Annotated in this window: 43 protein-coding genes (1 of these 43 running past the window's edge); 22 read left to right on the top strand and 21 right to left on the bottom strand. The window is 71.6% G+C overall.

Annotation, left to right across the window (positions count from 1 at the left end; genetic code table 11):
- Positions 1-312: 312 nt before the first annotated feature.
- Positions 313-750, top strand: a complete 438-nt coding sequence (locus tag HHX35_RS38500) for a Fur family transcriptional regulator (RefSeq protein WP_139580746.1) — start codon at positions 313-315, stop codon at positions 748-750.
- Between the two features lie 33 nt (positions 751-783).
- On the top strand, positions 784-3,015 hold the full coding sequence (gene katG / locus HHX35_RS38495; RefSeq protein ID WP_182903525.1) for a catalase/peroxidase HPI: 2,232 nt from the start codon (positions 784-786) through the stop codon (positions 3,013-3,015).
- 75 nt (positions 3,016-3,090) lie between these two features.
- Here katG and HHX35_RS38490 read toward each other — a convergent pair whose 3' ends face one another.
- Positions 3,091-4,077, bottom strand: a complete 987-nt coding sequence (locus HHX35_RS38490; RefSeq protein WP_182903524.1) for an alpha/beta fold hydrolase — start codon at positions 4,075-4,077, stop codon at positions 3,091-3,093.
- Positions 4,078-4,209: 132 nt separating this feature from the next.
- Entirely contained in the window at positions 4,210-6,168 is a 1,959-nt protein-coding gene (locus HHX35_RS38485) for an erythromycin esterase family protein (protein ID WP_396781669.1), read from the bottom strand.
- 255 nt (positions 6,169-6,423) lie between these two features.
- On the opposite strand from HHX35_RS38485, the gene HHX35_RS38480 reads away from it, so the two are divergent.
- The 7 genes from HHX35_RS38480 (at position 6,424) to HHX35_RS38450 (ending at position 12,367) form a co-directional block, all read left to right on the top strand.
- Entirely contained in the window at positions 6,424-7,053 is a 630-nt protein-coding gene (locus tag HHX35_RS38480; protein ID WP_182903522.1) for a TetR/AcrR family transcriptional regulator, read from the top strand.
- Between the two features lie 111 nt (positions 7,054-7,164).
- Positions 7,165-8,538 (top strand): phenylacetate--CoA ligase family protein, encoded by a 1,374-nt coding sequence (locus HHX35_RS38475; protein WP_182903521.1) that lies wholly within the window; start codon positions 7,165-7,167, stop codon positions 8,536-8,538.
- A 238-nt stretch (positions 8,539-8,776) separates the two neighbouring features.
- Positions 8,777-9,514, top strand: coding sequence for an SRPBCC family protein (locus tag HHX35_RS38470; protein ID WP_220506370.1), 738 nt, complete (start codon positions 8,777-8,779; stop codon positions 9,512-9,514).
- A gap of 9 nt (positions 9,515-9,523) precedes the next feature.
- Positions 9,524-10,693, top strand: a complete 1,170-nt coding sequence (locus tag HHX35_RS38465; protein WP_182903519.1) for a zinc-dependent alcohol dehydrogenase — start codon at positions 9,524-9,526, stop codon at positions 10,691-10,693.
- A gap of 67 nt (positions 10,694-10,760) precedes the next feature.
- A complete protein-coding gene (locus HHX35_RS38460) occupies positions 10,761-11,360 on the top strand; it encodes a sulfite oxidase-like oxidoreductase (RefSeq protein ID WP_182903518.1) in 600 nt (199 codons plus the stop codon).
- Positions 11,353-12,048 carry a ferredoxin reductase gene (locus HHX35_RS38455; RefSeq protein ID WP_182903517.1) on the top strand — a complete coding sequence of 232 codons (696 nt, stop codon included), beginning with the start codon at positions 11,353-11,355 and terminating at the stop codon, positions 12,046-12,048. Before HHX35_RS38460 ends, HHX35_RS38455 begins: the two co-directional genes overlap by 8 nt.
- A 1-nt stretch (position 12,049) precedes the next feature.
- The gene (locus HHX35_RS38450) at positions 12,050-12,367 is read left to right on the top strand and encodes a DUF6510 family protein (protein WP_182903516.1); all 318 of its coding nucleotides are present in this window, start codon (positions 12,050-12,052) and stop codon (positions 12,365-12,367) included.
- Positions 12,368-12,421: 54 nt separating this feature from the next.
- On the opposite strand, the gene HHX35_RS38445 is transcribed toward HHX35_RS38450, so the two are convergent.
- Genes HHX35_RS38445 through HHX35_RS38430 form a run of 4 tightly spaced genes read right to left on the bottom strand, consistent with a single transcriptional unit; the run spans position 12,422 to position 17,627 of the window.
- On the bottom strand, positions 12,422-14,461 hold the full coding sequence (locus HHX35_RS38445; RefSeq protein WP_182903515.1) for a glycoside hydrolase family 2 protein: 2,040 nt from the start codon (positions 14,459-14,461) through the stop codon (positions 12,422-12,424).
- A 30-nt stretch (positions 14,462-14,491) separates the two neighbouring features.
- Positions 14,492-15,334 carry a carbohydrate ABC transporter permease gene (locus tag HHX35_RS38440; RefSeq protein ID WP_182903514.1) on the bottom strand — a complete coding sequence of 281 codons (843 nt, stop codon included), beginning with the start codon at positions 15,332-15,334 and terminating at the stop codon, positions 14,492-14,494.
- Positions 15,331-16,257, bottom strand: a complete 927-nt coding sequence (locus HHX35_RS38435) for a carbohydrate ABC transporter permease (protein ID WP_182903513.1) — start codon at positions 16,255-16,257, stop codon at positions 15,331-15,333. Before HHX35_RS38435 ends, HHX35_RS38440 begins: the two co-directional genes overlap by 4 nt.
- Entirely contained in the window at positions 16,257-17,627 is a 1,371-nt protein-coding gene (locus HHX35_RS38430; protein ID WP_182903512.1) for an ABC transporter substrate-binding protein, read from the bottom strand. Before HHX35_RS38430 ends, HHX35_RS38435 begins: the two co-directional genes overlap by 1 nt.
- 138 nt (positions 17,628-17,765) lie before the next feature.
- On the opposite strand from HHX35_RS38430, the gene HHX35_RS38425 reads away from it, so the two are divergent.
- Complete coding sequence (locus tag HHX35_RS38425) at positions 17,766-18,806, top strand: LacI family DNA-binding transcriptional regulator (RefSeq protein ID WP_182903511.1); 1,041 nt, start codon at positions 17,766-17,768, stop codon at positions 18,804-18,806.
- A 21-nt stretch (positions 18,807-18,827) separates the two neighbouring features.
- Here the strand turns inward: HHX35_RS38425 and HHX35_RS38420 are convergent, their stop codons facing one another.
- A complete protein-coding gene (locus tag HHX35_RS38420; protein ID WP_182903510.1) occupies positions 18,828-20,519 on the bottom strand; it encodes a serine/threonine-protein kinase in 1,692 nt (563 codons plus the stop codon).
- 221 nt (positions 20,520-20,740) lie between these two features.
- On the opposite strand from HHX35_RS38420, the gene HHX35_RS38415 reads away from it, so the two are divergent.
- Positions 20,741-22,273: a ricin-type beta-trefoil lectin domain protein gene (locus tag HHX35_RS38415; RefSeq protein ID WP_220506369.1), complete on the top strand. Its 1,533-nt coding sequence runs from the start codon at positions 20,741-20,743 to the stop codon at positions 22,271-22,273.
- Between the two features lie 5 nt (positions 22,274-22,278).
- Positions 22,279-25,053 carry an AbfB domain-containing protein gene (locus HHX35_RS38410; RefSeq protein ID WP_182903509.1) on the top strand — a complete coding sequence of 925 codons (2,775 nt, stop codon included), beginning with the start codon at positions 22,279-22,281 and terminating at the stop codon, positions 25,051-25,053.
- Here HHX35_RS38410 and HHX35_RS38405 read toward each other — a convergent pair.
- On the bottom strand, positions 25,031-25,864 hold the full coding sequence (locus HHX35_RS38405; protein WP_310739594.1) for a helix-turn-helix transcriptional regulator: 834 nt from the start codon (positions 25,862-25,864) through the stop codon (positions 25,031-25,033). The two genes, HHX35_RS38410 and HHX35_RS38405, sit on opposite strands and share 23 nt — an antisense overlap.
- Positions 25,865-25,948: 84 nt before the next feature.
- On the opposite strand from HHX35_RS38405, the gene ilvD reads away from it, so the two are divergent.
- Positions 25,949-27,790 (top strand): dihydroxy-acid dehydratase, encoded by a 1,842-nt coding sequence (gene ilvD, locus HHX35_RS38400; protein WP_182903507.1) that lies wholly within the window; start codon positions 25,949-25,951, stop codon positions 27,788-27,790.
- Between the two features lie 66 nt (positions 27,791-27,856).
- On the opposite strand, the gene HHX35_RS38395 is transcribed toward ilvD, so the two are convergent.
- On the bottom strand, positions 27,857-30,886 hold the full coding sequence (locus HHX35_RS38395) for an MGH1-like glycoside hydrolase domain-containing protein (RefSeq protein ID WP_182903506.1): 3,030 nt from the start codon (positions 30,884-30,886) through the stop codon (positions 27,857-27,859).
- Positions 30,887-31,217: 331 nt separating this feature from the next.
- Here HHX35_RS38395 and HHX35_RS38390 point away from each other — a divergent pair, with 331 nt between their 5' ends.
- Complete coding sequence (locus tag HHX35_RS38390; protein ID WP_310739592.1) at positions 31,218-32,309, top strand: serine hydrolase domain-containing protein; 1,092 nt, start codon at positions 31,218-31,220, stop codon at positions 32,307-32,309.
- Between the two features lie 95 nt (positions 32,310-32,404).
- On the opposite strand, the gene HHX35_RS38385 is transcribed toward HHX35_RS38390, so the two are convergent.
- Positions 32,405-34,759: a PHB depolymerase family esterase gene (locus tag HHX35_RS38385; protein ID WP_182903504.1), complete on the bottom strand. Its 2,355-nt coding sequence runs from the start codon at positions 34,757-34,759 to the stop codon at positions 32,405-32,407.
- A gap of 381 nt (positions 34,760-35,140) precedes the next feature.
- Here HHX35_RS38385 and HHX35_RS38380 point away from each other — a divergent pair, with 381 nt between their 5' ends.
- The gene (locus HHX35_RS38380; protein WP_182903503.1) at positions 35,141-35,875 is read left to right on the top strand and encodes a sulfotransferase family protein; all 735 of its coding nucleotides are present in this window, start codon (positions 35,141-35,143) and stop codon (positions 35,873-35,875) included.
- Between the two features lie 39 nt (positions 35,876-35,914).
- Here the strand turns inward: HHX35_RS38380 and HHX35_RS38375 are convergent, their stop codons facing one another.
- The 8 genes from HHX35_RS38375 to HHX35_RS38340 form a co-directional block, all read right to left on the bottom strand.
- Entirely contained in the window at positions 35,915-36,625 is a 711-nt protein-coding gene (locus HHX35_RS38375; RefSeq protein ID WP_182903502.1) for a hypothetical protein, read from the bottom strand.
- On the bottom strand, positions 36,622-37,293 hold the full coding sequence (locus HHX35_RS38370; RefSeq protein WP_182903501.1) for a hypothetical protein: 672 nt from the start codon (positions 37,291-37,293) through the stop codon (positions 36,622-36,624). Before HHX35_RS38370 ends, HHX35_RS38375 begins: the two co-directional genes overlap by 4 nt.
- Complete coding sequence (locus tag HHX35_RS38365; protein WP_182903500.1) at positions 37,290-38,180, bottom strand: RimK family alpha-L-glutamate ligase; 891 nt, start codon at positions 38,178-38,180, stop codon at positions 37,290-37,292. Before HHX35_RS38365 ends, HHX35_RS38370 begins: the two co-directional genes overlap by 4 nt.
- Positions 38,177-38,953 carry a hypothetical protein gene (locus tag HHX35_RS38360; protein WP_182903499.1) on the bottom strand — a complete coding sequence of 259 codons (777 nt, stop codon included), beginning with the start codon at positions 38,951-38,953 and terminating at the stop codon, positions 38,177-38,179. Before HHX35_RS38360 ends, HHX35_RS38365 begins: the two co-directional genes overlap by 4 nt.
- Positions 38,953-39,450 (bottom strand): hypothetical protein, encoded by a 498-nt coding sequence (locus HHX35_RS38355; protein WP_182903498.1) that lies wholly within the window; start codon positions 39,448-39,450, stop codon positions 38,953-38,955. The genes HHX35_RS38360 and HHX35_RS38355 overlap by 1 nt, the downstream gene beginning before the upstream one ends.
- Before the next feature lie 2 nt (positions 39,451-39,452).
- The gene (locus HHX35_RS38350) at positions 39,453-39,791 is read right to left on the bottom strand and encodes a pentapeptide repeat-containing protein (RefSeq protein WP_182903497.1); all 339 of its coding nucleotides are present in this window, start codon (positions 39,789-39,791) and stop codon (positions 39,453-39,455) included.
- 207 nt (positions 39,792-39,998) lie between these two features.
- Positions 39,999-40,370: a cupin domain-containing protein gene (locus tag HHX35_RS38345; RefSeq protein WP_182903496.1), complete on the bottom strand. Its 372-nt coding sequence runs from the start codon at positions 40,368-40,370 to the stop codon at positions 39,999-40,001.
- 94 nt (positions 40,371-40,464) lie between these two features.
- Positions 40,465-40,650 carry a hypothetical protein gene (locus HHX35_RS38340; RefSeq protein WP_182903495.1) on the bottom strand — a complete coding sequence of 62 codons (186 nt, stop codon included), beginning with the start codon at positions 40,648-40,650 and terminating at the stop codon, positions 40,465-40,467.
- Positions 40,651-41,134: 484 nt separating this feature from the next.
- Here HHX35_RS38340 and HHX35_RS38335 point away from each other — a divergent pair, with 484 nt between their 5' ends.
- Positions 41,135-41,707, top strand: coding sequence for a TIGR03086 family metal-binding protein (locus HHX35_RS38335; RefSeq protein WP_182903494.1), 573 nt, complete (start codon positions 41,135-41,137; stop codon positions 41,705-41,707).
- A gap of 43 nt (positions 41,708-41,750) precedes the next feature.
- On the opposite strand, the gene HHX35_RS38330 is transcribed toward HHX35_RS38335, so the two are convergent.
- Together HHX35_RS38330 and HHX35_RS38325 are read right to left on the bottom strand one after the other, a co-directional pair.
- A complete protein-coding gene (locus HHX35_RS38330) occupies positions 41,751-42,944 on the bottom strand; it encodes an MFS transporter (RefSeq protein WP_182903493.1) in 1,194 nt (397 codons plus the stop codon).
- 91 nt (positions 42,945-43,035) lie between these two features.
- The gene (locus HHX35_RS38325; RefSeq protein WP_182903492.1) at positions 43,036-43,965 is read right to left on the bottom strand and encodes a LysR family transcriptional regulator; all 930 of its coding nucleotides are present in this window, start codon (positions 43,963-43,965) and stop codon (positions 43,036-43,038) included.
- 105 nt (positions 43,966-44,070) lie between these two features.
- On the opposite strand from HHX35_RS38325, the gene HHX35_RS38320 reads away from it, so the two are divergent.
- The 6 genes from HHX35_RS38320 to HHX35_RS38295 are packed head-to-tail and all read left to right on the top strand — an operon-like array spanning position 44,071 to position 50,050.
- Positions 44,071-45,057 carry a fumarylacetoacetate hydrolase family protein gene (locus HHX35_RS38320; protein ID WP_182903491.1) on the top strand — a complete coding sequence of 329 codons (987 nt, stop codon included), beginning with the start codon at positions 44,071-44,073 and terminating at the stop codon, positions 45,055-45,057.
- Positions 45,054-45,998, top strand: coding sequence for a cyclase family protein (locus HHX35_RS38315; protein ID WP_182903490.1), 945 nt, complete (start codon positions 45,054-45,056; stop codon positions 45,996-45,998). The genes HHX35_RS38320 and HHX35_RS38315 overlap by 4 nt, the downstream gene beginning before the upstream one ends.
- Positions 45,999-46,005: 7 nt before the next feature.
- Positions 46,006-47,127, top strand: a complete 1,122-nt coding sequence (locus HHX35_RS38310; RefSeq protein ID WP_182903489.1) for an FAD-dependent monooxygenase — start codon at positions 46,006-46,008, stop codon at positions 47,125-47,127.
- Positions 47,124-48,152 (top strand): amidohydrolase family protein, encoded by a 1,029-nt coding sequence (locus HHX35_RS38305; RefSeq protein ID WP_310739591.1) that lies wholly within the window; start codon positions 47,124-47,126, stop codon positions 48,150-48,152. Before HHX35_RS38310 ends, HHX35_RS38305 begins: the two co-directional genes overlap by 4 nt.
- Before the next feature lies 1 nt (position 48,153).
- Positions 48,154-49,089, top strand: coding sequence for a VOC family protein (locus tag HHX35_RS38300; protein ID WP_182903488.1), 936 nt, complete (start codon positions 48,154-48,156; stop codon positions 49,087-49,089).
- Between the two features lie 46 nt (positions 49,090-49,135).
- The gene (locus HHX35_RS38295; protein WP_396781655.1) at positions 49,136-50,050 is read left to right on the top strand and encodes a fumarylacetoacetate hydrolase family protein; all 915 of its coding nucleotides are present in this window, start codon (positions 49,136-49,138) and stop codon (positions 50,048-50,050) included.
- 37 nt (positions 50,051-50,087) lie between these two features.
- Here HHX35_RS38295 and HHX35_RS38290 read toward each other — a convergent pair whose 3' ends face one another.
- Positions 50,088-52,978, bottom strand: the 3' portion of a protein-coding gene (locus tag HHX35_RS38290) for a WD40 repeat domain-containing serine/threonine protein kinase (RefSeq protein WP_182903486.1). 676 nt of this gene lie beyond the right edge of the window; the window shows 2,891 of its 3,567 coding nt (coding positions 677-3,567); its start codon lies off the right edge, out of view — the gene reads right to left on this strand; its stop codon occupies positions 50,088-50,090.

Below are 52,978 nucleotides of genomic sequence, written 5' to 3'. Positions count from 1 at the left end.
ATGGACGAGCACATCGTCTACGCCATCGTCCTGGCCGCCCTCACCCTCACCGGCGCCGGCACCACCCTCGGACTCGGCACCCAGTGGGCCGCCACCCCCCTGGTCCGCCGCTTCCCGATCCTCAAGTGAGGCGTCCGGCTCCGGTGCCCGCCCCCGATCTTCCGGGGGCGGGCACCGGCATGTCCGTGACACCCCAGGCACCGCTCGCAAGCTGCGCATGTCGCACTGAGACGGGCATCACCTGAGAGACCTATACATTTGGGTGATTCGCTCTCTTGAACTCTTCGTGTTTAGGGCGATAGGGTTAGCACCATGATCGCGCCCAGGACTCCGACGCCTGCCGAGGAGCTGCGGGGGGCCGGCCTGCGGGTGACGGCCGCCCGCGTCGCACTGCTCGAGACCGTCCGCAGCGGTGACCACCTCGACGTCGAGGCGATCGCCTCCGGGGTGCGCGATCGCGTGGGCCACGTCTCCCTGCAAGCCGTGTACGAGGCTCTCCACGCGCTGACCGCGGCGGGACTCGTGCGCCGCATCGAACCGGCCGGCAGCCCGGCGCGATTCGAGGGCCGCGTCGGCGACAACCACCACCACGTCGTATGCCGGTCGTGTGGTGTCGTCGCCGACGTCGACTGTGCGGTCGGCGAGGCGCCGTGCCTTTCCGCGTCCGACACGCACGGCTTCACGATCGACGAGGCCGACGTCATCTACTGGGGCCTGTGCCCCGGCTGTTCCACCGTTCGCACTTCCTGAGCCCCATGATCCAGCTAGTCCAGAAGGATTGCCTTGACTGAGAACCACGACGCGATCGTTGTAGACCCGAAGACGGAGGGCGAAGGCGGCTGCCCGGTCGCGCACACGCGCGCCCCGCACCCGACCCAGGGCAGCGCCAACCACCAGTGGTGGCCGGAGCGCCTCAACCTGAAGATCCTCGCCAAGAACCCCGCCGTGGCCAACCCCCTCGGTCAGGACTTCGACTACGCCGAGGCGTTCACGTCCCTCGACCTCGCGGCGGTCAAGCGGGACATCGCGGAGGTCCTGACGACCTCGCAGGACTGGTGGCCGGCCGACTTCGGCCACTACGGGCCGCTCATGGTCCGGATGGCGTGGCACGCCGCGGGCACCTACCGGATCAGCGACGGCCGCGGCGGCGCCGGCTCGGGCCAGCAGCGCTTCGCCCCGCTCAACAGCTGGCCGGACAACGCGAACCTCGACAAGGCCCGCCGGCTGCTGTGGCCGGTCAAGAAGAAGTACGGCAAGAAGATCTCGTGGGCCGACCTCCTGGTCCTCACCGGCAACGTCGCCCTGGAGTCGATGGGCTTCAAGACCTTCGGCTTCGCCGGCGGCCGGGTGGACGCCTGGGAGCCCGACGACGACGTCTACTGGGGTCCGGAGACCACCTGGCTCGGTGACGAGCGCTACAGCGGCGACCGTGAGCTGGAGAACCCGCTCGCCGCGGTCCAGATGGGCCTCATCTACGTCAACCCGGAGGGCCCGAACGGCAACCCGGACCCGCTCGCCGCGGCCCGCGACATCCGTGAGACGTTCCGCCGCATGGCGATGAACGACGAGGAGACCGTCGCCCTCATCGCCGGTGGTCACACCTTCGGCAAGACCCACGGAGCCGGGCCGGCCGACAACGTCGGCCCCGACCCCGAGGCCTCTCCGATCGAGCAGCAGGGCCTGGGCTGGAAGAACAGCTACGGCACCGGCAAGGGCGGCGACACGATCACCAGCGGTCTCGAGGTCACCTGGACCTCGACGCCGACCAGGTGGTCCACCAACTTCTTCTGGAACCTGTTCGGCTACGAGTGGGAGCTGACCAAGAGCCCGGCCGGCGCGTGGCAGTGGAAGCCGAAGAACGGCGCCGGTGAGGGCTCCGTTCCCGACGCTCACGACCCGTCGAAGCGTCACGCACCGGCCATGCTGACGACCGACATCGCGCTCAAGGTGGACCCGATCTACGGCCAGATCTCGCGGCGCTTCTACGAGAACCCCGACGAGTTCGCGGACGCCTTCGCCCGCGCGTGGTACAAGCTGACCCACCGCGACATGGGCCCGGTCGCGCGCTACCTCGGCCCGGAGGTCCCGTCCGAGGTGCTGCTGTGGCAGGACCCGCTCCCGGAGCGGACGTACGAGCTCGTCGACGCCGACGACATCGCCGCCCTCAAGGACCAGATCCTCGCATCGGGCCTGTCGGTCTCCGAGCTCGTGTCCACGGCGTGGGCGTCGGCCGCGTCCTTCCGCGGCAGCGACAAGCGCGGCGGCGCCAACGGCGCGCGCATCCGCCTGCAGCCGCAGAGCGGCTGGGAGGTCAACGACCCCGACCAGCTCGCGAGCGTGCTGCGCACCCTGGAGGGCGTCCAGCAGTCGTTCAACGCCGCCCAGACCGGTGGCAAGCAGGTCTCCCTCGCCGACGTGATCGTGCTCGCCGGGTGCGCCGCCGTCGAGAAGTCCGCCAAGGACGCCGGTTTCGACGTCGAGGTCCCCTTCACGCCGGGCCGCGTGGACGCGTCGCAGGAGCAGACGGACGTCGAGTCGTTCGCCGCGCTCGAGCCGACCGCCGACGGGTTCCGCAACTACTACGGGAAGGGCAACCGCCTGCCGGCCGAATACCTGCTGGTCGACCGGGCGAACCTGCTGAACCTCAGCGCCCCGGAGATGACCGTCCTCGTCGGCGGCCTGCGCGTCCTCGGCGCCAACCACCAGCAGACGAAGCTCGGCGTCTTCACCGAGACCCCCGGGGTCCTGACCAACGACTTCTTCGTCAACCTGCTCGACCTGGGCACGGAGTGGAAGTCGACGTCGGGGGACCAGACCGCGTTCGAGGGCCGCGACGCCGCCACGGGCGAGGTCAAGTGGACCGGCACCCGGGCCGACCTCGTCTTCGGGGCGAACTCCGAGCTGCGCGCGGTCGCGGAGGTCTACGCGAGCGACGACGCCAAGGAGAAGTTCGTGAAGGACTTCGTCCGGGCGTGGGACAAGGTGATGAACCTCGACCGGTTCGACCTGGTCTGAGCGTGACATGACGTCCGGGCCGGCCCACACGGGGCCGGCCCGGACGTTCGCGATTTCGGACGGGGAGGCAGGAGTTCAGGCGGGCAGGGAGGCGAGCCAGCCGGTGAGGATCTCGTTGACCTCGTCTCGGCGTTCCTGCTGGATCCAGTGGCCGCAGCCGTCGAGTACGCGCGAGGAGACCAGGCCCGGCAGGGTGACCGGGTAGGCCGCGACGGCGTCGGCCATCCAGGTGGTGGAGGCGTCCAGCGCGCCGCCGGCGAACAGCGACGGCTGCGTGATGGGAGCACCGTCGAAACCGGCGAGGTCCTCCCAGTCCCGGTCCATGTTGCGGTAGCGGTTCAGCGCCCCGGTCAGGCCGGTCCTTTCGAACTCCGCCGCATAGACGTCCAGATCGTCCGTACTGAGCCAGGCGGGCAGGCGGTCGGCGGGGAAGCGGTCGCGCAACCTGCCGCCCCGGGACACGAAGTGCGGGTCCGGGGCGCCGTCGGGCGGCATGGTGTCGGCGGACAGGGCGGCGTAGAAGCCGGCGAGCCAGCCGCGGACGTCCGGCTCGATCTCGGCCTCGGCCCGGCCGGGCTCCTGGAAGTAGCGCACATAGAACTCCTCCTCTCCGCCCATCCGCGCGAACACCTCGCTGGGCCGCGGGCCGCCGCGCGGGGCGTACGGCACGCTCAGCAACCCGACCGCGCGGAAGACCTCGGGCCTCACGAGGGCGGAGTTCGCGGCGATGGTCGCGCCCCAGTCGTGGCCCACGATCACCGCCGTCCGCTCGCCCAGGGCGTGCACGACGGCGACGTTGTCCTCGACCAGCTCCAGCATCCGGTACGCGGCCACGTCCCCGGGCTTGGAGGAGCGGCCATAACCCCGGACGTCCAGGGCTACGGCCCGGTAACCGGCCGCGGCCAGCACCGGTAGCTGGTGCCGCCAGGAATACCAGGACTCCGGGAACCCGTGCACCAGCAGCACCAGCGGCCCTGAGCCCTGCTCCACCACGTGGATGCGACCGGCGGGAGACGAGACCAGACGATGTGTGACCGCCGCGGCGGGAGCGGGCTGCGCCATCGATTCCTCCAAAACTCCTGGTGGTTCCTGCGTGGATCATCCACCGGGCCGTGCCGCCGCCGTGAATCGGGTTGCCGGTCCGGCAAACCGCTCCGGGTTCCGGGACGCGTCGCCGCCCTCGCCGTCCGGATCTCAGACCGCCACCGGGTAGGTCTCCGGGACCTCTCCGCGCTCCCAGCGGGCCGTACGCTCCAGGGGCTCCAGCGCGCCGGTCTCGTCGATGTGGATCACCGCGTCGAACTGGTCGGGCAGGCGGGTCTGGAAGTAGTGGCTCTGCCGTTCGGTGCCCGGACGGTAGACGACGCCGATGGCCCGTTCGAGCAGCGCCCTGCGCAGCAGATCCGCCGCGCCGGCCGAATGCGTGAAGTCGACCAGGAACTCCTTGTGCCCGACCTCGTGGAACAGCTCCTCGACCGAGTCGGGCAGCGCCGGTCGCACGTTCTTCCGCTCGGCCGGGCGGCCCCAGTCGTCGGCCGCCGTGACAGTGCCGGTGTAGGTGGTGAAGCCGATGAGCCGGCAGTCCTGCGGGTTGTGCTCGCGCACCAGCCGGCCGAGGTTGAGCTCGCCGCGCGCGCCCATCTCCGTCGCCCGCGCGTCGCCGAGATGGGAGTTGTGCGCCCACACCACGATCCTCGCCGGCTCGCCGCGCTGCCAGCCGAGGTGCTCGGCCAGTGCGAACAGGGTGTCGGCCATATGCCGGTCGCGCAGGTTCCACGACGACACCCTGCCGCCGAACATCGTGCGGTAGTAGCGCTCCGCGGCCGCCACCACCGCGGCGTTGCGCTCGGCGTGGAAGAACTCGTCCTCGCCGAGCAGCCCCTGTGCCCGCTGATAGCGCAGCGCGTTGCGCTGGAGGTCGACGAGCTGGTCGATCACCCGCCGCTCGCACGACTCCCCCGCGCCGAAGGCTGCGGCGAAGCCGTACGCCTGCCCGTCGTCGCCGTCGCTGTGGTCGAAGCAGGAGTAGCGGTCGCGGGCCCGTTCCGCCGCGCCCGGATCCACCTTCTCCAGGTAGGCGACGACCTCGTCGGCGGACCGGTGCAGGCTGTAGAGGTCGAGCCCGTAGAACCCGGCCCGCGCCCGCTCGTCGAGCCGATCGTTGTGCTCGCGCAGCCACCCGGCGAACTCCAGCACGTCGGCGTTCCGCCACATCCATGCCGGAAAGCGCTGGAAGCCGCCGAGCGCCTCCTCGGCGGTCGCGTCGCCGCCGCGCCCCCGGACGTACCGGTTCACCCGGTACGCGTCGGGCCAGTCGGCCTCCACGGCCACGGCGACGAAGCCCTTCTCCTCGATCAGCCGCCGCGTCATCCGGGCACGCGCGGCGTAGAACTCGTGGGTGCCGTGCGACGCCTCGCCGATCAGCACGAACCGCGCGTCGCCGACGATGCCGAACAGCACCTCGTCCGAGGGGACGCCGTCCTGCGCGGGCACGACCTCCGAGCGCAGGATCGCGAGGTCGGTCCGGGCGGGCGGGGCCCCCGCCCGCGCCGAGGCCGCCGCGCGGAGGAGTCTGCGCACCTCCTCGTCGGCCGTCTGGGTGAAGTTCCAGTAGGACTCCCCCACGGAGAGGAACGGCGTTGGCGTGGTCGCGCAGACGGCCTCGTCCACCAGGGAGGACAGCTCCTGGCAGGTGGACTCCGGCGCGGCGGGCACGGCGATCACGATCCTGGCCGGCTTCCGCTGCCGGACCGCGCGGACGGCGGCGCGCATGCTCGCCCCGGTCGCCAGCCCGTCGTCGACCATGATGACGATCTTGCCGCGCAGGTCAGTGGCGGGCGTGTCGCCCCGGTAGCTCCGCTCCCGCCTCGCCAGCTCGCGGGCCTCCCGCTCGGCGACCTGCCGAATGGTGTCGGAGTGGAGCCCGAGCCCGCGCACGACGTCCTCGTCGAGCACGATCACCCCGCCGCCGGCGATCGCCCCCATGGCGAGCTCCTCACGGCCGGGCGTGCCGAGCTTGCGCACCAGGAGCACGTCGAGCGGGTGACCCAGGCCGGTCGCCACCTCGTACGCCACCGGCACGCCGCCGCGCGGCAGACCGAGGACGACGACGTCGGGCAGCCCACGGTAGTGGTTGAGGAGTCTCGCGAGCACTCGGCCCGCGTCCCGGCGATCCGAAAACAGGCGATCAGTCATGAGCCTCGCCTCCCGGTCGCGCAGCCGCATACCCCTGTCCCGGCAGCGCAAACACGGCCTCTCCCACATGCAGCCGGGGATGACGTGCAGCCGGGAATGACGTGCAGCCGGGGATACGGCGCCCGGGCTCGTGCTCGGCCTCCCCGAGCCATCGATGCGAGTCGCTGGATAGTTCCAGTAGCTGGAATAATCCATGCGGTGTAGATTCGGATCGTGCAGGAGTCGCGTCGCGAACGCAAGAAGCGGCTGACCAGGCAGCGGATCGTCGCCGCGGCCATGAAGCTGTTCGCCGAGCAGGGATACGAGCAGACCACGGTCGCGCAGATCGCCGTGGCGGCGGACGTCGATCCCAAGACGTTCTTCAACTACTTCCGCAGCAAGGACGAGGTGGTGCTCGCCGACACCGAGCACATCTTCGACCTGCTGCTCGGGACACTCGCGGAACGACGGCCGCAGGAGGGGCCCGGCGAGTTGCTGGCGAGGATGGTCCAGGAGTACGCCACCCGCCGCCGGCCCGCCGTGCCGCGCAAGGAGCCCGAGGAGTTGTCGGCGGCGAGCCGGCTGGTGCTGACGACACCGGCGCTCCAGGCCAAGGGCCTGTACCTGATGATGGATCTGCAGCGGCGGATCGCCGGCGAGCTGATGAAGGCGTTCCCCGGCCGGTTGGATCCGATCACCGCGGCGGCGATGACCGGATCCCTGATCGGCGCCATCCAGCAGGCGAGCCTGGCGAGCGTCGAGCTCGGCCGATCCCAGGACGAGCTGTGGGAGGCCGCGCGGCACGGCCTCGGCATCGCCCTGCACGGCCTGCTCTCGGTGCGGCCGGACACCGGCGCTCCGTGACGCGCTTCCGGCGAGTCATTCGGGCGAATCACCGGACGAGTCGTCCACCAGGGCGGGAGCGGCGTCCGCCGATCCGCGCCGAGGTCCCGCAGAAGGAAGGAACGGCCCACCATGACCGAAAGCGTGCGGCTACTCGCGCGCGACGCACGACGCGTTCTGCGGCGTGGTCCCGCGGCGATCAGGCAGCGGCAACACGCCCGCCTGGCCGAGATCGTGGCCTTTGCTCGCGCCCGCTCGCCGTACTTCCGCGAGTTGTACCGGGCGCTGCCGGAGGATGTCGCCGACCCGGCGCTCCTCCCGGTCACCGACAAGAAGACGCTCATGGCCCGCTTCGACGAGTGGGTCACCGACCGGGACGTGACGCTCGAGAAGGCGCGGGCGTTCGTGGCCGACCCGGCTCTCGTGGGTGAGCGGTTCCAGGGGCGCTACCTCGTGACCACCACCTCCGGCACCAGCGGCCTGCGGGGCATCTTCCTGCAGGACGAGCGGAGCGTCGCCGTGGGCAACGCCGTCGGACGCCGGGCCCGCGCCGGGCTGGGGGCCCGAGACGTCCTGCGTCTCCTGCGCGGCGCCGGCCGTACGGCCATCGTCTCCGCACCCGGCGGCCACTTCGCCACCGTCGCGTCGGCTGCGCGGTTCCGCCGCGACCACCCGCGGCTCGGCTGGATGCTGCGAGAGTTCTCGATACACCAGCCGCTCGCGGACCTGGCCGCCGAGCTCGACCGTTACAAGCCCAGCTCGCTGGCCGGCTTCTCCGGCATGCTCGGGCTGCTGGCCGGGGAGCAGGAGGCCGGCCGCATGCGCATTCACCCGGGGATGGTCATCGCGGGCGGCGAGGCGCTGACCGCGGACAACCGCGCCCGGATCGCCCGCGCCTTCCACGCCCAGGTCCGGTCCGCCTACGCCGCCACCGAGTGCGGCTTCCTCGCGTACGGCTGCGCGGACGACTGGCTCCACGTCAACAGCGACTGGGCCGTGCTGGAGCCGGTCGACGCCGACTACCGGCCCGTCCCGCCAGGTCAGCCGTCGCACACGGTTCTGCTGACCAACCTCGCCAACCAGGTCCAGCCGATCCTGCGCTACGACCTGGGCGACAACGTCCTGCTGCGCCCCGGCCCCTGCCCGTGCGGCAGCCCGCTGCCCGCCGTCCGGGTGCAGGGCCGCGCGGCCGAAATGCTCGTCATCCCCACCGGCCACGGCGGGCACGCCGGCCTCTCCCCGATGCTCTTCGGCACTCTGCTGGACCGTCTCCCCGGCATCGAGCAGTTCCAGCTCGTCCAGACCGCGTCCACCACCCTGCGCGTACGCCTGAAGCCCGCGCACGGCGCCGACCCCGAGCAGGTGTGGCAGGCGGTGCGCGACGAGATCGGCCGGCTGCTGGCCGCACACAACGCCGGTCACGTCACGCTCGAACGCGCCGAGGAGCCACCCGAGCAGTCGCCCGGCGGCAAGTTCCGCAGGGTCGTTCCCCTGCAGGACGCCTGAACGGGACGACACGGTCCGCGACGAACCGGCGCCTGCCGGCTCGCCTGTGCCGTTCCACAGCAGGTCGCTGCATCGCCGGACGAGGAGCAGCGGGCGCCGTATCGCCGAACCCCGTGCCGCTGAGTGTCGGGCCACGGTGTGTCGGGCGGAGAATCGCGGGTACGGCCCTATGACCGCTTCGTCGCCGTCTATCACTGATCATCACGTACGTCCCGAGCGGGGAGCGAGGCGAGCCGACATGACCGGAGAACACCAGCCCGCATCCGAGCGGCTCTCCCGGGCGCTGTCCGGCGCGATGGAACGGATGGGTCCCGCCCTCGAACGCGTACGGCTCGCCGCGCCGTCCGCCGTCCGGCGTTTCGGCCCCCCGGCGGCGGTGGCGGGAGCGGTCGCCGCCACCGGAGCCGGCGTGTACGCGGCGACGCGGGCATGCGGGCGGCGCCCCGAGGCCGCACCCGGCGAAGGCCTGGACCTGCACGCCGCCGTCACGGTGAAACGCCCCCGTGACCAGGTGTACCGGTTCTGGCACCGGTTCGAGCAGCTGCCGACCTTCATGACGCACGTGGAATCGGTGACGACCGCCGACGGCGTCACCCACTGGACGGCCAGGGGCCCCGCGGGGAAGGCGGTCGAGTGGGACGCGGAGATCGTCGAGGATCTCCGGGACGAAGTGATCTCCTGGCGCTCGACGGGCACCGCCCTGGTGCCGAACAGCGGAACCGTGCGGTTCTGTGAGGCGCCCGGGGGGCGCGGCACCGAGGTGCGGGTGCACCTGCGGTACGACCCGCCCGGAGGCAGGGCCGGCCTCGCCGTCGCCAGGCTGCTGGGCGAGCACCCCGAACAGCAGGTGCGCGACGACCTGCGCCGGTTCAAGCAGGTCATGGAGACCGGCGAGGTCGTCCGGTCGGAGGGCAGCCCGGAAGGGACGCGGGCGCTGAGACTGCTGAGACGGCGTCCGGCCCGGCCGGTGCGGTGAGGAGTCGCCATGAAGGCCAACTGCTGGATGGGCCGCGGCAGCGTCGAGGTCCGCGAGGTGCCCGACCCGCGGATCCTGAACGGCCACGACGCCGTCGTGCGGGTGACCTCGACCGCCATCTGCGGCTCCGACCTCCACCTGTACGACGGGTTCATCCCGACGATGAAGAAGGGCGACATCCTCGGCCACGAGTTCATGGGCGAGGTCGTGGAGGTGGGCCCCAGCGTGCGGAACCTCCACGTCGGCGACCGCGTGGTCGTCCCGTTCCCGATCGCCTGCGGCCGCTGCGCCGCCTGCCGGCTCGGCCTCTACTCCGTGTGCGAGAACTCCAACCCCAATGCCGGCCTGGCGGAGAAGTTCCTGGGCCACTCCCCCGCCGGCGCCTTCGGCTACTCCCACATGCTGGGCGGCTACCCCGGCGGCCAGGCGGAGTACGCCCGCGTGCCGTTCGCGGACGTCGGCCCCATCAAGATCGAGGACGGGCTGGCGGACGAGCAGGTGCTGTTCCTGTCCGACATCCTGCCCGCCGGGTGGATGGGCGCCGAGATGTGCGACATCAAGCCCGGCGACGTCGTCGCCGTGTGGGGGGCGGGGCCGGTCGGCCAGTTCGCGGTCGCCGGCGCCTACCTCATGGGCGCGGAGCAGGTCGTCTGCATCGACCGCTTCGCCTACCGCCTGCGGATCGCCGAGCGCGCGGGCGCGACCACGCTCGACTACGAGGAGGTCGACGTCAGGGACGCCCTGCTCGACCTGACCGCGGGCCGCGGCCCGGACGCGTGCATCGACGCCGTCGGCATGGAGGCCCACTACTCCAACCCCGCGCTGTACGCCTACGACCGCACCAAGCAGGCGACCCGCCTGGAGACCGACCGGCCGTACGCCCTGCGCGAGGCCGTCATGACCTGCAGGAACGGCGGGATCGTGGCGGTGATCGGGCTCTACGCCGGCTTCCTCGACAAGTTCCCGATGGGCGCGGTCATGAACCGGTCGCTGACGCTGAAGGCCGGCCAGTGCCACGTGCAGCGCTATCTGAAGCCGCTGCTCGCGCGGATCCGCGAGGGCGACATCGACCCGAGCTTCGTGATCACCCACCGCCTGCCGCTCGACGAGGCCCCGCGCGGCTACCAGCTGTTCAGGGACAAGCAGGACGAGTGCAACAAGGTCGTCCTGACTCCGTGACCGGGCTCCGGAGGCTTCCCCCGCCCCCGGGCGGTGCGGGGATCCCGGCGGACTCTACGATCCTCCGGTGACCACCTTCACCCGCGGGTTCCGCGGCAGACGCAGGGGCGAGGACGACCGGCTCCCGCCCGGCCAGTACCTCACCGAGGACTTCCCCGTGCTGTCGGCCGGGCCCACGCCGCACGTGCCGCTCGACCGGTGGGAGTTCACCATCGACACCGAGGCCGGGCAGACGCACCGGTGGACGTGGCAGGAGCTGACGGCACTGCCGTACGAGGAGCCGGCCGTCGACATCCACTGCGTGACCAGCTGGTCCAAGCTCGGCACCACCTGGCGGGGCGTCTCCCTCGACGTGCTCTTCGAGGACGTCGAGTCGACGGCGGACTACGCGCTGGTCCACTCGTACGGCGGCTACACGACGAACCTGCCGCTCGACGACCTGCTGGACGGCAAGGCGTGGATCGCCTACCGCTACGAGGGCGAGGATCTGACGCCGAGCCACGGCGGACCGGCCAGGCTGCTGGTGCCGCATCTGTACTTCTGGAAGTCGGCGAAGTGGGTGCGCGGCATCCGGCTGCTGACCGAGGACTGGCCGGGTTTCTGGGAGACGGCGGGCTACCACAACTACGGCGACCCGTGGCGCGAGCAGCGCTACGCCGATGACTAGATGGCACGTCGCGCGCCTGGTCAAGGTGCGCGACGAGAACGCCACGGCCCGCACGCTGGTCTTCGACGTGCCCGGCTGGCCGGGCCACCTGGCCGGTCAGCACGTCGACGTCAAGCTCACCGCAGACGACGGCTACTCCGCCCGCCGCAGCTACTCCCTCGCCGGGCCCGGGGGCGTGGAGCTGACCGTGCAGCGGGTGCCCGACGGCGAGGTCTCGCCGTACCTCACGCTGGACATGGAGCCCGGCGACGAGCTGGAGCTGCGCGGCCCGGTGGGCGGCTGGTTCGTCTGGCGCCCGGACGGCCCCGCGCCGGTGCTGCTGGTCGCGGGAGGCGCGGGCATCGTGCCGCTGATGGCCATGATCAGGGCCCGCCGCGCCGGCGGTGCGGACACGCCGTTCCGGCTGGTCTACGCCGTGCGCTCGCCCGACCGGCTCTGCTACGCCGACGAGCTGCTGCGGCCGGATCCGGGCGTGTCGGTCACGCTCGCCTACACGCGCCGGGTTCCCGAAGGGCACCCGAGGCCGCCCGGCCGCCTCACCGCCGCCGATCTCGGCCCGTACGGCGAGGCCGACTGCTACGTGTGCGGCCCCACCGGCTTCGTGGAGGCCGCGGCGGCGCTCCTGGTGGGGCTCGGCCACGACCCCGCCCGCATCAGAACCGAACGCTTCGGCCCCACGGGAGACTGACATGCAGGCCGACCACCTCGACGGGAACGCACTGGCCGGTCCGCTGGCCGAGATCTTCGCGGCCGACGTCTCGGTCGCCGTCAGCCGCTGCGCCGCCTGCGGCCTGACCGGTCCTGTGGCCTCCCTGCGCGTCTACGACCGGGCCCCCGGCCTCGTCGCCCGCTGCCCGGGATGCGAGGAGGTCGTGCTGCGCCTGGTCCGGAGCCCGGACGCGGCCTGGCTCGACCTGCGCGGCGCCGTCACCCTGCGCATCCCGCTGGGCGGCGCGAGCCCGGGCGCGGTCGCCGCGGAGGGGGGAGAACCCGGCGCGGACCGATGACGATCAGGCCGGCAGCCGGGCTCGCCCGGCTGCCGGCTCACCCCCCTTACCGCCTCAGGCGCGGGCCCGCGCGTCGTCGCCGATGACGAGGGCGGTGTGGGTGTCCACGTCCAGGGCGGAGCGGGCGACGACGGCCCCTTCGCCGACCAGGGCGATGTGCAGCCGCCCGCTGGTCCAGCCGTCCGGAAGCACGGCGCGGACCTCGGTGGGCGTGCCGAGCAGGAACGGCTTCGCCTCCGCGGCGGGGCCCGGCTCTCCCGGGCTCTCGGGGGCGGGACCGAAGACCGGGGTCCAGGCGGTGTGCAGGTGGCCGGTCACGGGCTCGGCGCCGTGGTGGGAGACCCGCACGCCGACGGCGACCTCGCGCGAGGTGCTGAGCAGGTCTCGGCCGGGCGCGACCGGGACGACGTCGAGCACGAGCGTCGTGGTGGCGTTGGCATGGACCGGGTTCACACCGGCCAGGTCCTTGGGGCGGCGTTCGAAGTCGAGCAGTCCGGCCGACTCGTGCTCGATGTCGTACAGCTCCGTGTAGACATACCCGGCCAGCCGGTCGTGGCGGCGCAGCTCCTGGGTCTGCCAGCGCAGATGCCAGGCGCGTTCCACCGAGGTGAAGCCGCCGCCGTACTCGCTGTTCAGGTTGGGGAGCCCGCGCAGGGGCTGGGACGGCGTGGCGGCCAGCTTCTTGCGTACGACGAAGTCGGGGCCGAGCCGCACGGGGAAGTCGTCCTGCTCGCCGTCGAGCAGCGCGGCCACGGTCCTGCCCCAGGACGCGGCGGACTCGTCGTAGTAGTGCCAGTCGAGCAGGTCGGTCCTGACGTGGGTCCAGCCGGAGTTGTCCACGGCGGGCCGGGTCGCGTCGAGGCTCTTGAGCAGGTCGTACGCCCGCGCCGCCGCCTGCTGCTTGGCGGGGTCGCCCGGGACGTCCCAGTCCAGGCCCCACTCCTCGTTGTACAGGCCCCAGATGACGATCGCCGGGGAGTTGCCGTCACGCTCGACCATGGGAGCGATCTGCTCCTCGAAAGCGGCCACGGACTCGGGTGAGAAGCGTCCGGTGGCGGCGGGTTCGGCCCAGACCAGCATGCCGAGGGTGTCGGCGTGGTAGACGAAGCGGGGATCCTCCAGCTTGAGATGCTTGCGCACCAGGTTGTACCCCGCGGCGGCGGCCAGTTCGATGTCGCGGCGCAGCGCGGCGTCGTCGGGGGCCGTGATGCCGGTGCGCGGCCAGTAGCCCTGGTCGAGCACCCCGCGTACGAACAGCCGGCGGCCGTTGAGGTACAGATCCTCCCCCACCACGTCGATCGTGCGCAGCCCGGTGTATCCGGCGACCCGGTCGGTGCCGCCGGGCGAGACGAGCTCGGCGTCCACGTGGTAGAGGTGCGGGTCGTCCGGCGACCACAGCCGCGGCTCCTCGATCGGCAGTTCCACCCGCACCGGCCCGTGGCCGACCGGCACCTCGATCGACGTGTCGCACCCGCGTACGGACAGTCGCAGCCTGGTCTCCGCCACCGGGCCCTCGACGCGCGCCTCGGCCACGATGCCGGTCAGGCCCTCGGCGGGGCGCAGCTTCAGCGCGGCGAGGTGAGTGACCGGCCGCGCCTCCATCCAGACGCTCTGCCAGATGCCCGACGAGGGGGTGAAGCACACGCCGTCGAAGTCGTCGCGGGGAACGCTGCGCTGCTTGCCGTGCGCGATGTCCCGCTTGTCGAGCGGCGCGGCGACCCGCACCACGATCTCCTGCTCGCCCTCGCGCAACGCCTCGGTGACGTCGGCCTCGAACGGCGTGTAACCGCCGCGGTGCGCGGCCACCTCGACGCCGTTGACCCACACGGTGGCCTCGTGGTGCACGGCGCCGAAGTGGAGCACGACCCGCTGCCCCGCCCAGGCCGCCGGCACGAGGACACGGCGGCGATACCAGGCCACGGGCAGCCAGTGGGCCTCGACGCCGGAGGCGGGGGTCTCCCAGGCGAAGGGCACGGTGATGGTCCGATTCCAGCCCTGCTCGGTGTCGGCCCGGAAATCCCACTCGCCGTTGAGGCTTGACCAGGAGTGCGATCGGTCGAAGTGGGGCCGGGGGTATTCCGCGCGCGGGGTCATGGTGCTCCGTTTCATGAGAGATGTGCCTGGTCAGCCTTTGACGCTGCCGGCGAGGATGCCGTTGATGAAGTGGCGCTGGAGGAGGACGAAGATCACCAGGAGCGGCAGCATGGCGATGCTGCCCGCGGCGAGCAACTCGCCCCAGACGGCGGCGAAGTCCGCGCCGATCCGGTTGCCGGTGACGTTCTGCGCCAGGGTGGACAGCACCACCTGGAGGGTCTGGTGCGAGGTGTCGTTGACGGCGACGACCGGCCAGACGAAGTCGTTGTAGATGTTCATGGTGGTCAGCACGGCCAGCGCGGCCAGTCCGGGGCGGATCACCGGCAGCACGACCCTGGCGAAGACGCCGAACTCGCTCGCGCCGTCCACGCGTCCGGCGTCGATCAGCTCGTCGGGGATGGCGGCGATGGTCTGGCGCATCCAGAAGATGCTGAACGCGTCGATGCTGCCCGGCAGGATCAGCGCCTGGTAGGTGTTGACCCAGCCGAGGGCGCTCATCTCCAGCAGCAGCGGGATGATCAGCACCAGGGTCGGCAGCATGAGGGTGAGCAGCACGATCCCGAACAGCAGGTTCTTGCCGGGAAAGGCGTACTTGGCGAAGGCGTATCCGGCCAGCGGGCAGAAGAACATCGTCATCGCGCCCTTGACGGCCAGCACCAGCGCGGTGTTCGCGAAGCCGGTGCCGATCGGCACGTCGGCGAACATCGCCCTGTAGTTGTCCAGCGTGACGGGCCCCGGTGAGAGGGGATCGGTGATGATGTCGGCGGCCGGCTTGAGCGAGGAGCTGACCGCCCACCAGATCGGGTAGAGGAACGCCGCGGCGAGCAGCGCCAGCAAGGCGTACTGCACCGGGCCCGGCCTGGTCTGGTTCATGACACCTCGTCTTTCGGGCGCAGCAGCCTGACCGCGCCGAGGGAGAGCCCGAAGACCAGCAGCACCAGCAGGAACGAGTTCGCGGCGCCGGTGCCCAGGTCGGAGGCGGTGATGTGGTCGTAGAGGTAGAGCCCGGCGGTGGTGGTCGAGCCGTACGGGCCGCCTTCGGTGACCACGAACGGCTCGGCGAACATCTGGAACACGGCGAGGGTCTGCACGACCACGAGGAAGGCCATGCTCCGGCGCACCAGAGGAACGGTCAGCGACCAGAACTGCCGCCGGCGAGACGCCCCGTCGATCGCGGCGGCCTCGTACACGGCGGCCGGCACCGCCTGCAGCCCGGCCAGCAGGATGATGATCGCGAATCCGGTCGTCTTCCACAGGAACAGCAGCGCGAGCGTCGGCTTGGACCACGCCGTCGAGGTCAGCCACCCCACGTCGGGCAGGCCGACGAGGTTGAGCAGATGGTTGACCAGGCCGTAGTCCTGGTCGAACACGACGATCCAGACCTGTGCCATGGCCACCAGCGGGGTCACGAACGGCGCGAGGAAGGCGACTCTGAACAGCCCGCGCAACCTCAGCTTCGCGTTGGCCAGCAGCACCGCGCCGGCGAGCCCGGCGACGATCTGGATCGGCACGACGAGCAGCCACATCACCGCGCTGTTGCCGAGTGAGGCCCAGAACTCCGGACTGGTCAGCAGGTAGGCGTAGTTGCCCAGGCCCACCCAGGTGGCCGCGCCGGCGCCGTGCCAACGGGTGAAGCTGAGCTGCAGCGCGAAGACGAGCGGGTAGATCCCGAAGGCGGCGAAGACCAGGAAGAACGGGGCGACGAACAGGTACGGCGACAGCCGGGTGCCGCGTCGCGACCTCGGCCGCGCGCCGGCGGCCCGCCCGGACCTCGCCATCGTGGTGAGAGCCGACATCAGGAGCGGTCGATCAGGTTGCGCTGGATCTTGTCGGCCGACTCGCCGATCACGTCGTCGGGCGACATCGTGCCGTCCATGAGGCGCTGCATGTTGTCGCCCAGGTAGTTCACCGACTTGGCCCACCAAGCCGGGATCGGTGCCGCGGCCGGGATGGTGGCGGCGGCCTCGACGGCGACCTTCCACAGGTCCTGACCGCCGAGGGCGTCGATCGGCTGGAACAGCGGCTTGGCGGGATCGAGCGCGGGGGTGAAACTCGGGACCGACGTCGAAAGACCCCCGGGGTACACGCTGCTCGGGCCGTACAGCGCGGTGTATCCGGGCTCCTTGAAGCACAGGAACTCGTACAGCAGCCAGGCCAGCTCCGGGTTCTTGGCCTTGGCCGGGATGACGAAGCTGCTGCCGCCCATGGCGCCGCTGCGCGGGCCGCCCGGCGTCCAGGCCGGGAGCGGAGCCGCCCGCCACTTGCCCTTGGTGGCCTTGAGAAGCTGCTGCGGCGCGAAGGACCACCAGATCGCCCACGGCACGAACACCTGCTGGCCGCCGTCGAGCGTGTTGACGTCGGCGGCCTCCAGATAGGGCGCGCGGGTGGCGAGCCCGTCCTTGACCGCGGCCTGGATCCAGGTGAAGATCCGCCGGTACTCCGCCGAGTCCAGCCGCAGCTTGCCCTGCGCGTCGGTGAGGCTCGTGCCCTGCTGGTTGGCCAGCATCTCGAGCCACAGCTGGCCGAGGAACGGGCTCTTGTCCAGGTGGATGGGCTTGGTCTTCGGGAACTTGTCCCGGACCGTCCTGGCCGCGGTCAGCAGGTCGTCGTAGGTCGCCAGCCCGGCGGGATCGACCCCGGCCTCCTGGAGGATGTCCTCCCGGTACCACAGCAGCCCCGGGTCGAGATCCCAGGGCACGCCGTAGATCTTGCCCGCCACGGTGTTCACCGACAGCTTGTACGGCGCGATCTGGTCCCGGTAGGGCGTGATCAGGTCGGAGAGGTCGTAGAGGTGCTCGGCCTGGCCGCCGATCTTGGCGTCGTCCCAGAAGCTGCCGTCGGGCACGTCCGTGCCGCTGATCAGCGTATTGGCCAATTTGGCGTCGATGTCCACGGCCATGTGGTTGACCTTGACGCCCGGGTAGGCCTCGCGGAATCTGCCGATCGCCGCGTCGAACACCTTGAACAGGTCGCCGGACCGGTTCCATACGGTGATCTCGCCCTTGGCCGCCGTCGCGGAGGCGGAGGGCTTGGCCAGCCTGCTCGGGGCCGCCGCGCCGCCCGTGCCGGGAGCGCAGGCGGTCAGCGCGCCGCCCGCGGCGGCGAGGGCTCCGACTCCGAGGGCTCCCTTGAGAAACCCGCGGCGATCCATGGGGGATGGGGTCATCTAAGTACTCCTCGCCGTCCGGGAAAAGACGTTGTGAGGGCTCTGCAACGATGCAGACATAGTGCATGCTTGTCTGCAACGATGCAAGCGCGGGTTTAGGATCTTCCCAACCCCAGCAGCCGGAGGTATAGGAGACGCATGGCCGGTCCAACCCTGCGTGACGTCGCCAAGCGGGCGAACGTGTCCATCCGCACAGTGTCCAACGTGGTCAACGGGTACGCACCGGTGTCGGACGAGTTGCGCGCACGCGTGCAGGCCGCGCTGGACGAGCTCGACTACCGCCCCAACCTCATCGCCCGCAACCTCAAGCAGGGCCGCAGCGGGATGATCGCCCTGGTCGTGCCCGAGCTGGACGTCCCCTACTTCGCGGAGCTCGCCCGCGAGGTGATCACCGCCGCCCGCGCCCGCGGCTACGTCGTGATGGTCGACCAGACCGACGGCGACGGCGAGCGCGAGCGCGAACTGCTGGGCCGGGACTCGCGGGCCACGATGTTCGACGGACTACTGCTGAGCCCGCTGAGCGTCTCGGCCGAGGAGTTGCGGGCCCGGGGCAACCGGGTCCCGATCGTGCTGCTGGGCGAGCACATCTTCAACGGCAGCTTCCATCATGTGGCCATCGACAACGTGGCCGCCGCCCGGGAGGCGACCGCGCACCTGCTGGGCCTCGGCCGGCGTCGCGTCGCCGCCATCGGCGACCAGCCGTACGCCACCGGTGAGACCGCGCAGCTGCGCACCAGCGGTTACCGGCAGGCGCACACGCGGGAGGGCCTGGGGGTGGACGAGCGGCTCGTCGTGCCGACTCCGCGCTTCCACCGCCGCCAGGGCGCCGCGGCCATGGAGCAGCTCCTCGCCCTGCCCGAGCCGCCCGACGCCGTGTTCTGCTACAACGACCTGCTCGCCCTCGGCGCGATGCGGGCGCTGACCCGTGCGGGGCTGCGCGTCCCCGACGACGTCGCCGTGGTCGGCATGGACGACATCGAGGAAGGTCAGTACAGCACCCCCAGCCTCACCACCATCGCCCCGGACAAGAAGGAGATCGCCCGCATGGCGGTGGACGTCCTCATGGAGTCGATCAGCGGGGCGGCCCGCCCGCCCGCCGAAATCGTGGTGCCGCATCGCCTGATCGTCCGGGAGAGCACGACCGGCCAGGTGCCCGCGTCGCCCGCGATCCCGTCCTGAGCGGGCGGCGCCGGCGAAGGGTCAGCGATACGTGTAGCAGTAGTTCGACTTGTTCTTGAACCGGTGGAAGGCCTTCTGGCCGGGATAGCGCCAGCGGCAGCCCGCGTCGCGCCGGCTCTGGGTGAGGTACATGGTGTCGCCCTTCCGCTTGACGCAGTACGCGCCGGGCGTGGGCGTCTCCCGGTACTCGACCCACTCCCAGCCGAGGCTCACGCAGTACTCGGTGAAGTGTCCGGGTCCCAGCTCCACGACCCGCTTGACCGGCGTGGGCGAGGGATTCGCCGGCTTCGCGGCCGGAGAATCGGCGGGGATCGGCACGGTCGTCTTCGAGTGGCGGACGGTCGGCCGCGCGGTGACCGTCCTCGTCGGGGCCGGCCGGGTGGTGTCCGGCCTGGCCGTGGACCGGCTCACCCGCGGCCGGTGCGAGGAGGCGGGCGGCGCGGATCGCGAGGCGGCGGTGGGCGAAGGGGCCCCGGACGGAGACGAGCCTCCGGCGGTGTCCGCAGAGGCGGCAGGGGCCGTGCCGACCGCCGCCGCCCGCTCCGTCGCCGAGGACCCGGTCCCCAGGAACGGCAGGTGCACGGACGGCAGCAGCGCGACGGCGGCGGCCACCGTGGCCGCCACGGCCACGACCACGGCGGCGACGGCGGCCCGGACCCGCCTGCGCCGCCCGCCGCCTGGCACGGTGACCGGCCCGGACGCCCCGGACGACAAGTCAGCCGGGCCGGCCTGGCTCGCCGGGCCTGGCGGGGACGCCCCCGGGGCGGGCGGCTCTGCGGAAGGGGACTCGGCCGGGCCACCCGGCACAGCCGACACAGCGGATGCGGCGGACACAGCGGGCGCGGCGGATACAGGCGGCGCGGCCGACGCACCCGGCGGGGCGGGTACGGCCGGTGCGGCTTGCCCGTCGTGGCGCGGGCGGACGAGACGGTCGACGATCTCCCGCGCCGTCGGCCGCCGTCCGGGGTCCTTGGCGAGGCAGGCCGCGAGCAGGTCGCGCAACGGCGCCTCGATCCCCTCCAGGTCGGGCTCCTGGTTGAGGATCCTGTTGATGATGGCGGGGATGGCGTCGGCGCCGAACGGCGGGCGGCCCGTGGCGGCGAACGTGATCGTGGACGCCCAGGCGAACACGTCGAGGGCGAAGCCGAGCTCGCCGGCCGCGAGCTGCTCGGGCGCCATGTAGGCGGGGGTCCCCACGACCTGGCTGGTCATCGTGCTCGTGGCGGCGAGGGCGCGGGCGATCCCGAAGTCGATGACGCGCGGCCCGTCCGGCCCGATCAGCACGTTCTGCGGCTTGAAGTCCCGGTGGAGGACCCCGGCGTCGTGCAGGGCGACCAGAGCGGTGGCCGTGCCGATGGCGAGCCGTTCGAGCGCGCCGCCCGACAACGGCCCCCGCGCGGCCACCACCTGGTTCAGCGGAGGCCCCTCGACGTACTCGCTCACGATGTACGGCCGGCCCCCGTCCATGCCGGACTCCAGCACCTGGGCCGTGCAGAACCGGGCGACCCTGCGGGCGAGGTCCGCCTCGCGGGTGAAGTCGGCGCGGGCCGCGGCGTCCCGGCCGAGCCGCGCGTGGAAGAGCTTGACCGCGACGAGGTCGCCGGACTCGGCCTCGCCGAGGTAGACCACGCCCTGCCCACCCTCGCCGATCCTGCCGGTGATGCGGTAGGAGCCCAGGCGTGCGGGATCGCTCGGCTCCGGCGGCTGCGGCATGACTCTCCGGTGGGTCGGGGGCACGTTCCGGAACTCCAGTATCCCGCCGAAGATCGACGACAGGACTGGATTCGGTAGACAGGCCCGCTTTCCTACGCATCCCATCCTCGCGAACGGCGGGATGTGTTTGGAAATGTTGGGTCTTGACGGGCGGTCATACCACTGTAAAGGTTCTTTTCAGAGAGCGCTCTCACGTCTCGTCACCCCCCAGAAGGACTGCCGTGAGACTCACCGTGCTGACCGGCGCGGCGGTGTTCGCCGTCGCGCTCGCCCTCCCCTCCGTGTCCGCGCATGCCGCCCCCTCCCCCGTCCCTCCGCCTGATCCCGGCGCCACCTCCAGCGGCACCGCGGCGACGATGCAGCAGGCGCTGCAGCGCGACCTGCACCTGACCCCCGAGCAGGCGCGGGTCCGCCAGACCCACGAAGCCGCGGCGGCGGCCGTCGAACGGCGGGTCCGCGCCGAGCTCGGCGACCGCTTCGCCGGCGCCTGGTACGACCCGGCGCGGCAGCGTCTGGCCGCCGGTGTCCTGGACGCGGGCGACGCCGAGCGCGTACGCGAGGCGGGCGCCGTGCCCGTCTCCGTGAAGCGCAGCGACAGGCAGCTGAACACCGTCAAGGCCGCGCTCGACCGGGCCGCCGGCGCCGCGGGCACCGGCGTCTACGGCTGGTACGTCGACCCGGCCGCCAACGCGGTCGTCGTGTCGGCGGCCGACCAGGCGACGGCGGCGGGATTCGTGCGAGCCGCGTCCGCCGACGCCGCGGCGACGCGGATCTCCGTCGCCCAGGCTCCCCGCCTCGTCTACGACGTCCGGGGCGGCGACCAGTACGTCATCAACGGCAACGTGCTGTGCTCCGTCGGGTTCTCGGTGAACAACGGCGGCTTCGTCACCGCCGGGCACTGCGGGCGCGCCGGCAACCCCACGCTGGGATACAACAACGTCGTCCAGGGCACCTTCGCCGCCTCGTCGTTCCCGGACAACGACTACGCCTGGGTGCGCACCAACGGCGACTGGACGCCGCGCCCCTGGGTCAACGACTACGGCGGCGGCACCGTCTCGGTGGCCGGCTCGCAGGAGGCGCCCGTCGGGGCGTCGATCTGCCGCTCCGGGCGCACCACGGGCTGGCGCTGCGGGGTCGTCCAGGCCAGGAACGTGACCGTCAACTACTCCGGCTCGCTGGTCTACGGGCTCACCCAGACCAGCGCCTGCGCCGAGGGGGGCGACTCGGGCGGCGCCTACATGTCCGGCGACCAGGCCCAGGGCGTCACCTCCGGCGCCGCGGGGAACTGCTCCACCGGCGGCACCACCTTCTTCCAGCCGGTCAACGAGATCCTCGGCGCGTACGGCCTGAGCCTGACCACCACGGGCGGCGACACGAGCGCGCTGATCAGCAGCCTCAGCGACAAGTGCATCGACGTGCCGGGCGCCGACTTCAGAGACGGCGCGCCGTTGCAGATGTACACCTGCAACGGCACCGACGCCCAACGGTGGACCTTCACCGGCGGCACGCTGCGCACGCAGAACAACCTGTGCATGGACGTGGCCTGGGGGTCCAGGGACAACGGCGCCGTGATCCAGATCGCGACCTGCAGCGGCAACCCCGCTCAGCGGTTCGTGCTCAGCGCGGCGGGCGACCTGGTCAACCCGCAGTCGAACAAGTGCGTCGACATCGACGGCTGGAATCCGGACGACGGCGCCCGGCTGATCCAGTGGGAGTGCCACGGCGGCGCCAACCAGAAGTGGCGGCGGGGCTGATGCCGATGATCCAGCTTCGCCGGACTCTCGCCGCCGCGACCGCCCTCCTGCTCACGGCGGCCTGCCTGGTCCTCGCCGCGCTCACCGCGTCAGCCGCGTCCGCCGCCGTCTGGCAGCCGAAGACGCCGCCCCTGTCCACGCCCTGGACCGCCCAGGTGTCCCCCGCCAACGCCCTGCCCGACTACCCGCGTCCTCAGCTCGTCCGGTCCGAATGGCTCAACCTCAACGGCGTGTGGGAATTCGCCGGCGCGCCCACCCTCGACTCCCCTCCCATCGGCCGGACGCTCGCGGAGGGCGTGCTCGTGCCGTACCCGATCGAGTCCGCCCTGTCGGGGATCAAGCGCCACGAGGACACCATGTTCTATCGGCGCGCCTTCACCGTCCCGTCCGGCTGGTCCGGACGCCGGGTGATGCTCAACTTCGGGGCGGTCACCTGGGAGGCGCGGGTGTGGGTGAACGGCGTCCAGGTCGGCCGGCACACCGGCGGCTACGACGCCTTCTCCTTCGACATCACCTCCGCCCTGCGGTCCGGGGACAACGAGCTGATCGTCGGGGTGTCCTCGCCGATCGACGGCAGCACGTTCCCCATCGGCAAGCAGCGCCGCGACCCGGGCGGCATCTGGTACACCGCGTCGTCGGGCATCTGGCAGACGGTGTGGCTCGAACCGGTGAACGCCGCCCACGTGACCCGGCTCGACACCACGCCCGACGTGCCCGCCGGGGTCCTGGACCTCGTCGTGCGGGGCTCCGGCGACCAGGTCAGGGCCGAGGTGCTGAGCGGCGGCACCGTCGTCGGCTCGGCCACCGGCGCGGTCGGGTCGCACATCCGCGTGCCCGTGCCCGACGCCCGCCTGTGGTCGCCCGACGACCCGTTCCTGTACGACCTGCGCGTGACGCTCACGGGCGCCGGCGGCGGCGACGTCGTGACCGGCTACTTCGGGATGCGGTCGATCGGGAAGGCGGTGGCCGGCGGGGTGCTGCGCCCGGTGCTCAACGGGAAGTTCGTGTTCCAGCTCGGCACCCTCGACCAGGGCTACTGGCCGGACGGGATCTACACGGCGCCGACGGACGAGGCGCTGCGCTCCGACCTGGAGCGGCAGAAGACCCTGGGCTTCACCATGGTCCGCAAGCACATCAAGGTCGAACCCGCCCGCTGGTACTACTGGGCCGACAAGCTGGGCCTGATGGTCTGGCAGGACATGCCCTCGCTCGACGCCGTGGACGACACACCGGAGCGCGGCCACGCCAACTACGAGTCCGAGCTGCGCAGGCTCGTCGAGCAGCTCAAGGGCATCACGTCGATCGTGATGTGGGTCCCGTTCAACGAGGGCTGGGGCGAGTACGACAACCAACGCATCGTCGACCTGGTCCGGTCCATCGACTCGACCCGGCTGATCGATCACGACTCCGGGTCGAACTGCTGCGTCTCCGACCCCGAGCCGGCCAACGGCGACGTGATCGACGACCACTGGTATCAGGTCCCCGGCGAGACCGACACCCGGCTTCCCTCGGCCACCCGCATCGCCGTGCTCGGCGAGTTCGGCGGCCTCGGCAGGCGCGTCCAGCGCCACGAGTACCAGCCCGGCGCCGGGTTCGCCTACGGCGACCTGTACCCCGACGAAGGGTCGCTGACGAACCGCTACGTCGAGGTCACCAGGCAGGTGGAACGGCTCGTGCACACCCGAGGGCTGTCCGCCTCGGTCTACACCGAGCCGTACGACGTGGAGAACGAGGTCAACGGGTTCTTCACCTACGACCGCCGGGTGCTGAAAATGACCGAGTCGCGCGTGCGGGAGGCCAACCGGCACCTGCTCGCGGTCGCGGCGGGCACCGACGTCCCCCGGGGCGAGCCGGTGTCGCTGCGGGTGACCACGCCCGGCTTCACCGGCCGCTCCCTGCGCCACCAGGACGGGCTCGCGCGCACCGACGTGATCGACGGCGGGAGCTCCGACCTGGCCAAGCAGGACGCGACGTTCTGGACGCGCCCGGGCCTGGCCGACTCCTCGTGCGTGTCGTTCGAGTCGCGCGACTTCCCGGGCGATTATCTGCGCCACTCGGACTACCGGCTGCGCAAGGACCGGCAGGACGGCACCGCCCTGTTCGCGGCCGACGCCACGTTCTGCCCGCGCGAGGGGCAGGGCGGGACCAGGCTGGAGTCCTACAACCTGCGCGGCCACTACATCCGCCACTACAACGAGCTCGTCTACGTCGCGAAGCAGGGCGGCGCCAACCCATGGGACGCCGCCGCGAGCTTCGCCGCCGACACCACGTGGGCGGTGACCGTCCCGCTGTGGCGCAGCGGCGCCGACCTGCCGCTCGACCAGGCCCGCTCGTTCCGGGTCACCACTCCGGGGTTCACCGACCGCTACCTGCGGCACCGCAGCGGCCTGGCCCGCACCGACGTGGTCACCGCGGGAAGCGACGCCCTGCTGAAGTCCGACGCCACCTTCGTCGTACGGCGCGGGCTGGCCCAGCCGACCTGCTACTCCCTGGAGTCACGCAACTATCCGGGCCGCTACCTGCGGCATTCCAACTTCCGGATCCGTTTGGACGCCCCGGACGGCGGCGAACTGTTCCGCCGCGACGCCACCTTCTGCGCACAGCCCGGCGGCACGCCGGGAAGCGTACGCCTGGCGTCGCTCAACGAACTGGGCACGAACGTCCGTCATTACGCCGAGGAGGTCTGGGTCGCCTCCGGCGGCGGCGCGCATCCCTACGACAACCCCGCCTCGTACGCCGAGGACGTGAGCTGGGCCGTCACCGCCGCCTGGGCTCCATGAGGCGGGCTTCGCTCCCGGGAGCGGGGGTGTAGACGACCAGGTGCAGGTCCGGGTGGTCGGCGGGAGCCAGCCGGTGGTGCTCGAAGCGCACCACGCCCGCGACCGGATGCCTGAAGACCCGCTCGCGGGAGGTGAAGCCCTCGATGTGATGGCTCTGCCAGGCGTCGCGGAACGGTTCGCTGACCCGTAGCAGGCGCTGCACGACCGGCGAGCGGGCCAGGTCGCCGAGGCGCGGCCCGGCCTCGGCGCGGAACTCGGCGAGGAACCGGCGGCTGGTGGTCTCCCAGTCGGGCAGCAGGTCGCGGACGTAAGGGTCGGTGAAGACCAGCCACAGCAGGTTGCGCTCGTCCGGTCCGGCCGCGGCCACGTTCGGATACAGCGCCGTGTAGGCGGCGTTCCATCCGCAGATCGTCCAGTCCGGCGCGATGGCGTAGGCCGGGAAGGCGACGAGCGCGTCGAGGAGGCGCTGGACGTGGGCGGGCGCGGCGTGCGCGGACGGCCCCGCGGGCCGGCTGGGCTGCGGGGCGTATCCGGCCAGGGAGAGGACATAGGTGTGCTCGGCGGCGGTCAGGCGCAGGGTGCGGGCGAGAGCGTCCAGGACCTGGCGGGAGGGCTGGATGTCGCGGCCCTGCTCCAGCCAGGTGTACCAGGTGGCGCTGACCCCGGAGAGCGTGGCGACCTCCTCACGGCGCAGGCCGCCCCGGCGGCGGGGCCCGGCCGGGGGCAGGCCGACAGCGGTCGGGTCCAGGCGTGTGCGCTTCGCGCGCAGGAAGCCGCCCAGTTCCGCCTGCCGCTGCGATGCCGTTCCCACGGGGATCAGGGTAAGTGCTGGTAGTAGAAGTACTAGCAGTCTGGCCGTCTTCGCCCCGCCTTCGCGCGCCGCAAGCATGGGGACATGCCACAGCTGAGATCACGTACGGTCACCCACGGACGGAACATGGCCGGAGCGCGCGCCCTGATGCGCGCCTCCGGCGTGCCGAGTCAGGACATCGGTGTCAAACCGGTTGTCGCGGTGGCCAACAGCTTCACCGAGTTCGTCCCCGGCCACACGCACCTGCAGCCGGTGGGCCGCATCGTGTGCGAGGCCATCGCCGGCGCGGGCGGCATCGCGCGGGAGTTCAACACCATCGCGGTCGACGACGGCATCGCGATGGGACACGCCGGGATGCTGTACTCGCTGCCGTCCCGGGACCTGATCGCCGACTCCGTCGAGTACATGGTCCAGGCCCACTGCGCCGACGCCCTGGTGTGCGTCTCGAACTGCGACAAGATCACGCCGGGGATGCTGATGGCCGCGCTGCGGCTGAACATCCCCACCGTGTTCGTCTCCGGCGGCCCCATGGAGGGCGGACGGGCGGTGCTGACCGACGGCACGGTGCGCACCCGTCTGGAGCTGGTCACGGCGATGTCCGAGGCGGTCGACCCGGCCGTGTCCGACGCGGACATCGCCCGCATCGAAGAGGCGGCCTGCCCCACCTGCGGCTCGTGTGCCGGCATGTTCACCGCCAACTCGATGAACTGCCTGGTGGAGGCGCTCGGCCTGGCCCTGCCCGGCAACGGCTCGACCCTGGCCACCCACGCCGCCCGCCGGAGGCTGTACGAGCAGGCAGGCCGTACGGTCATGGAGCTGGCCGCACGCCACTACGACAAGGACGACACCTCCGTGCTGCCCCGGGCCATCGCCTCACGGGCGGCCTTCGACAACGCCATGGCCCTGGATCTGGCCATGGGAGGCTCCACCAACACCGTTCTCCACCTGCTCGCCGCGGCCCACGAGGCGGAGCTCGACTACACCCTGCGCGACATCGAGGCCCGCTCACGCACCGTGCCGTGCCTGTGCAAGGTCGCCCCCAACAGCCCCTATCTGATGGAGGACGTCCACCGGGCCGGCGGCGTCCCCGCCATCCTGGGCGAGTTGCACCGCGCCGGACTTCTCCACGAGAACGTGCACGCCGTCCACGCCGGCTCGCTCACCCAGTGGCTGGCCACCTGGGACATCCGAGGCGCGACACCCGCACCCGAGGCCCTCGACCTCTTCCACGCCGCCCCCGGCGGCGTCCGCTCCGCGTCCGCCTTCTCCCAGTCGGCGCGATGGGAGTCCCTGGACACGGATCCTGCGGGCGGCTGCATCCGCGACACGGCCCACGCCCACTCGCCGGACGGCGGGCTGGCGGTCCTGCGCGGCAACCTCGCCCCCGACGGCGCCGTGATCAAATCCGCCGGCGTCCCCGACGGCATGCACGTCTTCACCGGCCGCGCGGTGGTGACGGAGTCACAGGAGGAGGCCGCGGAAGCGGTCCTGTCCGGGCGGGTGACACCGGGCAGCGTGCTGGTCATCCGCTACGAGGGCCCGCGCGGCGGCCCCGGCATGCAGGAGATGCTCTACCCCACCGCCTACCTCAAGGGCCGCGGTCTCGCCGAGACGTGCGCCGTGGTCACCGACGGCCGCTTCTCGGGCGGCAGTTCCGGCCTGTCGGTCGGCCATGTCTCACCCGAGGCCGCGGCGGGCGGTCCCCTCGCGCTGGTCGAGGACGGCGACGTCATCACCGTCGACGTGGCCGCACGTGCCCTCCACGTCCGGGTGCCCGACTCGGACCTCGCCGCCCGCCGTGCCCGGCTGGAACGGGGCACCGGCTATCGGCCCCGCGACCGTGAACGGCACGTCTCCACGGCCCTGCGCGCCTACGCGGCGCTGGCGCAGTCCGCCGACACCGGAGCGGTGCGGCTGCCCGTGTGATCGGGCCCCGTCAGCCGGTGTCGGCGCGCGTCCTTCACATGCGGCCCGCACTGCACATGCCGCCCCCTAGGAGGAACTGCGGCCCTCCAGGCCGGCGATCGCGATCGTGCCGGACGTGCCGCGCAGGCCGAAGCCGTAGCGGAAGCCCTCGCGGGCCTGCGGGGTGGCGAGCGTGCCGCCGATGTCCGCCGTACGCAGCGGACGCCACTGGCCGCCGGTGTAGGCGAAGGAGGTGACGGTGTCGCCGGACAGCACCAGCGCGAACCGGTCGCCCGGCTTCAGGGTCAGCGGGGCGTCGCCCGGCGTGTCGAGGAACCGGCCGCCGACCCGCACGTTGATGCCCGACTGCTTGCGGGTGTTGTTGTACCAGGCGGTCACGTAGGTGCCCGCGTCCTTCACCCAGCCGACGAACACGCTGTCCTCCGGGCTGCCGGTGCCGGCGAACTCCCCTGCCGTCACCACGCTGATCGCGTCGGCCGACGAGAGCCCCGCCGGCCCGGCGGCCAGGCCGAAGAACGGCTGTGCGCCGCTGCCCGCGAACCGGCCGCCGCCGGCCGTGACCGCCGGCAGGGCCTCGCCGCCCTCGGGTCTGTAGAGGGTGTAGCCCGCCGAGGTGTCGGCGCCGAAGTCGTCCTCGACCTCCGCCGTCCCGTAGGCGTCCGGGTCGAGCCCCACGGTCACCTGGGCGTAGGGGCTCACGGCCCGCGCCGACCCGTCGTACTCGGCGATCGCGCGCACCGGGTGGGCGCCGACGCGCGGCGCGGTTCCGGCGGGCGGCGCGACCCGCCAGCGTACGGTGAACTCGCCGCCCGGCCGCACCACCGGGGTCCGCGGGCTGCCGACCGGCTCGGCCGACCAGCCCGGCGGCACGGCCAGCGACGCGGTGACCCGGGTGGCGGGCGTGCGTCCCCGGTTGGCGAAGGTGGTGGTCACCTCGGCGGGCACGCCCGGACCCGCCTGCCCGGCGACCGCCGCGTCCACCGTGGTGTCGCCCGCGGCGGGCGACCACGCCTGCAGTTCGGTGACGCCGACGTACGCACCGGGCGGGTTGCCGAACACCAGCCGGATCCTGGTCGTGGTCAGGGCCGGGAACGTGACGCGGTTCAGCGCCGCGCCCACGGGCCGTTCGGGCGTGCGCGTCTGGTCCGGCACCTCGCGCCACGCCGCGCCGTCCCAGAACTCCAGCCGGTATGACGCCGGGGCCTTCACCCCGCCGCCGTCGTCGTAGGCGTAGAACCGCACGTCGCTCACCCGGGTCGGCACGCCGAAGTCCACGCCGAGATGGTCCTCGGCGTTCGGGGAGCGATAGTTGGTCCACCGGTTGTGCGGGATGTCGTCGTAGAAGATCCGCCCGTCCACGGCGTCCCACACGTTGTCGATGCCGTTGGTGTACGACGCGAACGGCTTGGGGTAGCCGGTCCCGTACGGGTTGGCGGCGTCGTCGCTCGGCCGGGAGGACCGGCCGGGTGTCACGGCGGCAGGCACACGGGCGGTCAGCTCGCCGACCGTGGCCCGGCGGGCGGCCTGCCTGCCGTCCACGTAGACGCGCAGGCCCGCGCCCTGGCCGTATCTGCTGCCGTCGCGGTCCCACAGGACCGTCACGTTGTGCCCGTGGTAGGGCACGTTCTCCAGCGCGAAGTAGTCCCACCCGGCCGGGACGAGCGGGTTCAGCACGACCTCGCCGTCCGGCTGCGGGCGCAGCCCGATCAGCCCGCTGATCACCAGGTCGTCGAAGGTCGAGTGGTTGTAGTGCTCGCTGTGCCCACGGGAGTCGTAGATCCAGCGCGGCTCGTCCGGGTGGTGCGCCTCGGCGACGTACGGGTGCCCGTCCTTGTACTGCGTGAGCGCGTAGCCGCGCAACAGGCTGTAGTAGTCGGCGGCGGTGACCACGTCCTGGTGGTAGTCGTCGAGCAGGTTGGCCATCGCCGTGAGCGTCGTCGAGGTGGAGTAGGGCCAGCTCGGCCCGTCCCAGCGGCAGCAGCCGCTCAGCGCGTCGCGCATGAACAGCGGGCTGCGGCGCTCCGCGGTGGTCGGCCCGTAGGGCGCGGCGAATCCCTGCGGGTCGAGCAGCTGCGCCCACGCCTTCTCCGTGCCGGGCTCGGCCATGTCGAACGCCCACGGCACGAACCCGATCTGCTCTCGCGTCGACACCAGCCGCTGCCGGGGGTCCAGATCGGCGCGGGCCTTGTGGTAGAAGAAGGACCGCTCCGGGTCCCACAGGTAGCGGTGCAGCGCGTCCCGCAGCGACGCCGCCCGCTTCTCGAACTTCCTGGCCAGAGTCTTGTCGCCGCCCATGTCCGCGATGGCGGCGATCGCCTTCGCGTCGCCGTACTGGTAGGCGTTCAGCGTCGGCCGGTAGCCCGCGCCGCCGTGGTAGGGATCGGCCGGGTCGGTCTCGTAGGAGGAGGCGGTGTACTCCATCGCGTCCCACACCGGCACCGACCAGTAGAGGCCCAGCGTCTTGTCGTACTGGCCGCCCCACTTGTCGTACTGCCGGACCAGGTCGGGCAGCAGCCCCTCGACGAAGGACGCGTCGCCGGTGACCAGATAGCGCTGGTAGGCGGCGTCGGCCGCCCACCAGGAGTACTGGTGCGCCCAGTCGTCGGTGTCCTTGTTGACGTAGTCCTCCTTCGGCTTGGGGCCAGCGCCCGGTCCCTGCAGCCAGTACGTGAGGTAGTCGTCGATCGGGCGGGTGTCGCGCAGCCAGCGCCCCTCGTACACGTGGTGACCCGCGGCGGCGACGATGCCGCCGAGCGGGGCGGAGTAGCCGGGCGGGTTGTGGAACTCGGTGATGACGTCGCCGGTGGCGGAGTCGGTGTAGCGGATGTGCCGCTTGTAGGTGCTCCAGCGGTAGTAGTAGACGTCCTGGATCTCCCGGTCGGGGACCTCCAGGAACGGGATGTTGGCCTTGTACCACTCCGGCTCGGCGTAGCCCGACACGAGCGCGTCGTGGTCCAGGAAGGCCGTGCCCCTGCCGACCTCCGGGTACGCCGCGGACGGCGCCTGGGCGTGGACGGCCTCGGCCTGGGCGGGGATCAGGGCGGTCGGCGCGGCCAGCGCCGCGAGCGTCGCGAGCACCGCGACGGCGTGTCTCATGGTCACCTCGGGCGTTCTCACCGTTCTCACCGTTCTCAGCGTTCTCGGGGGGTGACGGCGACCGGGCGGTGCCCGGCTCTCTCACATGCGATCGGGTTCGACCGAATATGTTCGATGTTGCACAGTGTTGAGCAGTTTTGACAGAAACACAAGACGGGTCTGCTTGTTTTCGACCGAACTTCAGCACCGTGTTCCGGTTCCTGCCGCCTCCCGTGGGTACCACCCCCTGACACGCATGCCTGCGCTTGCGAGGTGGGCCATGAGGTGTTGCACGTCGCGTTTCAGGTGCGCGCGCTCCCGTTCACGCCGGTGGACCGGCGCGTGCGCCGCCGTGCTCGCCGTCCTCGGCGTCCAGGCGCACTCGGCCGCGCCCCTGATGCGGCCGGACGCCGACGTCGTCCAGAAGCTGCTGGACGACCTGGTGCGCGGGGACGGATTCCCGGCCGCCCTCGCCGCCGTACGGAGCAGGGACGGGCGCGTCCGCGACTACACCGCGGGAGTGGGCGACCTGCGGACCAGGGCCAGGACGCCGGTCGACGGGGAGGTCCGGATCGGCAGCAACACCAAGACCTTCGTCTCCGTGGTCGTCCTGCAGCTGGCGGGCGAGGGGAAGGTCCGCCTGGACGAGCCGGTCGAGACCTATCTGCCCGGCCTCATCCGCGGGAACGGGAACGACGGTCGCCGCGTCACCGTGCGGCAACTGCTGCAGCACACCAGCGGCCTCCCCGAGTACACCGGGTTCCTGGACCTGGCCGTCGCGCCGTACCGGTACGACTATTACGAACCCCGGCGGCTGCTGGACATGGCCCTGCAACAGAAGCCGGCCTTCGCGCCCGGCACCCGGTGGAAGTACACCAACACCAACTACATCGTCGCCGGGCTGCTCATCGAGCGGGTCACCGGCCGGCCGGTCGCCGAGGAGATCACCAAACGGGTGATCAGGCGGCTCGGCCTGCGCCACACCTACTTTCCCGCGGTCGGCGAGCGAGGCATCAGGGGACCCCACCCGGACGGCTATCAGCAGGACCCGGACAAACCGCTCGTAGACATGACCGACCTGGATCCCTCGTGGGCATGGGCCGCCGGGCAGATGGTCTCCACCCCGGCCGAGATCAACCGTTTCTTCGGCGCCGTCGTCGGCGGCAAGCTGCTCAAGCCCGAGCAGTTGAAGGAGATGCGCCGCACCGTCGCCGTTTCCCCGCACGCGCCCGCGGGCTACGGACTCGGGCTGTTCCGCCGGCCGCTGAGATGCGGCGGCCAGAGCTGGGGGCACGGAGGCGACATCCCCGGCTACTCGACCTGGAACTCGGTCACCGACGACGGACGCGCCGTCGCGATCGCCGTCACCCGGACCCCCTTCCCCTCCGAGGCTGCGGAGAAGCACCTCGACGCGGCCGTCCAGACGGCCCTCTGCGGCAGCTGAGTGGACGGACACATGCAGCGGGGCACCCCCGCGGGTGACGGGGGTGCCCCTGCACGCTCCTCCTGGTCAGGAGCGCGTCATCGCGGTTCCACCGGTCAGGAGGCGCCGCACGTCAACGTCGGCGTCTCCGCGCTGCCGTTGGCGACGAAACCGAAGGTGGTCGTGCCGTCGGCGGCCAGCGTGCCGTTCCACGACTCGTTGCGCACGGAGACCGAGGCGCCGGAGCCGGACTTGAGGCCGCCCCACAGCTGGGTGATGGACGGGGAGCCGGACCAGCTCCAGTTCACCGTCCAGCCGCTGACCGCCGAGCCGCCGGCGCGGACCGTGACCTCGGACTGGAAGCCGCCGGGCCAGGAGTTGATCGTACGCATCGTCGCGCTGCACCCGCCCGGCTCCGGCGAGGTACCGGGCGACGGGCTGACCGGAGGAGTCGGGCTCGGGCTGACGGGCGGGGTCGGGCTGGGGCTGTCGGGCGGAGTGGGGCTGGGGCTGACCGGCGGGGTCGGGCTGGGCGAGGTGTCGGGTACGGCGGCGTTGAGGGCGTTGAGGACCGCGGTGTAGGCGGGCTTCTTGTTGCCGTTGCCGTCGAACAGCAGCGGGGTCTGGCTCGATCGCCAGGAGTCGCTGTCGCGCACGCCCCACGTGGTGATGCCGACGCAGCGCGGCACGGCCAGGCAGTCGTTGACGATGTTGGCGTAGGTGGTGGCCGAGGCGCCCTCGACGTCCAGCTCGGTGATGGCCACGTCGACGCCCAGAGCGGCGAAGTTCTGCAGCGTCTGGCGGTAGTTGCTGGGGTAGGGGCTGCCGCTGTTGAAGTGGGACTGGAAACCGACGCAGTCGATCGGCACGCCGCGGGACTTGAAGTCCTTGACCATGTTGTAGACGCCCTGCGTCTTGGCCCAGGTCCAGTTGTCGGTGTTGTAGTCGTTGTAGCACAGCTTGGCCGCGGGGTCGGCGGCGCGCGCGGTGCGGAAGGCGACCTCGATCCAGTCGTTGCCGGTGCGCTGCAGGTTGGAGTCGCGCCGGCCGCCGCCGCTGTCGTCGAAGGCCTCGTTGACGACGTCCCAGTAGGGGATCTTGCCCTTGTAGTGGGCCATCACGCCGTTGATGTGGTTGATCATCGCCTGGCGCAGCGCGCTGCCCGACAGCGACTGCATCCAGCCGGGCTGCTGGGCGTACCAGGCCAGCGTGTGCCCGCGCACCTGCTTGCCGTTCTGCACCGCCCAGTTGTAGATCCGGTCGGCGTTGGTGAAGTTGAACTGGTTCTGGTTCGGCTCGGTGGCGTCGATCTTCATCTCGTTCTCGGCCGTCACCATGTTGAACTCACGATTCGCGATCGTGGTGTACGCCGAGTCACCGAGCTTGTTCGCGCTGATCGCCGTACCGAAGTAACGGCCGCTGCGGGCCGCGGCCGCACCGAGGGTGGTGGCCGGGGGGCCGCCGCTCGGGCCGGACGACGGGCTCGGAGAGGGGCTGTTCGGCGGCGTGGGCGACGGCGTGGGCGACGGAGAGCTCGGCGTGGTGTTGTTGAGGCCGAGGAAGTCGATCGCATAGGCGATCATGCCGTTGAGGGGCAGCGAGTGCCCCTGACCGGAGACGCTGACGCCCTCGACCGGTGGCTGGGTGCTGGTGTCGCCGTACCGGGTGCGGGTCCACCCCGACGAGGGGCTGTCGGTGGACACGGGCGTCTGGCTGACGCCGTTGAGGTTGGTCCACTGCTTGATCTCTTCGCCGAAGTTGTTGTAGTTCAGCGTCGTGTCGGCGGTGCCGTGCCACAGCTGCATGCGCGGGTAGGAGCCGCTGTAGCCGGAGTACATCGAACGGGCGAGGTCACCCCACTGCTGGGCGGACTTGATGCTCTGCCCGCCGGAGCACTGGCTGTTCCAGGTGGAGCCGTCGGTGGTGGCGAAGCAGCCCGCCGGGACGCCCATGAAGGCCGAGCCCGCCTTGAAGACGTCCGGATACTCGGCCGCCAGCACGTTGGTCATCATCGCGCCGGAGGAGACGCCGCTGACGTAGACGCGGCCGGGGTCCACGTTGTAGCGCGACTTGGCGTAGTCGACCATCGACATGATGCCGACCGGGTCGCTGCCGCCGCCCCGCTTCAGCGCCTGGGACGAGTACACGTCGAAGCACTGGCCGCTGCGCGTGGCCTCGGGGAACACGATGATGAACCCGTACTGGTCGGCCGCGGTCACGTAGTCGCGGAAGTATCCGCCGAACAGCGCCGACGCCGTGCCCGTGCAGTAGTGGACCGCGACCAGCAGCGCGGGCCGGGCGGCCACCCGGTCCGGCACGTAGATGTACATGTTCAGGTTGCTCGGGTTGTTGCCGAAGCTGGTCACCCGGGTCAGCGAGGCCGCGGCGGCCGGTTGGGTGACCAGCAACGTGGTCGCCGCGACCACGGGCATCAGCACGGCGGCCAGTAAGGCCACGATGCGTCGTCTCACGTGAGCTGTCCTTCCTCCGGTTGCGCCGACCGGGACGTGTGGCCGTGGCGCCCGGGACCGGGCTTCCGTACTGCTCGCAGATCGCGGATGCCACACCCTCACCGGATCCGGCGACGTGAATGTTTCCGAAGCGTGCCTAAAACTTTCTGGTGGCTCAAGCCACAGATCATCGTGAGTTCTGCGCCGACGAAGACGAGGACGTCAGGGGCACTACACCCCGCCTGGAGACCGGCGGCGATTGGAAAGTTTCATGGAGACGCCGAAATATTGTCAGACCGTGGAGGCGGCATGCCCCGGGAGTGCGGACGCGCCGTGAGAACACCCGGCGGCCGGGCATGGTCTACCGCGTCAGCCGGCGGGGGCGACGACGGGAGCCTGCACATGCTGGAGGTCATCGGCGCGGGACTTCCGCGCACCGGAACGACGTCGACGAAGGCGGCCCTGGAACGGCTCGGCTTCGGGCCCTGCTACCACACCTTCGAGGTCCTGCTCCGCCCGGAGCTCGCCGAGCGATGGCTGCCCGTCTGCTCGGGCGGGCCGGCCGACTGGGAACACGTCTTCGAGGGCTTCCGGTCCTGCGTGGACTGGCCCGCCAGCTTCTTCTGGCGGGAGCTGGCACGGGCCTATCCGGACGCCAAGGTCGTCCTCACGGTCCGCGACCCGCGCAGCTGGTATTCCAGCTTCCGCGTGCTGGGCTCGCTGAGCCCGCGCGAGCCGATGCGGGAGGACGAGGCGCCGGAGGCCATTCGTCCCGTCGTCGCCGCGATGACGAGCCTCCGGCCGCTCTTCGAGCGGATCAGCAGGTCGGTCTTCGGCGAGGGCTGGCGGCCCGGTCACACTCCGGACGAGGAGCGGGCCGTCGCGGCCTACCACCGGCACGTCGCCACGGTGCAGGCCGCCCTTCCCGCCGAGCGGCTCCTGGTCTTCGACGTGCGCGAGGGGTGGGGACCGCTGTGCGCCTTCCTCGGGGTCGCCGCTCCCCCGGACGCCCCGTTCCCGCACCTCAACGACGCCGCGTCGATCCGCAGGACGTTCGAGCTCATGCACACCGAGGGCCGTGTCCACGTCCCCTTCGATCCGGGAGGCCGCCGGTCGCCCCCACCGGCCTCCCGGTAGCCCTGGACGTCGCGCCGACGACCCGAAGCGGAACGCCGGTCACCAGTAGAGGACCCAGCCGCCGGCGTCCCGGATGCCATGCCCCTGCAGAGTGACGCGCTGGTCGCCGGGGTGCCGCCGCGAAATCGCGGCGATGCGGTGCATCAGGGGCCGCCGCTGCACCGACATCCACCCGATCCGGTACTCGTGACGCCGCACCGGCTTGGTGTTGCCGATGCTCTGGAGTGTCCGCCCGAGCCGTTCCAGCCGGATCACCTCCGGCTCCGTGACGTCCCAATACTCGAGGGCGCCGCCGCACTGCGGCAGAGCGACGGGCAGGGTGAACGAAACGAGCTGCTCGACCTCGGCAAGGTCGAACGGCCAGCGGATGTTCCGATGCTGCAGATCGAAATGCTGGCTCGGCCTGGGGGTGACGGCGATCGCCTCACCTTCGAATACGTGAAAGCCGGGCAGCGCCACTCCGTCGTCGTATCGGGTGGGCATGGCGAGCACTTCGGACAGCGTCCTCGCAACCCGATCGAGAAGATCACCGAAATGCTCATGGATCAGCTGGTTCTGCGCGGCGAGCCGGCCGTAGTAGGTCTGTTCCGGACGGTCCGAACCCACCACGTCCAGATAGGCCGCCAGCCCCAGGGTGAAATAGCCGGAGCCGCGGGAAAGCCAATGCGGCCGCAGATCCTCTACTCGCGCCCGCACCTCGGCACATTCGTCCTCGTTCAAGACCTCCACGTCGACGATGGACGGCCTCACCAATAGAGGATCCATTTGTCCCCCTCCACACACAGGGCATGACCTTGAAGGGTGATCCTCCGGCACCGCGGCGACGAAGGAACCTCGGCCCGCCGGTGCAGCGTACGGCCGGAGTGGACGAGCAATTCCCCGAGGCGATACCACTCCGCGGACACCCGGCCGCGCTTGTCTCCCGCGTCGAGCCGGCAGAACTCGATGCCGCCACCCGCAAGCGGGAGTTCCACGGGCAGCGTGAAAGTGAGCGTGGCCGTATAGGCCGTGGCCGGGACGGGAAGGTCCCGGAACTGAAGATCCAGATGAAATCCGTCGCGCAGCGTCGCATGCAGCGATCGGGCGAGAAAGACATGGAAGCCGGGACGGGCGAGTTCCGGCGCGTACTCACATCGTCCACCGACAAGGTCGGCGACGGCGTCCCGGACCGCGACCAGCAGATCCCCGAACGCCTCGACGAGCAGACGGTTGTCGTGCTCGGCTTTCTTCCGGTAATTCCCGTAGGATCCGCCCGCGCACACATCCAGGTAGGTCGCCGCGCCCAGCGTGAAAAACGCGTCACCGCGTCGCCGCCATTCGCCTTCCAGCCCGTCGAGACGCTCGACCACATCCCGGCATTCCTCCGGGCCGAGGATCTCGATCCTCCGTACGGGGGTGTCGTCGGTGAGCCGCCTCATGATTCGAGCACCCGGCAGAGCGCGGCGGAGATGGCGCCGGCGCAGCGACGGTCGTAGGACCCGTAGCCCGGCATGGGATTGACCTCGAGACACCACCATCGGCCGGCGTGATCCACCCGGAAGTCCCAGCCCGTGAAGAGCAGGCCCATCTCCTTCGCCGCCCCGTCCATCAGTGAGACCAGCGTCGTGGGCACGTCGACGGCCCGGTGACGCGTCGTCGCATCCTTCTCCCGGTAGTCCACAGAATCGGAGTCGATCCGCTCGGCGAACGCCTGACCGTCCACCAGGTGGACCCGCACGTCGAACCCGTCGATCCATTCCTGGAGGTGCACCGGACCGGCGGCGGGCTCGAAGTCCGCGAGATCGCCGGGCCGTACGAGCTGCGCGACACCACGCGTTCCGGAGACGGCCTTCACGATGGCGGGACCCCGGCGGGACAGGAAGGACCGCAGCCTGTCGGGGCTCGACGTAGTGAGACTGGCCGGCACCAGGAACCCCCGCGCGCTCAGCCACCATTCATGGAGCGGTTTCGTGCCGTTGTGGCTCTGCGCGCCGGGACGGTTGACGACGGGTCCGGGAATCGAGTCGAGGTAGGCCAGCAGTGCGTCGACGAGATGCCGCCAGGCTCGGCCCTCGCCGGCCGGAAGGACCGGCGAAAGATCCACGACGCGCGCGTAGTAACGGCCGTCACGAGGCAGCGGGAGCGCACGCCCGGCGTCGTCGTGCAAAATCGCGCTCTCGTCGCCGGGTTCGAGTACGAACCTCCACGGGTGCCGCACGATCTGATGGAGGTCGACGAAGACCACCTCGTGTCCCGTCGCGACGGCCCGTTCTATGAACCGGCGGAGCGTGGTGTCGACGCTGACACCGACCGCGTGGATGCTCATCCGGTCAGACTCCGCAGGAGTGCCGCGCACACGTCGGTCAGCACCGGACGGCACTCCTGCACGCTGGGAAAAGGGTTCACCCGGGCCAGCGCCGCCGGCGCCTCCCCGAACGGGATCGCCCAGCTCACCGTGGCGAACCGCACGCCGAGTCGCGTGGCCACGTCCACGCTGTCGGCTTCGATGTCGCGGTCGCCGACGTCGGCCCGGGTGACGCGGAAGCCCTCGGTTCCCACCACGATCACCTGCTCCCAGCCACGTGGCCGTGCCAGAGCCCTCGAACGGCCGAAGCGGGTGCCGCTCGGATCGTCGACCACCGCCCAGGTCTCCAGGCTCTGGTGATAGCGGAACGCGGCGCCCGGGGGCATCGCGTGCCAGTACGCCTCGGGCGCGGCGTCCCTCATACCGGCTCGCTGCTGGGTGACGACGGCGGAGGCGGACACGCGGGCCGACCATCCCCACGCGTTGGGCCTGTTGATCACCGGCCGTGCGGTCATGGCGGCGGCCGACCAGAGAGTCGAGAACACCTCCGTGTGCGCGAACCGCTCGTCCGCGTCACGCATCGCGTCCTGAGGACGCAACGGTCTGAGGAGCAGGGCGCACGCGGGCTCCACCCGCACGCTCGTGCCGTTCTGGACGATGGTCATCGCCCTCGCCGCCTCGGTCGGTCTGGCTCGGACCACGCGGACGTCTCCCGCATGACGCGCCAGAACCGCGCCGAACGGGTCGTCGGCCTCGTCGACCACCACGATGTCGGCCTGCTCGATCGCCGACATCAGAAGATCGGTTGATTGAGGAGAGCGGCCAGCCGCACGCTGTGCACCTCGGCGATGAGAGTGAAGGCGTCCGCCGGAAGGACGAGCTCGTCACCGTGCCGAATGATCACATTCTCTCCGCCGGCGCTGTCCTTGTCGCCGCCCTTGTCGTCTCCCTTGTCACTGGTGTCCTTGCCCTTGTCGCTGGCGTCTTTGGAACCGTCTTTCGCGCCGTCCTTGTCGCCGTCTTTCGCCCCGTCTTTGTCGCCGTCCTTGGATCCGTCCTTGGATCCGTCCTTGGCGCCGCCATCCTTTCCGTCCTTTTTGTCCCAGAGGCCCGTTTCTCCGGAGTCCTTTGCTCCGTCCTTCCCGTCCTTCTTCGATATCGCCTCGTCAAGTCCCCTTTCGATCAGGGCGGCGACTTCGGCGGAAATCCTGTCGGAGTGTTCCCGGACCATCTGGCCCAACACGTCTACGCGATGCGCGGCCGAGATGAACGGCCGGATCCGGTCTGCCATGGCTACAGACCTCCCGGGGTGCCGTGCAGCATACGCAAGAGGTTGCCCACGTTGATCCCGTTGATCACCAGTCGATCAACGTCGCAGTTGATGAGCTCGACGCCCCGGAGGCTGCATCCGGTGAACGTCGCACCGTCCAGGTCGGAGCCGTCGAAGGAGGCTCCTTCGAAATTCGAGTGATGCAGTCTGGAATTGAAGAATCTGACTTGCGTGAGCACCGAATGTGAAAGATCGGTGTTGGCGAAGGTGGAGCTGACCGCGTTCACATTCGCCAGCAGCGTGTTAGGCCGTAACGGAGATCTTTCCGGCTCGTCCTGACGCCCCTGCGCCTCTTCCGTCATCTTTCATTTCTCCTCCCCCTCGCCCCGCCGTGAATTAACCCGAGCATGAACGAGCCCCCGTTAACCGTCAACGATTTTCCGGTTGCCGTCACGCGAACGTCCGGCGGACCCCGGTCGGGCACGCGAATGCCCGCGCGGGGGTACGGCCCGGCGGCAAGGAGCCTCAACGGTCACGGCCGAGACCGTCACCGAGACGCTTCGGAGTGATCAGGGGCGCACGGCGTACACCTTGCGGAGCGTCTCGTGCACCGTCCACACGGTGCGCGCGCCACGGGGCATCAGGACGACGTCGCCCGGGCCGACGTCGAGCACCGGACCGTTCTCGACCTCGATCGTCGCGCTGCCGCAGAGCACGACGAAGACCTCGTCCACCTCGGTGTCGGTGCTCACACCCGGCCCGTGCTGCCAGACGCCGACCGCCAGGTCCGTGCCCGACGCCAGCTCCAGGTGACGGACCTCAGGGGTTCCGGACACGACCCGGGCGGGGTCGAGCGGGTCCGGATCGAGGTCGGCGTCGGCCAGGGCCGCCGCCCGCACCACGCGCGGGGTCCCGGTGAACGATTTGTCGTGGCGGTTCATCCTCGATCAGGTCCCATCGTCGGAATCGTACGGCCGGGCCTCGTCATTCCCGCGAAGCCTCCGGCCAGGCCTCGGACTCGCCCTGCCGACGCGGTCAGCCGAGGGCCGCGTGGATGATATCGGCGCAGGCGGCGGCGTCGAGGGCCAGGCCCTGATGGTCGCCGGGGAAGATGAGCGGCTCGACGCCGAGCCGTTCGGCCAGCACCCCGGGCGGACAGAGCGGGAACGCCGTCACCCGATCGCGCGGGCCTGCCGTCCAGGCCACAGCAGAGGCCGTCACACCGCTGGGGGATCAGAACGGTTCCGCGGACGTCGCCCGGCGAGACCGCGATCGCTCCCGACGGCCCGTACGACAGGGAGTACAGCGGCGCGTACACGCCCCGGCCCTTGGCTTCCCGCTCGCCGACCGCCTCCCAGGGCCGCCATGGCCACCCGGAGGGCTCCGGGTCCACGGCGTACGTCCCCGGTTCCATAAGAGCGGGAACCAGTTCATTGCCGTACGTCTGGTGGGCGTGGTCGGGAAGCGCGACCCGCACCACGGGCGAGGTCAGCACGGCTCCGCAACCCGCACACGCGAACACCGGCACATGCCCTCCCGGACCGACGCGGGGATCATGCTCGATCGTATTGAACCGCGTGAGGACCGCCCCGGCGACCGACGGGCCGGCAGAGCCGCTTCCACGAGGTACGACCGGACCGTATCGTGCAGATGTTCACGTCCGAGGGCGATCCCGACGGAGTCGCGCTGGAGAGGATGCTCACCGATGGCGCTGTCCGACCGTCCGGCCGAGCGGCACCGGCAGGTCGCCGGATTGTTCACCGAACGGGTACGCGGCACCAGGTCGTGGGACGTGCCCTCCCCCGTCGCCGGCTGGGCCGCCCGCGATGTCGTCCGCCACCTGACCGAATGGTTCCCCGGGTTTCTCGCCGCCGGCGCCGGCATCGAACTGCCCTGCGGCCCGCCGGTGGACGAGAACCCGGCCGCCGCGTGGCAGGTTCACTGCGACGGTGTGCAGGCGATCCTGGACGATCCGGAGACGGCGTACCGGGAACTCGCCAACCCCCACATCGGCAGCCTGCCTCTGGCGACCGCGATCGACCGGTTCTACACCGCCGATGTGTTCATGCACACCTGGGACCTGTCCAGAGCCACCGGCCAGGACGACCGGCTGGACGCCGGCTTCTGCGCTCGACTGCTCGCTGAGATGGAGCAGATGGAGCAGGTCATCCGCTCCTCCGGCCAGTTCGGCACCCGGGTCGAGGTGCCCGGCGATGCGGATGCCCAGGCCAAACTGCTGGGTTTCATCGGCCGGGACCCGTTCTGGCCGGAGCGGTGACCCGCACGTCCCTGACCTCACTCGCCGGTCTGTACCCCCGGCGCTACCGCGCGGTGGTGGCGGCGTCGAGTGGTGACGCCGGGACGGTCAGGACGGTGGCGACCAGGGCGGCCAGTGCCAGCGACGCGACGCCGATCACCGCGAGGGACGTGCCGAGCCCGCCGGTCACCGCGGTCAGGGCGCTGACGAGCAACGGGGACAGGAACTCGCCGAGGAACAGCGCGGCGGTCCACAGCCCGGTGCCGCGGCCCCGCCGCGCGAACGGCAGCCCGCCGACCGCCCACGTGAGCAGGGTCGGCAGCAGCAGCCCGGTGGCGAACCCGGTGAGCACGGCGCCCGCGACGATCACGGGCAGGGACCCGGCGGCGAAGATCAGCAGCAGGCCGAGCCCGGACAGCGCGAACTCCGCGACGAGCAGCACCCGCGCGCCGCGGCCCGCCGCAGCCTTGGCGAACAGGCCTGCCCCGACCGCGGTCGCCAGGGACATCACCGCGGTGACGGCGCCGATGACGGCGGTGTCGGCGACCCCCGCCCCGTCCAGCACGTACGACAGCTGCACGATCAGCGTGTAGAAGACGACGCCTCCGCCGACCGTCACCAGGGAGGGCACGGTGAGAGCGCGCCAGGGCCAGGACTGCCGGTCCTCGTGGCGGGAGGCGGCGGGCTGCCACAGCAGGATCGCCATGGGGACCGCGATGAGCGCGGCGGCGGCGTACATCCAGAAGGGCGTGCGCCAGCCGCCGGCGCCGAGCAGGCCGCCGAGCGCGAAGAAGACGGTAGCGGCGACGGTGGTGGCGAGGGTCTGCATGCCGAGGTAGCGGGCGCGGCGCGGCCCGGACCAGTAGTCGGCGATCAGGGTGGTGCAGCAGGTCATGATGGCCGCCTCGCACACGCCGACGAGCACCCGGCTGACCAGGATGGCTTGGAGCGAGTCCAGGTAGAGCGGCGCGGTACCGCAGACCGAGTAGGCGACCATGGTGACGATCAACAGCCGCTTGCGGTCGAACCGGTCCGCGATGGCGCCGGCGAAGGGCGCCCCCAGTGCGACGAACAGCGCGGGAACGGTCAGGACGACCGGGACCAGGACGGCGGCGCCCGGGGTGGCGGCGAAGTGCTCGCTCATGCGTGGCAGGACCGGGGAGAGCAGGACGGCCCCGAGCACGGGCATGCAGCTCCCGGCGAGCAGCACGATGAGCTGGGGCAGACCCGCCCGCGTGGTGGAGACCGATTGGGACATACGGGGCCTCGCTGGATGTCGCGGGGATGTGGCAGGCATCACTGTCAGACATCCGGCGCGGTGCGCGGAAGACGGAAAGTGCCGATGGTCGTCATCCACCCGGTGGATGGCCGGGCAGCGCGGGCAGTCCGGCGCCCACCCGGGCGGCGGTCTCGCGCAACCAGATGTGGGCGGCGTCGTGCGTGTGGACGGGGTGCCACCACAGGGCCTCCTGCAGCGGCACGGCCGGGAACGGGCAGGGCAGCGTGCGGACCGGGGCGAGGTCGCGCAGCAGGCCGGCCAGGCGCCGCTGGATCAGCGCGATCCTCCGGGTGCCCGCCACCAGGCTCGGCAGGAGCTGGAAGCTGTGCACGGACACGTCCACGTGCGGCTCCAGCCCGAGCATGGACATCTGGCGGGCGACCGGGGCGTCGAACGGCCGCTGGTAGACCACCCACGGCAGCCGGGCCAGGTCGTCCATAGTGAGCCGCTCCCCCACCTCGGGGTTGTCGGCGGAGACCAGGCAGACCCACTCGTCGCGGTACAGCTCCACCGCCGGGAAGTCGCTGATCACGCCGTGCGGCATCAGCATGCCGTCCACCCCGCCGAGCTCGGAGTCGGCGTTCTCCACGATGCCGGGCGACGCGGGGAGGAAGTGCAGCCGTACGCCGGGCGCCTCGGCGTGCAGGACGCGGGCGAGCTCCGCGCCGAAAACCGCGATCGCGTAGTCGGACGACAGCAGGGTGAACTCGTGCCGCTCGGTCGCCGGATGGAAGTCCGCGCGGCTGGTGAACAGCCGTTCCAGCATCGCGTAGGCGTTGGCGGCCGGGGCGCGCAGCGCGGTGCCGAGGGGCGTCAGCTCGTAGCGGTTGCCCTGCCTGACCAGCAGTTCGTCGCCGAAGTGGCGGCGGAGCCTCGCCAGGGCGGCGCTCGTCGCGGGCTGGCTCAGCCCGATCCTCGCGCCCGCCCGGGTCACGTTGCGCTCCTCCAGCAGGGCGCACAGGGCGACCAGCAGGTTGAGGTCGAGCCTCTCGAGGTTCACGGCGCCCTCACTATCCATGGCATGGATCGAGCAGATCCGAAGAATCGATTTCCCAAATCGTTGCTGCAGGTCCAAGGTTAAGGGCACCACACCGGGAGGAAACCTGTGGAAACATCCCCGCCCCTTGCCGGCCCGTTCGCGCTCGGCACCTTCTCCGCCGGCGCCTTCGGGAGCGGCGCGGCCTTCCCCGGCCTGGTCACCGGCGATCACGTCCTGGACCTGCGCACCGTTCCGGGGCTTCAGGCGTACGACAGCACGCGGGCACTGCTGGAGCGCTGGGACGACGTCCTGCCACTGCTTCAGCAAGCCGCCGGGACGCCCGGAGAGCGGCTGCCGCTGGCGGGCCTGCGGGTGCACGCCCCCGTCGAGCCCCGGCAGATCCTGCAGTCCGGCGCCAACTACCGCACCCACGTCATCGACTTGGCGGTGGCGCACGAGCCCGCGAACGGCCGGCCCGCCGAACAGGTGCGGGCCGAGACCGCCGCGATGATGGACCGCCGCGCGGCCGAGGACCAGCCGTACGTGTTCATCGGCCTGCCCTCCTCGGTGACCGGCCCGTACGACGACGTGGTCATCCCGGCCTGGTGCACCAAGCCCGACTGGGAGCTGGAGCTGGCGGCGGTGATCGGCCGTCCGGCCTTCCGGGTGCCCGCCGAGCACGCCCTGGAGCACGTCGCCGCGTACACGATCGCCAACGACGTCACAGCCCGTGAGGTGGTGTTCCGCCGCGACATGCCCGAGATCGGCACCGACTGGCTGCGGGCCAAGAACGCACCGACGTTCACCCCGCTCGGGCCCTACCTGGTGCCGGCCGCCTTCGCCGGCGACCCCGGGAACCTGCGCGTGACGCTCCGGCTCAACGGGAAGGTCATGCAGGACGAGACCACCACGGATATGATCTTCGACGTGGCGCGGCTGGTGTCGTACGCCTCGCAGACCGTCGAACTGCTGCCCGGCGACCTGGTGCTCACCGGCAGCCCGGCCGGCAACGGCATGCACTGGGGCCGGCTGCTGCGGCCGGGCGACGTGATGGAAGGCGCGATCACCGGGCTGGGCGTCCAGCGCAACCGCTGCGTGAGCGAGGCGGCATGACACCGGAGAACGCCATCGCCGCGGCCGCGGCGGAATACTCCAACTGGGGCCGCTGGGGCGCCGGCGACGTGCTCGGCACGGTCAACTTCATCGACGAGGCCAAGCGCCGCCAGGGCGCGGCGTGCGTCCGCACGGGTGTGTCGTTCTCGCTGGCCCAGCGGTTCGACATGAACGGCCCGCAGAAGGGCTGGCGCCGCCGCACCAACCCGGTGCACACGATGCTGGACACCGGGATGGACGCGGTCCACGGCGACCAGGGGTTCCCGCACGGGTTCGGCGGCGCGGACGACGTGATCGCGATGCCGCTGCAGTGCTCCACCCAGTGGGACGGCCTCGGTCACATCTTCGACCACGGCAGGGCCTGGAACGGCCGGCCCGCCGACGGGGTCGTCACCAGTGAGGGCGACCAGGTCACCGGCATCGAGCACATGGCCGCGCCGGTCGCCGGTCGCGGCGTGCTGCTGGACGTGGGACGCGTGATCGGCGGCGGGGAACTGCCGGACGGATTCGCGATCACCGAGGAGCACCTGAACGCCACGGCCGAGGCGCACGGCGTCGCGGTCGGCCGCGGCGACATCGTGTGCGTGCGCACCGGGCAGCTGAGCCGCGTCAGGAGGGAGGGCTGGGGTGACTACGCCGGCGGCCCCGCCCCCGGCCTGTCGTTCTGGAGCGCCGGTTGGCTGCACCGCACCGAGATCGCGGCCGTCGCCACCGACACGTGGGGCTTCGAGGTGCGCCCCAACGAGTTCGAGGGCGCCTTCCAGCCGCTGCACCAGGTGGCCATCCCGCACATCGGCCTGCTCGTCGGCGAGATGTGGGACCTGGACGCGCTCGCCGCGCACTGCGCCGCCGACGGCGTGTACGAGTTCTTCCTCGCCGCCGCGCCGCTCCCGATCACGGGCGCGGTCGGCTCCCCCGTCAACCCCCTAGCGATCAAATAGGACCCCCATGCCAGCAGTAGGCAACGCCCTCGTCGTCGGCGGCGGCACCGCCGGTTCCGCCCTGGCGATCCTGCTCGCCCGCGCCGGCGTCACCGTGGACATCGCGGAGATCCAGCCCGGGACGACCTCGCTCGGCTCCGGCATCACCCTGCAGGGCAACGCGCTGCGGGTGCTGCGCGACCTAGGCGTCTGGGACCGGGTCGCCGCCGCGGGCTTCGCCTTCGACTCGGTCGGGCTGCGCGCCCCGGACGGCACGCTCCTCGCGGAGGTCCCCGACGCCCGCACCGGCGGCCCCGGCCTGCCGGCCACGGTCGGCATGAACCGCCCGGAACTCGCCGCCATCCTCGCCGACGCCGTACGCGAGGCCGGGGCGCGGACCAGGTTCGGGGTGACCGCCGAGGCGCTGACCGACGCCGGCGACCAGGTGGAGGTGCGGCTGTCCGACGGCACCACCGGCACCTACGACCTGGTGGTGGGCGCCGACGGCATCCGCTCGGCGGTGCGCCCTCTGATCGGGATCGAGGTGGCCCCGAGGCCCACCGGCATGGGCATCTGGCGCGTGCACACCCGCCGCCCGGCGGGGGTCGAACGCACCGACCTCGTCTACGGCGGCCCCTGCTTCATCGCCGGATACTGCCCGACCGGCCCGGACTCCATGTACGCCTACCTGGTGGAGAAGGCCAGGCCCCGGGAGACGGTCGGCGACAAGGTCGCGCACATGCGGGAGCTCGCCGAGGGATACGGCGGGGCTTGGACCGAGATCCGCGAGGACATCACCGACCCGGACCGCATCAACTACACGTGGTTCGAGTCGCTGCTGGTGGACCGGCCCTGGAACCGTGGCCGGGTCGTGCTGGTCGGCGACGCCGCACACGCCTGCCCGCCCACCCTCGCCCAGGGCGCGGCGCAGTGCCTGGAGGACGCCGCCGTCCTGGCCGAGCTGCTGCTGGCCGCCGACGAGCTCGGCCAGCCGGTGTTCGAGGCGTTCATGAACCGCCGCCACGACCGGGTGAAGGCCGTGGTCGAGGCGTCCCTGCAGTTGGCCGACTGGCAGCTGAATCCCGTGCCGGACGCGGACCTGCCCGGGCTGATGGCCCGGATGAGCGCGCTGATGACGGAGCGCCCGTGATCACCGTCGACGTGCACGCGCACGTGCTGCTGCCGGAGATCGAGCGGGCCGTCGCCGGGCGGCCCGGCCACGCCGCGCACCGGGAGCTGGACGCGCGCCGCAACGGCCCCGCGTCCCTGGAGGTCTCCGGGCGCATGATCTCCGAGCGTCTCGCCAGGCTCACGCAGGTGCCGGCACGGCTGGCCGACATGGACCGCGCCGCGGTGGACGTGCAGATCGTCAGCCCGTCCCCGTCCCACTACCACTACTGGGCCGGCCCCGACCTGGCGCGTACGGTGTGGCGGCTGGCGAACGAGCGCACCGCCGCGCACTGCGCGCAGGCCCCCGTGCGGCTGTACGGCCTCGGCCTGGTCCCGCTCCAGCACCCCGAGCTCATGGTGGAGGCGCTGGACCACGCGCTCGGCCTCGGGCTGAAGGGCGTGGAGATCTCCTCGCACGCGCCCGGTATCTCCGATGGCGGAGGGCGTGAAAACGGCACGGGGCGTGAGCTGTCCGATCCGGCGTACGAGCCGTTCTGGGCGCACGCGGCGGCGACCGGCGCGGTCGTCTTCCTCCACCCGTTCGGCTGCACGCTGGACGAGCGGCTGGACCGCTGGTATCTGTCCAACATCGTCGGCCAGCCCGCGGAGAACGCCGTCGCGCTGTCCCACCTCATCTTCTCGGGTGTGCTCGACCGGCATCCGGACCTGAGGCTGCTGGCCGCGCACGGCGGCGGCTACCTGCCCGCCTACACGGGCCGGGCCGACCACGGCTGGCGCGTGCGGCCCGAGGCGCGGGGCTGCGCCGAGCCGCCCAGCGCCTACCTGCGGCGGATCTGGTTCGACTCCCTCGTCTACGAGCCCGCGGCGCTGCGCGCGCTGGTCGAGGCCGCCGGGCCGGACCGGGTCGTGCTCGGCTCCGACCACCCCTTCGACATGGGCGTCGAGGACCCGCTCGACCGGCTGCGCGCCGCGCTGCCGGCCGGGGACGCCTTCGACGCCGTCCGCGGCGGCAACGCCCTCCATCTGTTCGATCTCAAGGACTGACATGTCACGTTTGATCACCCATCTGCGGCACGTGGACCTCGCCGTGCCCGACTACGACAAGCAGCGCGCGTTCTACTCCGGGGTCTGGGGCCTCACCGAGGTCGCCGGTGACACCGGCATCAGCTTCCTGGCCGCCGAGGGCTCGCCCGAGCAGTACGTCATCCGGCTGCGCAAGTCCGAGGAGAAGCGGCTCGACCTGGTCTCCTTCGGCGCGGCCACACCCGCCGGCGTGGACGCTCTCGCCGGGCGGCTGGGCGCCGCGGGGGTCGCGCTCGTGGGCGAGCCGGGCCCGCTCGCCACCCCCGGCGGCGGGTACGGCTTCCGGTTCTTCGACCTCGACGGCCGCACGATCGAGGTCTCCGCCGACGTCGACGTGCGGGCCCACCGCAGGCTGGAGCCCAAGGAGTCGGTCCCCGTACGGCTGTCGCACGTCGTGCTGAACTCCCCCGACATCGACGCGACCCGCGACTGGTACGAGACCCATCTGGGCTTCGCGCTGTCCGACACGCTCGCCTCCCCCCACATGGGGCAGGTCATGCACTTCATGCGGTGCAACCCGCAGCACCACAGCATGGCCATCGCCCGCGGCCCGCACGCCTCCCTGCACCACATCAGCTTCGAGATGCGCGGCCTGGACGAGTACATGTACGGCACCGGCCGTCTGCTGCGCGCCGGAGTCCGGATGATCTGGGGGCCCGGCCGGCACCTGGCGGGCGACAACACCTTCTCCTACTTCCTCGACCCGCACGGCAACACCGTCGAGTACACGACCGAGTTGGAGGAGCTGGACGAGGACGCCTGGCACCCGCACGTCTACGACTTCTCCCAGCCCGAGGTCACCGACCAGTGGGGCACTGCCAACCCCATGAACGAACTGGTGGCCAAGGAGTCCTTCAACGACGTCGACCGCGGCGTGTTCGTCGCGCCGCCGGTCTGACGAGGGCCGTCGGATGCGAATCGCCACATTCACCCATCATGGGCGCGTGCTTGCCGGAGTAGTGGACGCCGGATCCGTCCTGCCGTTACCCGAGGGACTGGGCCTGCTCGACCTTCTCGTGGACGGCCGCCTCCACGAGGCGCCGAGCCTCGCCGGAGACCCGATCCCGCTGGACGACGTCGGCCTCCGTGCGCCGTTCCAGCCGCCCACCGTGCGGGACTTCGTCGCGTTCGAGGAGCACGTCGAGGGCGTGCGCAGGAGCGTGGACGGCGGCAGCGGGGTGCCCGACGCGTGGTACGACGCTCCCGCCTTCTACTTCACCAACCCCTACGCCGTCGCCGGACCGTACGACGACGTGCCGCTGCCGCCCGGCTGCCGGGCGTTCGACTTCGAGCTGGAGGTCGCCGCCGTGGTCGGCCGTGAGGGCCGCGACCTCACCCCGGAGTCGGCCCGCGACCACATCGCCGGTTTCCTGATCATGAACGACTGGTCGGCCCGCGACCTGCAGAGCCGCGAGATGCGGGTCAACCTCGGCCCGGCGAAGGGCAAGGACACCGCGACCACCCTCGGCCCGTGGCTGGTCACCGCCGACGAGCTGGAGCCGTACCGGGACGGCGACGGCTTCCTGCGCCTGGCGCTGACCGCGTCGGTGAACGGCGAAGAGGTCGGCCGCGACCTGCTGTCGAACATGAGCTGGCCGTTCGAGGACCTGGTCGCCTATGCCTCGCGCGGCACCTGGGTGCGCCCCGGCGACGTGCTCGGCTCGGGCACCTGCGGCAACGGCGGATGCCTCGCCGAGCTGTGGGGCCTGCGGGGCCGCCAGGATCCGCCCCCGCTCCGGCCGGGCGACGTGGTCGAGCTGACCGTCGAGGGCATCGGCGCCGTACGCAACACCGTCGTCGCCGGTGCCGAGCCCCTGCCCATCCCTCCTGCCCGCGTGCGGCCCCGGAGCCGCCCCTAGGGCTCGCCCCCGTGGGGCCGTGGCAGGTGCGGTCCGGTCAGGTGGAGCAGACGTCCTGGTACGGCGCGCCGGGGAGGTAGCCGGCCCACTCGGCCTCCGTCAGCGTGCGACCCGCACGGGAACATACGGCGGCGACCAGGGCGACGGGATCGACCGTGATCTCACGCACCACCCCGGCATCGTCAAGCACGCGCAGGACACGGCCGCCGGAGGCGAAGGCGGCGGCGGCCACCAGGTCGGCGCCTGTGGCGGGCGTCGGCCTCCCGAGCTTGGCGGGCGTCGCGACGTCCCACAGCTGGACGGTCCCGTCCACCGAGACGGTGGCGGCCGCGTCGCCCACCGGCGAGAACAGCAGGCTGGAGATCGCCTCGGTGCCGGCGTCCCTGAGGACCGGGCCGCGTCTGCGGCCCGTGGCCAGCTCCCAGAAGGTCAGGCGGCCGGAGGCGTCTTCGGTTGCGAGAGTCCGGCCGTCCGGGCTGAATCCCGCCGCCATGATGCGGACCGCGTTCGTGCCGGTGGTCCCGGAGGTCGTCGCCGGCCCGACCTGGCGGCCGGTGGACAGGTCGATCAGGCGGTTGGCCCGCGAATCGAACGGGGCGACCATCGCGCTTCCGGGCCGGAAGACGGCCTGCATCTCGCTGTTCACGTCGATCGTCTTGATCCACCGGTTCTGCCGCAGGTCCCGGACGAGCAACCGGTGGTGCTGCTCCTGCGTCCCGTCCTGTTCGGGGGTTTCGGCCGTCACGACGAGGAGGCTTCCGTCGGCGTTCATGGCCAGGCCCCGCGCGTACCAGTCCCCGGCGAGGGTGATGCGACGCGTCTCGACGTGCCGCGTCGTGTCCCACACGCGGATGACATTGGCGCCCATGCCGTCCGCGAAGGCGAGGAGGCGCCCGTCGCCGCTGAACGCGAGCGACAGCATCGGCGCGTCCGCTTCCATCAGCCGGATCGGCGGGCCGGAGGGGCGCAGCCGCGCGGCGTCCCACAGCACCAGATCACGAGCCGCGGACTCGTGCGTCACCAGGAGCCGGCCGTCGGGGCTGTACAGCGCGGCATCGGGCGTGCCCCCCGGCAGCCGCCTCCGGGTGAGGAGATCGGAGATGTCGAGTGTCACGACCGTGTCGTCGGCCAGGTAGCGCAGGGCGGCGCCGTCGAAGCCGAATCCCTCCGCGTCCGCCCGGTAGGTCAGCAACGTGTTCCCCGTCGCGACCTCCACGAGCTGGAATTCGTGCTCGCCATGGACCACGAGGAGCCGCCCGTCCGGGCTGAAGAGGACCCGGCCGCCGCCCGGGCCCGGCTGAGCCGGGAGCAGCCGTCCGGTCCTGAGGTCGATCAGGAAGATGCCCGACGTCGTGGCGCAGGCCAGGGTGTGACCGTCCGGGCTGATCGCGATGGACCGGGCGGAGCCCGTGCAGGCGTCCTTCTCGTGCCAGCGGGTCACCGGCCGGCCGCCCGGCAGGCGCCACAGGTGGAACCCGCCGAGAAGATCCGCGAACGCCACCAGGTCGCCCGACGGGCCGAAGGACGCGTCCATGACCCCCGATCGCGAGGAGTAGGACGCGCCGGTGCGGATGTCCCACAGCGCGGTGCCGTCACCCTGGTGGACCTGTAGATAGCGGTCGACGGCCCCGGCCTCCAGGCCGTTGAACGGCGCGCCGGGGTCCAGTGCGAACACCTTGCCGGCCGGCCTGCCGGTCGTCGTGTCCCACGCGCGGACGTCGGCCGGCGGGCCGTCCGTCCGGCCGGATGCCACGGCGAGGATCCTGCCGCTCGCGCTGAGCGCCGCGTCCAGCAGCGTGTCCCCGTTCCGGAAGCCGAGGCCGTCCCATCCGCCGACCGGCTTCCCGCTCCTGAGGTCGTAGATCCGGACACCCCGGGGGGACACGCTGAAGAGTCTGCGCCCATCGGCGGTGATCATCCGTACGGACTCGCCGGCGGGCTGGGGATCGGTGAAGACCGTGCGCTCACGCTGGGACCAGGCGTTCTGCAGCGCGGACCGGGTCTGCGGCGTGTGGGCGAGCCGCCAGGAGGCGACGCCGAGCAGCATCGCCCGCACCGGGTCCGACGTCCGCATGCCGTCGGCCTCGGTCGCGGCCTGGCCGGCGAGAGCGTGGTCGCGTTGCTCTGCGACGACCCCGCTCTGCCGTACGGCCGTCGCCCCGGCCGCCACGGACACGGCGAGCAGGACGGCGAGGACGGTGGTGAGCAGCCGCCGTCGGCGGAGGCGGCGGCGGGTGGCCGCCTCGCACGCGTCGAGGAAGTCGCGTTCCAGCGGGCTCAGCGTGAGATGCCGGCGTCCGGCGGCGGCCCAGTGCATGGCGGACTCCAGCCGACCGCCTTGCAGCACGTCGCCCTCGCGCCGTCCGTGGCCGTCCCACTGCCGGGCCGCCGTACGGATCATCCCGTGTACGGCCAGACCGCCGCGCTCGTCGTCCACCCACCTGCGCAGCCGGGGCCAGGCGCGCAGCAGGCCTGGCCGGGCGAGGACGATGTCGCCGCCCCGCCTGGTGAGCAGGTAGGCGAAGACGCCGAGGATCCGGTCGAGAGCCGCCGCCTCGTCGGGGGACCTGCCGCCGAACAACTCGTCACGCGGCAGCGGTCGTAGTGAGAGCGCTCCGCCCTCGCTCGCGGTCACCATCCGGAGGAAGACGTCGGGCACCAGGGCACGCTCGGACTCGCCGAGCAACCCGTAGGCGTCTTCGGCGAGCGTTCCGAGCCCGGGATCCGAGGTCGTGTCGAGAGCCAGCTGTCCGGCCGCGGCGCTGCCCGCCCTGAGCAGATCGGCGGGAGCCCCGCCGGCGCCGGCGATCAGGCCGAGGAGCAGGTCCCGCGCCGCGGGCCGTTCGAGCGGATCCTTGCTGAGAGCGGCCTCGACGAGCGAGCGCAGCGAGCCGGGCAGCGCATCGAGATCGGGGTCGGTGGCCAGCA

It is taken from the genome of Microbispora sp. H10830 (assembly GCF_014161375.1).
Taxonomy (GTDB): domain Bacteria; phylum Actinomycetota; class Actinomycetes; order Streptosporangiales; family Streptosporangiaceae; genus Microbispora; species Microbispora catharanthi.
The sequence above is the reverse complement of the archived record's forward strand: the minus strand, read 5'-3'. Positions and strand labels throughout refer to the sequence as shown.

What these genes read in the sequence shown, in the direction of transcription:
- HHX35_RS38420 (WP_182903510.1), bottom strand. Translation starts at nt 20,519, where the DNA reads ATGCCGCAGCCGCCGGAGCCGAGCGATCCCGCACGCCTGGGCTCCTAC.
- HHX35_RS38330 (WP_182903493.1), bottom strand. Translation starts at nt 42,944, where the DNA reads ATGTCCCAATCGGTCTCCACCACGCGGGCGGGTCTGCCCCAGCTCATC.
- HHX35_RS38335 (WP_182903494.1), top strand. Translation starts at nt 41,135, where the DNA reads ATGGCGCTGTCCGACCGTCCGGCCGAGCGGCACCGGCAGGTCGCCGGA.
- HHX35_RS38355 (WP_182903498.1), bottom strand. Translation starts at nt 39,450, where the DNA reads ATGGCAGACCGGATCCGGCCGTTCATCTCGGCCGCGCATCGCGTAGAC.
- HHX35_RS38440 (WP_182903514.1), bottom strand. Translation starts at nt 15,334, where the DNA reads ATGAACCAGACCAGGCCGGGCCCGGTGCAGTACGCCTTGCTGGCGCTG.
- HHX35_RS38350 (WP_182903497.1), bottom strand. Translation starts at nt 39,791, where the DNA reads ATGACGGAAGAGGCGCAGGGGCGTCAGGACGAGCCGGAAAGATCTCCG.
- ilvD (WP_182903507.1), top strand. Translation starts at nt 25,949, where the DNA reads ATGCCACAGCTGAGATCACGTACGGTCACCCACGGACGGAACATGGCC.
- HHX35_RS38410 (WP_182903509.1), top strand. Translation starts at nt 22,279, where the DNA reads ATGATCCAGCTTCGCCGGACTCTCGCCGCCGCGACCGCCCTCCTGCTC.
- HHX35_RS38465 (WP_182903519.1), top strand. Translation starts at nt 9,524, where the DNA reads ATGAAGGCCAACTGCTGGATGGGCCGCGGCAGCGTCGAGGTCCGCGAG.
- HHX35_RS38490 (WP_182903524.1), bottom strand. Translation starts at nt 4,077, where the DNA reads ATGGCGCAGCCCGCTCCCGCCGCGGCGGTCACACATCGTCTGGTCTCG.
- HHX35_RS38450 (WP_182903516.1), top strand. Translation starts at nt 12,050, where the DNA reads ATGCAGGCCGACCACCTCGACGGGAACGCACTGGCCGGTCCGCTGGCC.
- HHX35_RS38315 (WP_182903490.1), top strand. Translation starts at nt 45,054, where the DNA reads ATGACACCGGAGAACGCCATCGCCGCGGCCGCGGCGGAATACTCCAAC.
- HHX35_RS38500 (WP_139580746.1), top strand. Translation starts at nt 313, where the DNA reads ATGATCGCGCCCAGGACTCCGACGCCTGCCGAGGAGCTGCGGGGGGCC.
- HHX35_RS38365 (WP_182903500.1), bottom strand. Translation starts at nt 38,180, where the DNA reads ATGAGCATCCACGCGGTCGGTGTCAGCGTCGACACCACGCTCCGCCGG.
- HHX35_RS38300 (WP_182903488.1), top strand. Translation starts at nt 48,154, where the DNA reads ATGTCACGTTTGATCACCCATCTGCGGCACGTGGACCTCGCCGTGCCC.
- HHX35_RS38455 (WP_182903517.1), top strand. Translation starts at nt 11,353, where the DNA reads ATGACTAGATGGCACGTCGCGCGCCTGGTCAAGGTGCGCGACGAGAAC.
- HHX35_RS38395 (WP_182903506.1), bottom strand. Translation starts at nt 30,886, where the DNA reads ATGAGACACGCCGTCGCGGTGCTCGCGACGCTCGCGGCGCTGGCCGCG.
- HHX35_RS38310 (WP_182903489.1), top strand. Translation starts at nt 46,006, where the DNA reads ATGCCAGCAGTAGGCAACGCCCTCGTCGTCGGCGGCGGCACCGCCGGT.
- HHX35_RS38425 (WP_182903511.1), top strand. Translation starts at nt 17,766, where the DNA reads ATGGCCGGTCCAACCCTGCGTGACGTCGCCAAGCGGGCGAACGTGTCC.
- HHX35_RS38435 (WP_182903513.1), bottom strand. Translation starts at nt 16,257, where the DNA reads ATGTCGGCTCTCACCACGATGGCGAGGTCCGGGCGGGCCGCCGGCGCG.
- HHX35_RS38360 (WP_182903499.1), bottom strand. Translation starts at nt 38,953, where the DNA reads ATGTCGGCGATCGAGCAGGCCGACATCGTGGTGGTCGACGAGGCCGAC.
- HHX35_RS38370 (WP_182903501.1), bottom strand. Translation starts at nt 37,293, where the DNA reads ATGAGGCGGCTCACCGACGACACCCCCGTACGGAGGATCGAGATCCTC.
- HHX35_RS38475 (WP_182903521.1), top strand. Translation starts at nt 7,165, where the DNA reads ATGACCGAAAGCGTGCGGCTACTCGCGCGCGACGCACGACGCGTTCTG.
- HHX35_RS38470 (WP_220506370.1), top strand. Translation starts at nt 8,777, where the DNA reads ATGACCGGAGAACACCAGCCCGCATCCGAGCGGCTCTCCCGGGCGCTG.
- HHX35_RS38345 (WP_182903496.1), bottom strand. Translation starts at nt 40,370, where the DNA reads ATGAACCGCCACGACAAATCGTTCACCGGGACCCCGCGCGTGGTGCGG.
- HHX35_RS38445 (WP_182903515.1), bottom strand. Translation starts at nt 14,461, where the DNA reads ATGACCCCGCGCGCGGAATACCCCCGGCCCCACTTCGACCGATCGCAC.
- HHX35_RS38380 (WP_182903503.1), top strand. Translation starts at nt 35,141, where the DNA reads ATGCTGGAGGTCATCGGCGCGGGACTTCCGCGCACCGGAACGACGTCG.
- HHX35_RS38430 (WP_182903512.1), bottom strand. Translation starts at nt 17,627, where the DNA reads ATGACCCCATCCCCCATGGATCGCCGCGGGTTTCTCAAGGGAGCCCTC.